The sequence below is a fragment of the Pedobacter jeongneungensis genome, from assembly GCF_039538295.1.
GTDB classification, from domain to species: domain Bacteria; phylum Bacteroidota; class Bacteroidia; order Sphingobacteriales; family Sphingobacteriaceae; genus Pedobacter; species Pedobacter jeongneungensis.
Map to the genome: position 1 here is coordinate 346028 of NZ_BAABBY010000003.1, position 57671 is coordinate 403698.

The 57671-nt window shown below is 39.5% G+C and carries 45 protein-coding genes (2 of these 45 running past the window's edge); 20 read left to right on the forward strand and 25 right to left on the reverse strand.

Annotated features, from left to right (window positions below; all coding sequences use genetic code 11):
- Positions 1-347 carry the 5' portion of a hypothetical protein gene (locus tag ABD769_RS07410; RefSeq protein WP_344850753.1) on the reverse strand. It extends 115 nt beyond the left edge of the window, so the window shows 347 of its 462 coding nt (coding positions 1-347); its start codon is at positions 345-347; its stop codon lies beyond the left edge, outside the window.
- On the reverse strand, positions 313-1107 hold the full coding sequence (locus ABD769_RS07415) for a hypothetical protein (protein ID WP_344850755.1): 795 nt from the start codon (positions 1105-1107) through the stop codon (positions 313-315). Before ABD769_RS07415 ends, ABD769_RS07410 begins: the two co-directional genes overlap by 35 nt.
- Before the next feature lie 307 nt (positions 1108-1414).
- On the opposite strand from ABD769_RS07415, the gene ABD769_RS07420 reads away from it, so the two are divergent.
- Positions 1415-3067, forward strand: a complete 1653-nt coding sequence (locus tag ABD769_RS07420) for a M28 family metallopeptidase (RefSeq protein WP_344850757.1) — start codon at positions 1415-1417, stop codon at positions 3065-3067.
- Positions 3068-3148: 81 nt separating this feature from the next.
- On the opposite strand, the gene ABD769_RS07425 is transcribed toward ABD769_RS07420, so the two are convergent.
- Both ABD769_RS07425 and ABD769_RS07430 read right to left on the reverse strand, forming a co-directional pair.
- Positions 3149-3751, reverse strand: coding sequence for an outer membrane beta-barrel protein (locus ABD769_RS07425; RefSeq protein WP_344850759.1), 603 nt, complete (start codon positions 3749-3751; stop codon positions 3149-3151).
- A 318-nt stretch (positions 3752-4069) separates the two neighbouring features.
- Positions 4070-4627, reverse strand: coding sequence for an NADPH-dependent FMN reductase (locus tag ABD769_RS07430; RefSeq protein ID WP_344850761.1), 558 nt, complete (start codon positions 4625-4627; stop codon positions 4070-4072).
- A 103-nt stretch (positions 4628-4730) separates the two neighbouring features.
- Between ABD769_RS07430 and ABD769_RS07435 the strand changes: the two genes are divergently transcribed.
- Positions 4731-5933 (forward strand): MFS transporter, encoded by a 1203-nt coding sequence (locus tag ABD769_RS07435; RefSeq protein ID WP_344850763.1) that lies wholly within the window; start codon positions 4731-4733, stop codon positions 5931-5933.
- Between the two features lie 204 nt (positions 5934-6137).
- Here ABD769_RS07435 and ABD769_RS07440 read toward each other — a convergent pair whose 3' ends face one another.
- The 8 genes from ABD769_RS07440 to pyrE form a co-directional block, all read right to left on the reverse strand.
- The gene (locus tag ABD769_RS07440; RefSeq protein WP_344850764.1) at positions 6138-6788 is read right to left on the reverse strand and encodes an outer membrane beta-barrel protein; all 651 of its coding nucleotides are present in this window, start codon (positions 6786-6788) and stop codon (positions 6138-6140) included.
- Positions 6789-6939: 151 nt separating this feature from the next.
- Entirely contained in the window at positions 6940-7437 is a 498-nt protein-coding gene (locus ABD769_RS07445) for a hypothetical protein (protein ID WP_344850766.1), read from the reverse strand.
- 11 nt (positions 7438-7448) lie between these two features.
- Positions 7449-8102: a hypothetical protein gene (locus ABD769_RS07450; protein ID WP_344850768.1), complete on the reverse strand. Its 654-nt coding sequence runs from the start codon at positions 8100-8102 to the stop codon at positions 7449-7451.
- Positions 8103-8231: 129 nt separating this feature from the next.
- On the reverse strand, positions 8232-10532 hold the full coding sequence (locus tag ABD769_RS07455; protein WP_344850770.1) for a M60 family metallopeptidase: 2301 nt from the start codon (positions 10530-10532) through the stop codon (positions 8232-8234).
- A 161-nt stretch (positions 10533-10693) separates the two neighbouring features.
- Positions 10694-13294 (reverse strand): ATP-dependent chaperone ClpB, encoded by a 2601-nt coding sequence (clpB, locus tag ABD769_RS07460; protein WP_344850772.1) that lies wholly within the window; start codon positions 13292-13294, stop codon positions 10694-10696.
- Positions 13295-13855: 561 nt separating this feature from the next.
- Positions 13856-16531: an alpha-L-rhamnosidase gene (locus tag ABD769_RS07465; protein WP_344850773.1), complete on the reverse strand. Its 2676-nt coding sequence runs from the start codon at positions 16529-16531 to the stop codon at positions 13856-13858.
- Positions 16532-16674: 143 nt separating this feature from the next.
- Positions 16675-17073 (reverse strand): SRPBCC family protein, encoded by a 399-nt coding sequence (locus ABD769_RS07470; protein WP_344850775.1) that lies wholly within the window; start codon positions 17071-17073, stop codon positions 16675-16677.
- Positions 17074-17110: 37 nt separating this feature from the next.
- The gene (pyrE, locus tag ABD769_RS07475) at positions 17111-17776 is read right to left on the reverse strand and encodes an orotate phosphoribosyltransferase (RefSeq protein WP_344850777.1); all 666 of its coding nucleotides are present in this window, start codon (positions 17774-17776) and stop codon (positions 17111-17113) included.
- A 291-nt stretch (positions 17777-18067) separates the two neighbouring features.
- On the opposite strand from pyrE, the gene ABD769_RS07480 reads away from it, so the two are divergent.
- Both ABD769_RS07480 and ABD769_RS07485 read left to right on the forward strand, forming a co-directional pair.
- A complete protein-coding gene (locus ABD769_RS07480; protein WP_344850779.1) occupies positions 18068-18244 on the forward strand; it encodes a hypothetical protein in 177 nt (58 codons plus the stop codon).
- Positions 18245-18392: 148 nt separating this feature from the next.
- Entirely contained in the window at positions 18393-19436 is a 1044-nt protein-coding gene (locus ABD769_RS07485) for an NAD(P)-dependent alcohol dehydrogenase (RefSeq protein ID WP_344850782.1), read from the forward strand.
- 173 nt (positions 19437-19609) lie between these two features.
- On the opposite strand, the gene ABD769_RS07490 is transcribed toward ABD769_RS07485, so the two are convergent.
- Positions 19610-20476, reverse strand: a complete 867-nt coding sequence (locus ABD769_RS07490; RefSeq protein ID WP_344850785.1) for a hypothetical protein — start codon at positions 20474-20476, stop codon at positions 19610-19612.
- Between the two features lie 379 nt (positions 20477-20855).
- Here ABD769_RS07490 and ABD769_RS07495 point away from each other — a divergent pair, with 379 nt between their 5' ends.
- Positions 20856-21467: an NUDIX hydrolase gene (locus ABD769_RS07495; RefSeq protein WP_344850787.1), complete on the forward strand. Its 612-nt coding sequence runs from the start codon at positions 20856-20858 to the stop codon at positions 21465-21467.
- Positions 21468-21567: 100 nt separating this feature from the next.
- Here the strand turns inward: ABD769_RS07495 and ABD769_RS07500 are convergent, their stop codons facing one another.
- The 5 genes from ABD769_RS07500 to ABD769_RS07520 all read right to left on the reverse strand — a co-directional run bounded on the left by ABD769_RS07500 (position 21568) and on the right by ABD769_RS07520 (position 25255).
- Positions 21568-22173: a hypothetical protein gene (locus ABD769_RS07500; protein ID WP_344850789.1), complete on the reverse strand. Its 606-nt coding sequence runs from the start codon at positions 22171-22173 to the stop codon at positions 21568-21570.
- The gene (locus ABD769_RS07505) at positions 22163-22666 is read right to left on the reverse strand and encodes an RNA polymerase sigma factor (RefSeq protein ID WP_344850790.1); all 504 of its coding nucleotides are present in this window, start codon (positions 22664-22666) and stop codon (positions 22163-22165) included. The genes ABD769_RS07500 and ABD769_RS07505 overlap by 11 nt, the downstream gene beginning before the upstream one ends.
- 342 nt (positions 22667-23008) lie before the next feature.
- Positions 23009-23470, reverse strand: coding sequence for a pantetheine-phosphate adenylyltransferase (gene coaD / locus ABD769_RS07510; RefSeq protein WP_344850791.1), 462 nt, complete (start codon positions 23468-23470; stop codon positions 23009-23011).
- Positions 23471-23912: 442 nt separating this feature from the next.
- Positions 23913-24458, reverse strand: a complete 546-nt coding sequence (gene rsmD / locus ABD769_RS07515; RefSeq protein WP_344850792.1) for a 16S rRNA (guanine(966)-N(2))-methyltransferase RsmD — start codon at positions 24456-24458, stop codon at positions 23913-23915.
- The gene (locus ABD769_RS07520; protein ID WP_344850793.1) at positions 24449-25255 is read right to left on the reverse strand and encodes a DUF3822 family protein; all 807 of its coding nucleotides are present in this window, start codon (positions 25253-25255) and stop codon (positions 24449-24451) included. Before ABD769_RS07520 ends, rsmD begins: the two co-directional genes overlap by 10 nt.
- Positions 25256-25627: 372 nt before the next feature.
- Here ABD769_RS07520 and ABD769_RS07525 point away from each other — a divergent pair, with 372 nt between their 5' ends.
- From ABD769_RS07525 to ABD769_RS07535, 3 genes are all read left to right on the forward strand, one after another.
- A complete protein-coding gene (locus tag ABD769_RS07525) occupies positions 25628-26767 on the forward strand; it encodes a putative sensor domain DACNV-containing protein (RefSeq protein WP_344850794.1) in 1140 nt (379 codons plus the stop codon).
- A gap of 619 nt (positions 26768-27386) precedes the next feature.
- Positions 27387-28820, forward strand: coding sequence for an ATP-dependent DNA helicase (locus tag ABD769_RS07530; RefSeq protein WP_344850795.1), 1434 nt, complete (start codon positions 27387-27389; stop codon positions 28818-28820).
- 26 nt (positions 28821-28846) lie between these two features.
- Complete coding sequence (locus ABD769_RS07535; protein WP_344850796.1) at positions 28847-29518, forward strand: MCP four helix bundle domain-containing protein; 672 nt, start codon at positions 28847-28849, stop codon at positions 29516-29518.
- Positions 29519-30194: 676 nt separating this feature from the next.
- Here the strand turns inward: ABD769_RS07535 and ABD769_RS07540 are convergent.
- On the reverse strand, positions 30195-31040 hold the full coding sequence (locus ABD769_RS07540; protein ID WP_344850797.1) for a CvfB family protein: 846 nt from the start codon (positions 31038-31040) through the stop codon (positions 30195-30197).
- Between the two features lie 586 nt (positions 31041-31626).
- Between ABD769_RS07540 and ABD769_RS07545 the strand changes: the two genes are divergently transcribed.
- The 3 genes from ABD769_RS07545 (at position 31627) to ABD769_RS07555 (ending at position 36116) form a co-directional block, all read left to right on the forward strand.
- A complete protein-coding gene (locus tag ABD769_RS07545; protein ID WP_344850798.1) occupies positions 31627-33363 on the forward strand; it encodes an ABC transporter ATP-binding protein in 1737 nt (578 codons plus the stop codon).
- Complete coding sequence (locus ABD769_RS07550) at positions 33347-35107, forward strand: ABC transporter ATP-binding protein (RefSeq protein ID WP_344850799.1); 1761 nt, start codon at positions 33347-33349, stop codon at positions 35105-35107. The genes ABD769_RS07545 and ABD769_RS07550 overlap by 17 nt, the downstream gene beginning before the upstream one ends.
- A gap of 118 nt (positions 35108-35225) precedes the next feature.
- Positions 35226-36116, forward strand: a complete 891-nt coding sequence (locus tag ABD769_RS07555; RefSeq protein ID WP_344850800.1) for an SMP-30/gluconolactonase/LRE family protein — start codon at positions 35226-35228, stop codon at positions 36114-36116.
- A gap of 298 nt (positions 36117-36414) precedes the next feature.
- Here the strand turns inward: ABD769_RS07555 and ABD769_RS07560 are convergent, their stop codons facing one another.
- Positions 36415-40497: a hybrid sensor histidine kinase/response regulator transcription factor gene (locus ABD769_RS07560; protein WP_344850801.1), complete on the reverse strand. Its 4083-nt coding sequence runs from the start codon at positions 40495-40497 to the stop codon at positions 36415-36417.
- Positions 40498-40959: 462 nt separating this feature from the next.
- On the opposite strand from ABD769_RS07560, the gene ABD769_RS07565 reads away from it, so the two are divergent.
- The 9 genes from ABD769_RS07565 to ABD769_RS07605 all read left to right on the forward strand — a co-directional run bounded on the left by ABD769_RS07565 (position 40960) and on the right by ABD769_RS07605 (position 54623).
- Complete coding sequence (locus tag ABD769_RS07565) at positions 40960-43959, forward strand: SusC/RagA family TonB-linked outer membrane protein (protein ID WP_344850802.1); 3000 nt, start codon at positions 40960-40962, stop codon at positions 43957-43959.
- A gap of 28 nt (positions 43960-43987) precedes the next feature.
- Positions 43988-45595 (forward strand): RagB/SusD family nutrient uptake outer membrane protein, encoded by a 1608-nt coding sequence (locus tag ABD769_RS07570; RefSeq protein WP_344850803.1) that lies wholly within the window; start codon positions 43988-43990, stop codon positions 45593-45595.
- A gap of 11 nt (positions 45596-45606) precedes the next feature.
- The gene (locus ABD769_RS07575) at positions 45607-46719 is read left to right on the forward strand and encodes a SusE domain-containing protein (protein ID WP_344850804.1); all 1113 of its coding nucleotides are present in this window, start codon (positions 45607-45609) and stop codon (positions 46717-46719) included.
- Positions 46720-46726: 7 nt separating this feature from the next.
- Positions 46727-47785 carry a glycoside hydrolase family 53 protein gene (locus ABD769_RS07580; protein ID WP_344850805.1) on the forward strand — a complete coding sequence of 353 codons (1059 nt, stop codon included), beginning with the start codon at positions 46727-46729 and terminating at the stop codon, positions 47783-47785.
- A 132-nt stretch (positions 47786-47917) separates the two neighbouring features.
- Positions 47918-50458, forward strand: a complete 2541-nt coding sequence (locus tag ABD769_RS07585) for a membrane or secreted protein (protein ID WP_344850806.1) — start codon at positions 47918-47920, stop codon at positions 50456-50458.
- A 20-nt stretch (positions 50459-50478) separates the two neighbouring features.
- Positions 50479-52902 carry a glycoside hydrolase family 2 TIM barrel-domain containing protein gene (locus ABD769_RS07590; protein WP_344850807.1) on the forward strand — a complete coding sequence of 808 codons (2424 nt, stop codon included), beginning with the start codon at positions 50479-50481 and terminating at the stop codon, positions 52900-52902.
- A 201-nt stretch (positions 52903-53103) separates the two neighbouring features.
- Positions 53104-53394: a hypothetical protein gene (locus tag ABD769_RS07595; RefSeq protein ID WP_344850808.1), complete on the forward strand. Its 291-nt coding sequence runs from the start codon at positions 53104-53106 to the stop codon at positions 53392-53394.
- 122 nt (positions 53395-53516) lie between these two features.
- Positions 53517-53705 carry a cold-shock protein gene (locus ABD769_RS07600; protein WP_025142821.1) on the forward strand — a complete coding sequence of 63 codons (189 nt, stop codon included), beginning with the start codon at positions 53517-53519 and terminating at the stop codon, positions 53703-53705.
- 384 nt (positions 53706-54089) lie between these two features.
- Positions 54090-54623, forward strand: coding sequence for a hypothetical protein (locus ABD769_RS07605; RefSeq protein ID WP_344850809.1), 534 nt, complete (start codon positions 54090-54092; stop codon positions 54621-54623).
- Between the two features lies 1 nt (position 54624).
- Here the strand turns inward: ABD769_RS07605 and ABD769_RS07610 are convergent, their stop codons facing one another.
- From ABD769_RS07610 to ABD769_RS07630, 5 genes are all read right to left on the reverse strand, one after another.
- A complete protein-coding gene (locus ABD769_RS07610; protein WP_344850810.1) occupies positions 54625-54966 on the reverse strand; it encodes a hypothetical protein in 342 nt (113 codons plus the stop codon).
- 215 nt (positions 54967-55181) lie between these two features.
- Positions 55182-56090 (reverse strand): bifunctional molybdenum cofactor biosynthesis protein MoaC/MoaB, encoded by a 909-nt coding sequence (moaCB, locus tag ABD769_RS07615; RefSeq protein WP_344850811.1) that lies wholly within the window; start codon positions 56088-56090, stop codon positions 55182-55184.
- 1 nt (position 56091) lies between these two features.
- Positions 56092-56535 carry a molybdenum cofactor biosynthesis protein MoaE gene (locus tag ABD769_RS07620; protein ID WP_344850812.1) on the reverse strand — a complete coding sequence of 148 codons (444 nt, stop codon included), beginning with the start codon at positions 56533-56535 and terminating at the stop codon, positions 56092-56094.
- A gap of 1 nt (position 56536) precedes the next feature.
- Positions 56537-57643, reverse strand: a complete 1107-nt coding sequence (locus ABD769_RS07625) for a ThiF family adenylyltransferase (protein ID WP_344850813.1) — start codon at positions 57641-57643, stop codon at positions 56537-56539.
- Between the two features lie 5 nt (positions 57644-57648).
- A protein-coding gene (locus tag ABD769_RS07630; RefSeq protein WP_344850814.1) for a MoaD/ThiS family protein crosses the window boundary here: on the reverse strand, positions 57649-57671 show its end. 211 nt of this gene lie beyond the right edge of the window; 23 of the gene's 234 nt are visible here — the last part of the coding sequence; the start codon falls outside the window, past its right edge; the stop codon is at positions 57649-57651.

Genomic DNA, 57671 nt, shown 5'->3' on the forward strand with positions numbered 1-57671 from the left:
CTATCTAAAGTCTTAATTTTATGATTTAAGAATGGTTCCTTTTTGAAGTATCCTTTATGCTTGCTAATGAAGATAAAGTCTCTTAGTTTTAGGCTGTCTATTTTTGATAGCTCAAAGTAAGAAGGTACGTGAGAATAAATTCTTTTTTCCTGTTGAGCATGACAACTTCTGCAGCCGATACTAAATTCTAGCTCACTTCCTTTTGCAGGGTATAAAGCACCGCAAGTATCGGCTAACATTTTAGCATGATTTTTAGTGGTTACTTCTTTATTTTCACCTGTACAGCCAATAATAAATAAGATAATTAAGAAACTACCTAAAATTAGCTTTGTTATATTTAAATCCATTGGTGGGGTTGTTTAAAAATTTCCGTAAATTTTCTGCTGTATTTAAAGTTGGGTTGGCATAAGCACCATCAGACATATCAACCAAACCTCTCATTAAGTATGCATTCATTATTGATAATTCACTCAATGAAATCATGTTATTGTTTATACCTGCAACTTCGGCCATTAGACTTTTTCTGCTTGAAGCTCCCTTAATATGTTCTAAACCTAAAGTATGAAAAAATTCGTGCATACTAATATTCGGATATTTACACCAGTCGTTGTAAACAACAGTAGCTGGCCCTCCTTGTCTTAATGTTAATCCGCTTGTAGTTAAATTATCAGTTTTGAAACCAATCCGATCTACCACTGCCAAAACAAAATCATTACCTGATAATTGGCTTAATCTGTTAATTTTTTTAAGTTTTACAATGTAATTAATCCTATACCGAACGTTATATGTTGCCATGGTGTTTATATTAAATTTGTTGGCCTTTGTATCATAATTCGATAAATATCTGTTATACTCCATCGTTTCTCCCCTAAGCTTATTGGTAATATTGTGCTGGGTATATGCCATTAAGCTATTTAGTTTAGGCGCCCCAGTTGAGGTTAACTCAAACACTTTTATGGTAATCGTTACATCGCCTGTTACCAAAAGCTCGGGCATTTTGCCGGGCATATGCGATTGCTGTATCCTTAATCCATTACAGGTAATGCCGCCAGAAAGTTTTCTGCCCTGGGCAAAAGAAACCTTCACTAATAATTGACCGAGCGTCACTTTGGCTAATTATTAATACTTCGGTGAGCTGTAAAAGATGTTTCAGTAGTCGGTAAAATCTGAACCAATAACCGGTTCAATAGGTGCAGGTCGTTTTTCATCCGTTTAAATTTTAAATAATCAAAAAATAATGTGGGATGAATACGTTTTAAGGGATAGTTTTGATAAAAACGTAAACTAATATACAAATAAATAAAATATATGTGCCTGATCACTTAGAACAATATTCAGTTACAGTTAATCTATTTAGCATTTTCTTCGTATTTTTCAGCAAATGCGATCAATAAATAAAACCAATTCCTTATAAATGAAAAAAATACTACTATTTTCAGGCTGTGCGCTCCTTTTCTTTGGCGCTTGTAAACAAAGTGTTCAAAGTAGCATTGATGGTGCCGATTCTTTAGCGATAAAAGCCATTAACGATTCCAGTTTAACTCAATACCTATCTGTAATTGCGGCCGATAGCTTGCAAGGAAGAAAACCCTTTACCAATGGCGAAACCAAAACAATCAATTATCTGAAAGTGCAGTTCGAAAAACTGGGTTTGGCCCCAGGTAATGGCAATAGTTTTTTTCAGGAAGTGCCTATGGTCGAGATTAAATCTATACCGGAAGATAAAATGGTATTTAAAGGGAAAACTGCTTCATTAACCTTAAATTATCTAACCGATTTTGTAGCAGGTACCAGAAGGGTTCAAAACGAAGTCAGCATTAGTAATTCGCAGCTAATTTTTGCCGGTTATGGTATTGTGGCTCCGGAATACGGCTGGAATGATTATGCCAATCTGGATGTAAAAGGAAAAACAGTAGTGGTACTGATCAATGATCCGGGTTTTGCCGATTCAACTTTGTTTAAGGGTAAAAACATGACTTATTATGGTCGGTGGACTTATAAGTTTGAAGAAGCTGCCCGGCAGGGTGCTACAGGGATTATTATTGTACACGATACTGAGCCTGCAGCTTACCCCTGGACGGTGGTGCGCAGCGGCTGGTCGAAATCGAAACTTACTTTGCAAAGTGAAGATAATGGCATGAACCGGGCTGTAGTAGAAGGCTGGATCACTTTAGATAAAGCGAAACAACTTTTTGCAATGGATGGTAAATCTTTCGATCAGCTGGCTTTAAGTGCACGTAAAAAAGGTTTTAAAGCAGTCGATTTGAATATGACCACATCGTTAAAGGTTAAAAATACCATCAAAAATTCAGTTACCTATAATGTGTTGGCTAAGATACCGGGCGACAAGCGTAAAGATGAAGCCATCATTTATTCAGCCCATTGGGATCATTTGGGTGTGGGAGAGAAGATAAAGGGCGATTCTATTTATAATGGCGCTGTTGATAATGCCACCGGAGTTGCTGCATTATTCGAAATAGCCTCTGCATTTAAGAAATTACCCAAAGCACCAGGCCGGACCATTCTATTTATTTCGTACACGGCAGAAGAACAGGGTTTGCTGGGATCGGAGTTTTATGCCAAACATCCTGCTGTTCCTTTAGCCAAAACTGTGGCCAATATTAATATGGATATGATGGGAATTGCCGGTAAAACGAAAGATATTGTGGTATATGGCTTTGGACAATCTGAGCTGGAAGATTATGCTGCCGAATCTGCTAAAAAGCAGGGGAGGGTAATTGTGCCTGATCCTGTGCCTTCATCAGGCCTGTATTATCGTTCTGATCATTTTAACCTGGCCAAGGTTGGTGTACCCTCTCTATTTACCGGCTCGGGTGTAGATAATATTAAAAATGGCAGGGAGTGGGGCTTAAAGCAGGTGGCCGATTTTACGAAGTTCCGCTACCATTCGCCACAGGATAATTTTGATGCCAAAACCTGGGATTTATCAGGAATTATCGAAGATGTGCGCATGCTTTTTGATTTGGGCTACCGCATCAGTAATGAAGATTCCTATCCGAAATGGAAAGAGGGATCTGAATTTAAAGCCATCAGAGAAAAGAAATAAAAGCAAAAAGCGCCCCGATTTATAACCGGGACGCTTCTTGAAAAAAGTCATTTATTAAACATTCCCCGAAAGGAGGTTTAATTAAAAGTAGAACTGAACACCTAATCTTGGTGCAAAAGTATCAGCGTTTAAGCCAAAGCTGTTTGATTTTACTTTAGCACCTGTTCCTTCAGCCTTAACGGTATAGTTATCATAGCTTAAACCTTTAACTGAAAGTTCGATACCGATTTTTTTAGTTGGGAAGAAAGCAAAACCCGGAGCAACTTCTACACCGATGTTAGTTGTAGTACCCACTTTAACTGCGTTATCGCCGTTGGCATCAGTTACTTTTAACTGACCGAAAGCCAAAGGCACAGATAATTGTCCGAAGAATTTAAACTGATCTGATAAACCAACATAGTAACGACCAAAAGGAGCAACTTTAAAAGCGCCGTTTTGTGTTCTTTCGCTTACTGTTTTATTGTATTCGTAACCAACACCGGTACCGATTGCAAAATTATTGCTGATAAAATAACCAACACTTGGTAATACGGTGAAGCTGAAATCTGCTTTTGGAGCGCCATCAACTTTTGTAGAGTTTACACCTACATTACCACCTAACATAAAATTTCCTTTTTCAGTTTGTGCTTTTGCACCATAAACTAAACCTGCTACTGCTACTAAAGATAATAATAGTTTTTTCATCTTTTTTATTATTTATTTGTTATTAAAATATAGTCAATTTTACTATTTTAATGTCTGACTATATTCGCCTAAAAGTCAACACTTGTGCCAAAAAACATTGCCTGCGTCATCAAAAAATCAGTTTTTGGCTAACTCCTTAGTCCACAAACTAATGTAAATTTAATGTTAAGTCAATATTATTTTGGTGTGACGAAAAATCAATCGATTGATTAATTTTTTAGGCATGACAAATTGACAATCTGACTTTTTTTGTATAAATGTCAGACTTTATGATAGCAGAAATGGCAGGTTTTTAGAGAAACCTTCTTGCTGTTATAATTAAACTTTACAAGCTGAAATCAGGTTTTCTACTTTCTTTTGAATGATGCCAATGGTTCTTTCGTCGGTTAAATTTCCATCCGCATCGAATTTATTTTGCGCCTGTGCAATCAATACTTCCGGCTGTAAAACAGGATTCATATTTAAGAAAGTAAAAACGGGTAAAAAAGCAGTTTGCATCCTAACTGTTCCCCACATGCCCTGCGTAGCACCCATTACGGCAACAGGTTTGTGCATCAAGGGCGAATCTTTACCGCGACTGGCCCAGTCGATGGCGTTTTTCAATCCTCCAGGAATAGAATAATTATATTCGGGTGAGGCGATAATAAAAGCATCGGCGGCAGCCAGTGCCTCCCTAAATTTGGTAACGCTTGCCGGGCGTTCTTCGGTTTCAGGCAAATCATGGTCTGCATTATAAACAGGAACGTCATCATAAGTTACAATTTCAAATTCGATTCCTTCAGGAATCAATCCGCCTGCTACTTTAAGCAACATTGCATTATAAGAGCCTTTACGCAAGCTTCCACATAAACCCACAATTTTTCTAATTTTTTCCATAGCTATAAAACCGCAACATTATCAAAATGTTTGGTTTTTGCAAGGACATCAGGTGTAGTTTAAAAATTTATTATCCTTATTTTTGGCTTATAAGCTATTCGTTATGACAGAAAATACATCTACCACCTCCATTATTGAAAAAACCGTTTTTCCGATACTTTTCGCCTTAAGTTTTTCGCATCTTTTAAACGATACCATACAATCCTTAATTCCAGCGATTTACCCGATTATTAAAACCAGTTATCATTTAAGTTTTTCGCAGATTGGTTTAATTACGCTTACTTTTCAGTTGGCGGCATCCTTGTTACAGCCATTTGTGGGTTTATATACGGATAAAAAACCTCAGCCATATTCGCTGGCAGTAGGGATGGGATTTACCCTGATCGGTTTGATTTCTCTCTCACAATCGGCCCATTTTTATACCATGCTGCTTTCTGTTGCTTTTATCGGTATCGGTTCTTCCATTTTTCATCCCGAAGCTTCGAGGATGGCACATGCTGCATCGGGCGGGAAGAGAGGACTGGCGCAGTCTGTATTTCAATTGGGCGGCAATGCCGGAAGTTCATTAGGACCGTTACTCGCCGCCTGGATCATTGTACCGTATGGACAGTTCAGCGTAATCTGGTTTTCGGTTATTGCGCTATTGGCCATTATGATTTTAACCTATGTGGGCAACTGGTACAAAGGTTTCATGCTTTCTAGAAGTAAAAAGATTAATATTCAAACAGTTGTAAACCAATTTTCGAGGGGCAAAGTGATCTTTTCTGTATGTATTTTATTGTTGTTAATTTTCTCCAAATATTTCTATATGGCGAGTTTAACCAATTATTTTACCTTTTACCTGATTGATAAGTTCCACGTTTCGGTGCAAACTTCGCAGATTTATTTATTTGTGTTTTTATTTTCGGTAGCTGCAGGTACTTTATTGGGTGGTCCTATCGGCGATAAAATCGGAAGGAAATATGTAATATGGGCATCGATATTGGGGACTGCGCCATTTGCATTATTGTTGCCGCACGCCAGCCTGTTCTGGATAGGCGTGCTTATCGTTCCCATCGGGATGATTCTGGCCTCGGCATTTTCGGCCATTCTGGTTTATGCACAGGAGCTGATTCCCGGAAAGGTAGGTTTGGTAGCCGGCTTGTTTTTTGGCTTTGCCTTTGGTATGGGCGGTATTGGTTCGGCTTTGTTAGGCAAGCTGGCCGATTCTACCAGTATTGAATATGTATTTAATATCTGTGCGTTTCTGCCGTTGATTGGTTTGTTGACAGGTTTTCTGCCTAATATTGAAACGAAGAAGAAGTAGAAATCAATATGAATGACAGGGGATTAGCTAATTAAACTGCCACGAAAAATCGTCATTCCAACTCAATTTGGGAATCTTAATGCAATACGCTTTAAGATTTCCGCCTGCGCGGGAATGACGAATCTTCTATAGAAATATATCAACGATAACCTGTCTAAGGAATCGCTATGATTTTATGGATAGCGTTTCGATAGCCTCATAGGTTTAAAAGTGGAAATTAAACCCTAAAAAAGGATTAAAGGTATTAAAGCCGAAATCAAATGCTTCTGCATCGTACCAGGTATTAGCTGGCGCATCACCTTTATAATCAATTTTATTGTATGAGAGCAGAGAAAAGCCAAGCTCTATACCAAGTTTTTTAGTTGGGAAAAATGCCAATCCTGGTCTGATTGATGCATTGTATTGGGTAAATTTAGTATTGGGTGTAGGATTATAGTTATAATTGCCAGTATAGGTTTCATCTGTTTTTAAAAATCCAATTGTTCCGCTAACCTGCCCAAAAGCTTTAAGTTTATCAACAATATCTACATAATACCTCACTACAGGACCAACTGAAAAACTTTTTTGTTTGCTTGTTCTTGTTGAGGTAATATTATAGTAAGAGTCGAAATTATTATTGATATTTTTACTATAATTGGCACCTGCTATTAATCCGATAGCTAAGTTTTTAGAAAAAAAGTGAGCATAACTAGGATTGATGCCGTACGAATTTCTTTTTTCGTAATTAGGCGATTCCATTTTTGACGAAGAAATACTAAAACTTCCTCCAATTAAATTGTCTCCTTTTTCAGTTTGGGCAGTGGCTCCCATAGCGATAGCGCATACCGCTATCAGCGTTAATAATTGTTTTTTCATTTTCATTTGTGTTTTTGTGTTTCCAATGATAAAATAAAAAAACGACATAAACTATGCGCTTAGTTTATTTTATCTTAATTATTTGATTGTCAGTGCGAAAAAAAATCCAGACTAAATATTAGCCTAGATTATGCGGTTTATTGGAGATAAACTATTGACGGTTCAGTTTTTCAATAAAGTAATAGGTATCCAGCGCATCTTCTGATTCCGGGTCATCGTTTTCGTTAATGATTGATTTTACTTTGCCATCACTTTTTTGAGAGCCGGTGTTATTGTATTCGAACCTGATGTTGCCAATCGACTTAATTTTTCCATCCTCCGATTTAAAAACGGAATTATAATATTCAATTCTAATATCACCAATGGCTTTAATCTTTCCATTTTCAGATGGGAATACACTGTTGTAATATTCTACCCTTGTATCGCCAATTGATTTTACTTTACCATCTTCTGATTTAAAAACCGAATTATAATATTCAATTTTAGTATCATCTATAGTTTTGATTTTTCCATCTTCAGAAGGGAATACGCTGCTGTAATATTCTATTCTGCCACGAAAGCGCTGAGCATTTACCTGGTTTGGTAAACTTAAAAGTAATATTAAGCTTATGCCGGTTAAGCTTAATATTTTGGCGAATATATTTTTCATTTTATGAGCTGTTAAAAGTGATAATTAAAAGTAAATGTTGGGGTAAAGTTTTGCAGGGCTAACCTCAGGTTATTGGTTTTGTCGTAATTGTAAAGCGATTCTGCTGCATAATAATTTTGATGGAAAAAAGATACCACCGGCAGTGAAAACTCTAAAGCCGAATGTTTGGATATGAAATAACTAAAGCCAGGACTTATACTTGCACCCCATCCCTTTATTTTGGCATCTGTTCGGATCAGGTAACCTTCTTCATCAATCCTGTTAAAAGTATTGATCTGCAGTAATAGGTTAGCCTGCATAAAAAACTTAAAGCGATCTTTAATATCCACATATTTACGCACGAAAGGGGAGATACCCAAACTAAATTCCTTTACCCCACGCTGTTCTTCGTAATATCCGTATTCGTTGTTCCATGCGATATAACTTTCGCCCCGGAGTTTTGAAAGATTTAAAGGAATTTCAAGGCCTATAGCAAAATTGTTGGCTAGAAAATAGCCTCCTCTTGGTGTTAAGGTAAACGTGTTTAAACTGGGTGAGGAATTGTTTTGTTTGGAAGTTCCAAAACTTACGCTTCCGCCTGCAAAGCCGGAGCCTTTTTCAGTTTGGGCATAGCTGCGCCAACTAACGGCGCATAGAAGCACCATAATGATTAATTTAGGTTTCATTTTATTTGTGTTTTTGTGTGTAATCAATAATAATCATTATTGAATTAAAAAACAAGAAAATGAACTAGCATGTTAGTTACGTAAAGAAAATCCCTTAGAAATTGATTCCGAAGGATTTAATATCAATAATTATTCTTTAGGAGGCAGGTAAGTAACAAGCTCCTGGGGAAGCCATGTTTTATACTTTTGTGCCGCTGTTTTTGCCTTTTCGCTTACCGGTATTTTCCATATTTCAAAAAACGATGATAAATTAGAATCAGTAGCTTTACAGATGGAAGTAAACCAGAGGTCTATCCGTTGTTCGTTGCTTAATGGCTTTTCATAATATTTTCTTGGATCCATTTCCCGGTAAATGCTGTTCGCTCTTATAATGGGCTCCCAACCGAAATTATCGATTATTTGAATGTACATGCTTAACGCAAGGAAGGGATCTTCTCCCCATTTTTTGAACGTAGGTTGGTTTTGAAGATAATTTTGAATTTTTTTCTTTACTTCCTCTTTGCTCTGGATTGCTTCATGGTTATAAAGACCTTTTTTCAGCACTTTATCATATACATACATGGTGTAAAGATTAGTAGTTACTTCACTAACCTCATTCATATCCAGATACCAAAATTGATGTCGATGACCCAGCTCATGAAAATGTCCCCAGCTTCCTTTTTCTTTCAGGATTTTTTCATTAAGCATCCATTCACAGCTTTGATCGTCGGGTGCCACAATTTTATCCCAAACTGTAAACATATAACCATAAGCAACTTGGTTATCAATAATTATCCTTTCGGGGTGTGTTCTGTTATGGTTAATAATAGCCAAATCAGCATCTGCATCCATCACCTGATCCCAAAATTTTAATAATGATTCTGGATTTTCCAGATCTTTAATGCGATACGTTGGTACGGTGAGTATAATCTTATCGGTAGCCAGCTCTGTCCATGGGGCAGGATTATTTTTTATGTTTGCCCACTCGGTCAGGTTATTTTTTTCTAACTTATAATAAGGGGCTTTTACCACACCATTGGCCACGATATTTATCGATTTAAGTGTAGAACTATCGGGAATTCTAATGTATAACAAACCTCCGTAAGGCGAAAAAACAGATGTGCTATCTTTATCCAGCTCAAAGGATTTTGTTAAATCAAAACCTGCCCTAACTAAATTATCCATCTGCTGTAAATCATCATTATGGATACCAATTTGTGCCTTTAAATGTTGATTCTTATACTTAGGATCGACTATAATATTCACTTTTTCACCTGCTGGTACATAAACTCCGGTACTGTGTAACCTAAAATAATCAGGGTAAGGATCAGCTAGTCCCTGCGAACCCACTTTAACAGCTATATCGATAAACTCGGTAGTACGTTTTGCAGTTTTTGGTACTTCGCCGGGAAATGATTTACTTTCGGGGTAAACAAAATCTGTTGACTTCCCTACATTGTGGGATTTATCGAAAAGATATTTTGAAAATTTATAGCCAGCTTTTTTTGCAGGTGTTGAAATATCGAGCGGTTTTTTTAAAGTGGGTATAGCAAGCGTATCGCCTATAGAAAGTATTGATTTTATTTTTTTTATGACCTTACTGGTATCTGCATTATTTAAAAAAGCGAGTTCGAGCGTAGGCTCTATTGCATATGCATACTCAGTTGGTGTGGTTGATTTTTGAAAAGGTTTTACCAGTTCCCTCATAATATTTTTCAACTGAAGATAAAAGGGCTCGCTTGTTAGTGCCAAACGATCATTGGTATTTTCTGGCAGCAATAAGGTATAGGCATTAAATATCCCGGCCTTGCATAAAACGGTATTTATTTTTACGAGATCGTTTAAATAGGATTTATTTGGATCTCTGTGTTTAAAAATGTAAGAATACGGAGAGCCGTAAACCAGATTACCCCCATTTGATACAAATTTTTCAATGGTCTGAAGTTCTGTTGTATCTGTTACATCGTTTGTTAAAAAGTAAATATCAGTATTGGATTGAAGTTTACTGGCTTCAGCGATATAAACTTTCGCTTTATTTGCTTTCAACAGACTTATCAAAGCAGCATCGGCAGTTTTGGTTACGGCTACTTTGAGTTTTTTAGGATGAGTGGTTGCATTTTCGAGTATATTTTTTAATAATTTCTGAACATTTTGATCGGTTAGTAATTTATGTTCAAAATATGCTGATGAGCCAATGGCAAAAACCTGTCCTTTACCTAAGTTACTGGCCATGATTATTGTAGCTGCAACTTCAACCTGAGGAGTAAGTCGGTGAGTAGCTATGACATCGGGCTCTTCATTGGTAGTATAAAATACCGAAACAAATGTGCCCGTATCGGGCATGGGTAAGGTATTTATGTCTTTTAAAAGGGCTGATTTTTGAAATTTTTGTGAGAAACTTTGGGTCGCAAGGCACACCAGAATAAAGAGCAGATAGGTTTTTAGATTCATTTTCAAGAGGTTGTGTTTACAATTTTAAGCATCTAAAATTGCTATCACAACAGGCTATATGTTAAAAAAAGCTAAAATGAGCCCACTCCCTCCTGATTTTTTTTGTAAAAAAAATCCCATCCCGGTATAATCGGGATGGGATTTAATTTAAGTGTTATGTATTAATCTGCTTTCTGGTTCAGGAACACAAAATTGTGGTCGAACATATCCAGTTTAATTTTGCTGTCTTTATCTATCTTACCCGCCAATATCTCTTTCGACAGCTCGTTTAAGATTCTTTTTTGAATTACTCTTTTTAGCGGTCGGGCACCAAATTGCGGATCGTAACCCAATTGTGCCAGCCAATCTAAAGCTTCGTCGCTGGCTTCCATTTCTATACCCATTTCGGCCAGGGTTTGCTGTACATGTTTAAACTGCAAACCAACAATGTTTCTGATTTCGCTGCGGTTTAACGGGGTAAACATAATCAGCTCATCAATCCTGTTTAAAAACTCCGGACGGATGGTTTGTTTCAACACCTCGAACAATTCGTTTTTGGTTTTGGCAATTACTTCATCGCGGTTTTCATCGCTTAAATTTTTGAAATTATCCTGAATCAAATGCGCTCCGATGTTTGATGTCATGATGATGATGGTGTTTTTAAAATTAACCGTCCTGCCTTTATTATCGGTTAAACGTCCATCATCCAGCACCTGCAACAGGATGTTAAATACATCAGGATGTGCTTTTTCAATCTCATCAAGCAATACCACAGAATATGGTTTGCGCCTAACCGCTTCCGTTAACTGTCCGCCTTCATCGTAACCCACATATCCCGGAGGCGCTCCAATTAAACGCGATACGGCGTGGCGTTCCTGGTATTCACTCATATCAATACGGGTTAAGGCATTTTCATCGTTGAACAGAAATTCTGCAAGAGCCTTTGCCAATTCGGTTTTACCCACCCCGGTTGTACCTAAAAAGATGAAAGAACCAATGGGTTTGCGTTTATCCTGCAAGCCTGCACGCGAGCGGCGGATGGCATCAGAAATGGCTTCAATTGCTTCATCCTGACCGGCTACGCGCTGGTGTAATTCTTCCTCTAAATGAAGCAGTTTTTCGCGCTCACTGGCAATCAGTTTGGTAACCGGAATACCTGTCCAACGGCCCACTACACCTGCAATATCATCGGCAGTAACTTCCTCTTTAAGCATGCGGCTGTCGGTCTGCTGACTTTCCAGATCGGCTTTAAGTTTCTCCACTTTATCCTGAGCCTCTTTAATTTTTCCGTAACGGATTTCGGCAACTTTGCCATAGTCTCCCGCACGTTCAGCCTGTTCGGCCTCTAATTTGTAATGCTCAATCTGCTCTAATTCGTTGTTTACTGCATCTACCAGGTCTTTTTCACCCTGCCACTTGGCTTTAAATTCGTCGCGCTCTGCCGATAGGTTGGCAATTTCTTCCGAAAGTTCCTGAACTTTTCTATCGTCTTTTTCGCGTTTAATGGCTTCGCGTTCAATTTCCAAACGCATAATCTCGCGGTCTAAAGCATCAACATGTTCTGGCACACTGTCCATTTCCATGCGCAATTTAGAAGCCGCCTCATCCATTAAATCGATGGCTTTATCTGGTAAAAAACGATCAGAAATATACCGCTGACTCATTTCTACAGCTGCAATAATGGCTTCGTCTTTAATCCTCACTTTATGGTGGGTTTCGTAACGCTCTTTTAATCCGCGGAGGATCGAAATCGCATCCTGGGTATCAGGTTCTTCAACCATCACCTTCTGGAAACGACGCTCCAAAGCTTTATCTTTTTCAAGGTATTTCTGGTATTCATCCAAAGTAGTTGCGCCTATGGCACGTAATTCTCCACGGGCAAGGGCAGGTTTTAAAATGTTTGCGGCATCCATTGCGCCTTCGCCACCACCGGCACCCACTAAAGTGTGGATCTCATCAATAAACAGGATAATATCCCCGTCACTTTGTGTAACCTCTTTAACTACGGCTTTTAAACGTTCTTCAAACTCGCCTTTGTATTTTGCACCTGCAATTAATGCACCCATATCAAGCGAATACACCACTTTACTTTTCAGGTTTTCGGGCACGTCGCCTTTAATAATCCTGAAAGCAATACCTTCTGCAATGGCGGTTTTACCCACACCAGGCTCACCGATTAAAATCGGGTTGTTTTTAGTTCTACGCGATAAAATCTGGATCACGCGACGAATTTCCTCATCACGGCCAATTACCGGATCCAGTTTTCCGCTCTCAGCATATTCGTTCAGGTTACGGGCATATTTGCTTAAAGCCTGGTAAGTTGCTTCGGCATTCTGATCGGTTACGCGGTTATCACCACGCAATTCTGTAATGGCTTTTTTAAGGTCTTTTTCGTTAACACCCTGCTCTTTTAGTAATTTGGCCGTGCTATCGTTAACGGCAAGGATACCCAATAACAAGTGTTCTACGGATACAAATTCATCTTTAAATTCTTTTAAAAATGTTTGCGCTTTCTGCAAAACGCTATTGGCATTTGATGACAGATAGACATTGCTTCCGCTCACTTTCGGGAATTTGGCAATCTCTGCATCTAAGTTTTGATTTAGTGTATTCAGGTTAACGTTCAGTTTCTTTAAAACATAAGAAACCACGTTTTCATCAACAGTAAGCAAACCTTTAAGCAGGTGTGCCGTTTCAATAGCCTGTTGCTGATTGCCTTGGGCTATTTCAGAAGCCTGTTGAACTGCTTCCTGGGCTTTTATCGTAAAATTGTTGAAGTTCATATCCGCTTTAAGACAAAACAAATGCCACTGTTATTTTGATTTTAGAATCGGAAATTTTGTCGGTAAGATTTTGTTTTTAATGACTAAATTACTGATTTATAATGTTTTGTGCTGAAAATTTGTCTTGTTGTAAGTGCTAAACATGCGAGGTTTGTATTGACAATTGGTAACTGTTAACTGATTTGGGCGTTACCCAATCCCGATGAAAAATCGGGAAAGGGTCGGGCTTTTCAGGGCTGCGCTTCGCTCCGGTACCAATGAAGGATCGGTACTGAACCCTTACAATCCCTAACGCGGTATTTATCGCGTTAGGCTAATCATAAAAAGTGTCGTCATCCCTACCGAAACGTAGTGGAGAGATCTATATCGATAGATTTTTTATTAAGGTTAAAGCGGGATTTTAGCTAACACTCGTTTCTAACGAGCGTTGAATAATTTATCGTTTCAAACGATAGAATCGTTTCGCTATTTATGCACTCGTTTGGAAACGAGCGCAAACATTTTCTATTTCAGACCTCGCCGGTTTCAAAAACCTGCGAGGTCTGGACAGTAGCATCTTAATTATTTCCCAACTTTTTGCTCAATTACATACTTACCTGCCGCTAAATCTATTTTGTTACTACTTGTAATTTTACCATTAACAGAAATACTTGCGCCGGAATTTACCGGTAAATTAATGCTAGCAGTAGAGTTGGCCGGAATGGTAATGTCATACCTGATCCCATTATTTGTTCTTTTCCACGCACTGCTAATTTTTCCGTAAGGGCCGATGTGGCTGGCTTCGAAATTATCCAGACCTTCCATGATATGTGGATCGAGAATGATATGTTTAAAGCCAGGCTGTTTTTCATCAGGTTTAATTCCTCCCGGCGATTTGTACAACCATGCCCCAATTTCGCCGAACATAATGTGGTTCATCGAGATGTCTGATTTCGCATCGATCGGCCAGTTTTCGTATAAAGTAGTGGCCCCGTTTTCCATCCACCAACCCCAGCTTGGGTATGTTTTTTGGGCAGCAACTTTATAGGCAACATCGCTGTAGCCATTTTCACTAAGTGCATTTAAAATGGCTTTGGTGCCCAGTAAACCAACATCTAAATGGAAACCATCAGCTTCTACACGCTTGGCCAGATTTTTGGCAACCAGGGCAACAGATTCTTCAGGAACAATTTTCCAGTAAAGCGGAACACTCATTTCGGTTTGGATGCCGGTGTTGTAAATCCCTTTTTCTTTGTTCAGGTACTTGGCATTAAAAGCATCTTTTATTTTCTTAGCGAGGGCTGTATATTTCAGGTAATCATCATTTTTACCTAAAATTTTGGCTGCTTTGGCTAAAATTACCACATCAGCATAATAATAACAGGTAGAAGTAAGCTCTACCGGAGATTTTGATTTCACCGGGATCCAATCGCCCAGGCCCCAGGTAGTTAAACCGGTAGGGTAGGTTTCGTCGATGTGGTTTACGTATTTCCTGATGTTTGGGTAACAATCTGCAAGTAATTTTTGATCACCATAAAACAGGTACACATTCCATGGAATAATGGCAATAGTGCTGGTCCAGTCTGGTCCGTTGCCCCATTCGTAGCCCCAGCCATCGGTTGGAATAATAGAAGGTAAAACGCCATTTGGCTGTTGTTCATCACGGTGATCGGCCAGCCATTTTTCGTAAATCGTAATACCATCAAAGCCATACAAACCTGTTTCTATGGCAATCTGTGCATCGCCTGTCCAGCCGTTTTTCTCCCTTTGCGGACAATCAGTCGGGTAGCCAAAAAGATTCGATAAGTATGAATTATTAGTGGCATAATAGATTTTATTGATAATCGGTTGTGACGATTTAACTTCGCCCACAACCGGCACATCGCTGTGCATAAAATAACCAACCAGATCTTCTTTTTGCAATTGGATAGGACCAGAGCTGGTTACTTCTACGTATTGAAAACCTTTATAATTAAAGTGAGGCATAAAACTTTGCTTACCTTTTCCATTCAAAATTAAAATATCAGTTTGAAAAGGATCAGTATTATCTGTTGGGCGGTAATGGGCATCAATGTTCGAGATATCTACATGTCCGTTAGGGTATAAACGTTCGCCGTGTTTCAGTTTTATAACTGTTCCGGCAGGGCCATTTACAGTAATTTTACTAACGCCTGAAATATTCTTGCCCAGATCAAACAGGTAAGTGGTATCATTAAATTTTCTGATGCTTTTACTGGCAATTTCTTCTACATCGCGGATCGGATGCAATGCCTGCGCCACAATATTTTTGGATGGTGCAGAGCGGAACATCACGTCTTTCCAGCCTTTATCATCAAAGTTAGGAGTATTCCAGTCTGTTTTTTCCAGTCGTGCGTCGTAGTGCTCAGCCGTGTAAATGCTGTTGAAAATAATAGGACTTAAAGCGGTTTTCCAGCCCTTGCCCGATTTAATGGTTTCGGTAGTACCATCTTCGTAAGTTAGGCGTACATCGAGACAAAAAGTTGGTCTGTTACGCCATGGCGCACGGTCGAAATACCATACAGCGGTTGATTGATGGTTGTACCATCCATTGCCCAATAACACGCCAATGGCATTTTTTCCTTGCTTAATGGCATCAGTTACGTCATAGGTAACATATAAAGTACGGCGATCGAAACGCGTGTACATCGGATCCATGCGGTGGTTACCGATTTTCTTTCCGTTGATCGAAAGTTCATACAATCCGGCAGCAGCAATGTAGGCCCTTGCCGATTTAATTTTTTTATTGGCGTTAAAGGTATTGCGGAAATAGGGGGCAGGTTTAAGTTTGGTGTTTTCTGTATCCGAAATCCATGAGCCCTGCCAGTTTTCCATTTTCATCATGCCTGTTTCAAAACTGGCGATGTTGGCTTTATTTGATTTTTTATTGTTTCCGTCGGCGATATCTACCCGCCAAAAGTATTTAGTAAAAGGTTTTAGTAATTGACCCGAATAAACAATCAGATTTTGATCTGATTTCACCCAGCCGGTGTTCCATAATTTTGCATTAGCTTTTATCAATGAGGCAGAATCGGTGTCAACCAGAATACGGTAAGTACTTTGTTTGGCGCCCTGGCTGGCATCATCCATTTGCCAGGTAAAACGTGGATTTGTGCTATCCAGGCCAATAGGATTAACTAAATATTCGGTTTTTAAAGCAGTAACCGATTGGGCAGATGATTTGGAAAGTGAAAAAAGGGCAAAAAGTAAAGTGGTAATTTGTAAAAATCTTTGGTTCATAGTTTAGGGCTTATCCAAAAACTAAGGTATTAAAATAATATGCTGATAGAAGAACCGCAATGGAATTTTTACGCACAAAAAAAGACGAGCTTTAACTCGTCTTTTTTTATCTGTGTTATCACTCAAATCGGTGAAATCATTTTTTATCCTAATATTTCTTTTAGCTTTTCTGTCTGATGATCGGCCAGTTTTTGCAAAGGACCCGATGCCAGCATCTTCATCATCATGTTCAGGTCTGCAGAAATAATGTGTTTTGCAGTAGTAGTTCCATTTCCGTTATCGGCAACCGTCCATTTTAATTCTACATCAAAAGGGGCTTTCTCACTCGGAATTGCTGTTATTTCCTGGTTTTCTACACGGTTAGAAATCTTGATGGCTAATTTTGCCATATTCTGGATGGTAAACCGTGCATCATCTTCAGTTGATTCCCAGTTGTAAATATTCTCAGGCATCAATTGCTGATGATTGTTCATATTGGATAGAAAAGTATAAACCTCAGCAACGGGTTTATTAACTTCTACTGTGCTTTCAATAACAGTCATTATATATTTTTATAGATTTTTGTTCTTACTTCAAAATTTATGACTCTGAACTCAAAACTTGTCCCTGTCCCCATTCTGATGGATTTAAACGCCATTTTCCTAATAATTCCATATCACTTTTAGCAATAATACTATGCTCGGCAGCATAATCGATTAAAGCAGCATAGTTTGATAAAGTAAGGAAACGGCATTTTGCAGCGGCAAAATTTTCATCCGCTTTTTCAAAACCATAGGTAAATATTGCAGCTAAACCGGCAACTGATAAACCTGCAGCCCTTAAAGCTTCAACAGCCTGTAAACTGCTCTTTCCGGTTGAGATTAAATCTTCGATAACAACCACACGCTGACCTTCTACTACTTCGCCTTCTATTAAACTTCCGGTGCCATGCTCTTTGGCTTTAGCCCTTACGTAGATAAAAGGTAAGCCTAGTTCCTGCGCTACCAATACGCCCTGCGGGATACCAGCGGTTGCAACACCTGCAATTACATCTACAGAACCAAATTCTTCCTGTATGGCCTGCGCCAGTTTCTGACGAATATAAGTTCTAACCTGAGGGTGGGAAAGGGTAATTCTGTTATCGCAATAAATTGGCGATTTCCAGCCAGATGCCCAGGTGAATGGATTGTTTGGCTGTAATTTAATTGCTTTTATCTGTAATAAAAATTCCGCTACCTTTAATTCAATATCACTTTTATTATACATGGCTCAAAATTACAGATTTATTTGTGTTTGTCATAACGTTTATTAATCCCCTTTGTTTTGCATTGGGGAAGAAAAATGTGGGAATCGGGATTTGATTTCGACATTCCAATACTACAAATATCGGAAATTTTGATGGATGCTAAAAGGTATTTCTTACCACTTCCTGTAAATCAGGGTGATAAAGAATCGTGGCATTTGAAAACAGGCTGTAAATATTTGGTGATTAGCTTCAAGCAGCGTTTGGCGTAACAATATTTAACGTTAACCGTCTTAATCAAAATCTAAAAAATTATGATTGTTTTAAAATCCGATTATTTTTCCTCTCACGAGCGCCTTACCCGTTTTATTAACGAAAACCACATTAAACGGGAAGATATTTTAGCCATTACGCAGGCTCCAAGCTTCTTTACCATCTTTTTTTATGCGGATGATGCCGTTGAAGAAGTTACCCACGGCTTATTGTCTTAACAGCGCATTAATCTACTGCTAACAGGTAAAATTTATATTGCGATGGCATTCATTGTTTGAATTTTGCAATGAATTATTTGAATTGCGTAATCGTTCGTAACAAAGCACGCTTTACATTTGTTACGGTAACTAATTAATTTAAATTTTTATGATAGCAACAAAAGGATATGCGGCACAAAATGCCGAAACGGATCTTGCACCCTGGAATTTTGAGCGCCGGGAAGTGGGACCTCATGATGTGCAGTTCGAAATACTTTTCTGTGGGGTTTGCCACTCAGATCTGCACCAGATTAAAAACGATTGGTTCCCTGGAATATTCCCGATGGTTCCGGGTCATGAGATTGTGGGCAGGGTAGTAAAAGTTGGCGACCATGTTAAGAAATTTAAGGTGGGCGATCTGGCCGGTACAGGTTGTATGGTAGATTCGTGCCAGGAGTGCGAAAACTGCAAACGCGATCTTGAACAATACTGTTTGGAAGGCAATACACAGACTTATAACGGTTTGGAAAGAGACGGTAAAACCCCTACTTATGGTGGTTATTCTGATACGATAGTGGTGCGGGAAGAATTTGTATTACACGTTTCTGATAAATTAAACCTTGCTGCCGTGGCGCCGCTTTTATGCGCTGGTATTACTACTTATTCGCCGTTAAGACACTGGAAAGTGGGAAAAGGTCATAAACTGGCTGTATTGGGTTTAGGTGGATTAGGCCACATGGCAGTGAAATTTGGTGTAGCTTTTGGCGCTGAAGTAACCGTATTAAGTACGTCGCCTAAAAAAGAAGAAGATGCCAAAAAACTGGGTGCGCACCATTTTGTGGTAACCACCGATCCGGAGCAGGTTAAAGCGGCCAGAGGTACATTCGATTTTATCTTAGATACGGTATCTGCAGAGCACGATTTTAACATGTACCTTTCTTTATTGAGAACAGATGGTACCCATATTTGCGTAGGTGTTCCGCCAAAACCGGCAGAAATTGCGGCTTTCAGTTTATTAGGTGGCAGAAAAAGCCTTGCCGGATCGGGTATTGGCGGTATTGCCGAAACTCAGGAGATGCTGGATTTCTGCGCGGAAAACAATATTGTTTCAGATATCGAAATGATTGATATGAAAGATATTCACACTGCTTACGACAGGATGCAAAAAGGCGATGTACGTTACAGGTTTGTAATTGATATGGCTACTTTGTAGTTCATGCATAACCAATAAAGTGATAGGGATTTGGGAACTGAAGGTTTCTAAATCCCTTTTTTTTAAGACGCATTAATTACGACAGGTTTTGATCAGTATTGGTTTATATTGATAACTGATGATTAATATTCATTTTTTAGCGTGTAAGAAATCTTAGTTCACCTTAGTTTTACTCAAAGCACCTGGCTTCTTTTTATAAATTCGGTTAAAGGGATGTGGTGTTCTGCTTCAACTCTGGCAACCTGTCTTTCGTTTTCAGTTAACTGGTTCTCTAACGTACCCAGCGAATCTTTGAGATAGGATATCGATAACATCCGTGAAATCCTGTTTCTGATTTTATCAGCAAGGAACAATTCTACCAGAACCAGGCTGATCAGAAAAAGGTAATGATTGAAAATAATGTTATTTGTATTCTTGGCGAATCCGGTGAGGCCTGCTATGCCAAAAAATAAATCGATAATTAAAGGAATGCCAATAATGGCAATCAGCGAAAAAGCACTTACTTTAAAACTAATGCTTTTTTCGGCGCTTTTGATCTGATCGCTAATGGCAGAAAACTTACTTTTAAAAGGAATTTCCCTGTTATTTTGTTCTTGCTCTAATTTTTGCAGGTCTTTCCCATGTTCAATATCGATTTTCCTCACCTGCTCTACAATATGAGATTCGGCATTGTTCAGTTTTTCTTGGTCTTCTACAATCGATTCCTGCTCGGCAATAATTTTATCCATTACCATCAGGTCTTCCGGTATGCCATGTCGCAATTTCTGTTCTGCCGCTACAATACGGTTATCCAGTTGTTTAAACTGCCTTTTAAGTTCAACAATTTCTTTGTTAAAATGCTCTTTTTTTGAGGTATAGGTGTTTTCGAGGCTGTTAAGTGCCGAAACATATTCGAAATCTGCCAGGAGCTGTTCGTTGCCGGCAAAACGTTGGTAAAGCCCATTTAATTTGATAAAAAGCTCGCTTGTTGATTTTTCCGGGTTAGAAAGATCATTTCGGTATGCTTCCAGATCTTTTTCTGATAATGAAGGTATGGGCATGGTAGATTAAAAAGCTAAAATTATGAAAAATATTTATCGTTGAAGGAATAATAAGCGTTGTTTTCCATTCAAATGTTCCATTATTAATATTAAACCATTTTTTTTTACAATCTAGTGTATCTGATTTTTGATAAATAATAATTTTTGCATAAAAACAATCCGTTATCATTCAGTAGTTTAAAGGTAGCGCTATTACATTGCTGAAATATTTTTGGATTTTTTTTATCAGTTAATATAAATTATTATATATTTGTACCAAGCAAGGGGTGAGAGCCTTGCATCAATCTTTGATTGAGAGCGTTAATTTAGATAAGGTTACAACATTAATTGTTGTAACCTTTTTTTATACCTGATAAAATAACCGGAATTTTTTAAGAATATGCCAAGAAATTATAGAATCTACATCAACGATAACACTTTGTTTATCTCCGATTTTTTGCCAGAACAAAAAGAAAAAATCCAGCAGCTTGAATTTCAGGATTTTGATCTGCAAACATTCTATAAAAAATTAAAAAACGGATCTAAAAAGAGCTACATTTTCTTAACCAAAAATCCAAAGGAAACTTTTAGGAAGCTAAAAAAAGATTGCACCATTATTAAAGCAGCAGGTGGCCTGGTAGAAAGTGCAAATGGCAATTACCTCTTTATTTTCAGGAATAAAAAATGGGATTTACCAAAAGGTAAGCTGGAAGATGGGGAGAAAATGAAAGAAACTGCCGTTCGTGAGGTAGAGGAGGAATGTGGGATCAGGGTTTTTAAACGCGAAGAGAAACTTTGTAAAACGTACCATGTGTACCCGATGGGCAATAAAATGGTGATCAAGAAAACCAACTGGTATAAGATGAAGGTTAAAGGCGAACCGAAACTGATACCTCAAAAAGAAGAAGGTATTGATGAAGCGGTTTGGCTGGATAAAAACCACCTTTCACCGGTTGTTAAAAATACATTTCCATCAATTATGGATGTGCTGAGGACTGGCGGGATATTGTAGATTCCTATATTGCGATCGTTACGCTGTTCCGAATCTTCGGGATCAGCACCTTTCCTGCTAGATAGGGCCAGAAATAAATTCAGGGCGACGACTAGCATTCCTACTCATAATCCAGTTCATCAACCACTTTTTTAACCTGTTTAAGGTACTTTCCGTAATAAAACCAGGCCCATAGTTCGGTAATGGCTCCTATAATTAAAATGGTAACAAAACAGTTAATCAGGATATATACAGTTGATAATTTCCTGATGAGCCTGGTAAACATGGATGCCTGCTCAATAAATAAATAAGCAAAAAGAAAACCAACCGCAATAAAAGCCACAATGTAGGTTAAAGCTTTATACAACTCTACGTTCAGTTTCATTTCGTAATAAAACCAGAGGATATTTTTTCGGCTATCCATACTCATATCGTAAGAATTTTTATAGAAGATATAAAACTTAAAAAAATAGTAAGCCGTAAATCCACAGGTGATGGCATAAGTCATGAGGTATGCCTGGTTTAAGGCAGTTGAAAACCTGGCTATATAAGGAACGAAAGCCATAAATACCAGGAAGAAAAGCTGATAAAAAAACTCGTGTTTCATTTTTGCCCTGATTTTATCGATAGGGGTATGGGCCTGTTTTATTTTAAGCATATCGGTAGAAATGTTACTTCCCTCAGGGTTTTCAGCATTCCATTCGTTTTTTAAATCGTCAAAATTCATAACCGTTTTTCTTTATAATGAATTGTAATTTTTCTTTTGTTCTGTTGAGTTTAACGCGGGCATTTACTTCGCTGATTCCCATGTTTTCGGCAATTTCGCGGTGCGACTGGTTTTCGAGAAAGAGGAATATCAATGCTTTCTCTACCACATTTAATTCCTGAACGGCAGCGTATAAATAAGCCAGTTTTTCTTCCTTTACTTCGCTCTCATTTACATCAATAATGTCGATGTTTTCATCCAGTGGTGTTTTATCTACTTTTCTGCTGTCTTTTTTGAAATAGATCAGCGCTGTATTTAAGCACACGCGGTACATCCATGTGGTAAATTTGCTGTTCCCTTTAAAAGTGGGGTAGGCTTTCCATAACTGCAGCACAATTTCCTGAAACAGATCACGCTGTTCTTCCGCACCGTTCATATACATTTTTGTGATCTTATGTATAATCGCCCTGTGCTGGTTGATCAATGTGAGAAATATGTTTTCTGTTTCTTTCATTTTAGGTATAACCCATTGGTAACAGATTTTTTAAAACGTTACAGGTTAGTAAAAATAATATTTAACCACATATAAAAAGGATGGACACAGATAGGGGAAAGAAAAACATCGTCATATCGATCCGATAACTATCAACTGGAACGCGACCTGTACCGATTTTACATCGGTAGCGGAATGGAGATCCTTCGACTACGCTCAGGATGACAATTTAATAAAACGACTGTCATTTCGACTGAAGCAAAGCGAAACGGAGAAATCTGTTTTGATAGATCTTTCAACTACGTTGCTCCCGATAGCTATCGGGACCGCTCGGGATGACGGTAAGTGGACATTAAAAGAAAACTATAAAAAACCAAGTGCTTCTTTGGGTACAAACGGACTTACATCGCCGTGGTTTCTTAAAATATCACGAACGATGGTTGAGCTGATGGCCGAATATTCGGGTTTGCTTAAAAGTAAAATTGTTTCTACTTCAGGCATCATCGTTTGGTTGATTTGTGCGATGGCCCTTTCGTATTCAAAATCGGCTGCTGAGCGGATGCCACGTACCATATATTTAGCATCAATTTTACGGCAAAAATCTACTGTTAAACCTTCGTAGGTTTGAATTTCGATGTTCTGATAACCTTTAAAAACGGTTTGCAGGATCTGAAGACGCTGCTCTGCACTCAAAAAGTTCTGTTTAGAACTGTTTAGTCCGATACCGACTACAATTTTATCAAAAAGCGGTGTGGCACGTTGCAGAATGTTTACATGGGCAATGGTGATCGGATCAAATGAGCCTGGAAATAGCGCTATCTTCATGTTTCAAATATAGCTGTTTGTGATGAAAGGAGGAATACTTTAGCGCAAGGCGTTTGGCGGTTAGCGAAAACTGCTCAGAAAGATTGCTTCACGCCCGCGCACATCATCCTGTTCTTCGGTTTGCAATGGCGAATTGGGGGAGAGGAGATAGCGTTTGGCGATAAGCGTGGATTAATTTAATGAGCAATAAATCAATTACAAATAACCAATATTAAATTACCAAGAGCGACTGTTTTTGGAGTTGATTACAAATCAGCTAGTTTGTTATACTGAAAATAATGAAGATCTTTTAGAATGAAAATGTATGGAATAGATTTCTCCATTCCACTGCACTCCAGTCGAAATGACGACTGGATTAGGAAGATGTGATGTAAGAGACTGCAGTTATCCAGCTTATACGGTTAAACGATTAACCCCCTGAGCGTAGCCGAAGGGTAAACAGTTAACCTATCGAACTAAACTCGAAAAAACTAAAAGAAGAATTACCATATTTCCTTGTTTCGGTGTACCCTGGCTGGCTATTTAGTTTCATATTACTCTGGTGCTCTACAATCAATAAACCATCGGGTTTAAGTAATTGCTGCTCTTTAACCATCACCGGAATTTGAGGGATATTGGGCATATTGTATGGCGGATCAGCAAAAATCAGGTCGTAGCTGCCAGTCATTTGCTTTAATAATTTAAAAACATCGCCTTTGCGCACGTCAACCTGATTAAACTGGTGTTGTTTAGCGGTATTTTTTACCCAGTTTACGCAGCCATAATCCATATCAACTGCTAAAATGCTTTCTGCACCGCGTGAAGCAAATTCGAAAGTAAGGTTTCCGGTACCGCAAAATAAATCGAGTACGGTACAGGTTTCGAAATCATATTTGTTGTTAAGGATGTTAAAGAGTGCCTCTTTCGCCATATCCGTAGTAGGGCGCACCGGTAAATTTGCTGGGGGCTGCAAACGGATGCCCTTTAATTTTCCACCAATTATTCGCATAAATCTAAAGCAAGCAGTCCGCTGAAATAGTGTTTAGGCATATCGGCCAATAATTCACTATGCTGTTTTCCGGCAGGGAAGAAAAAATAAAGTTGATTGAAATATTTTAACAAACAATTGTAATGTTCGTCATCTTCGTTAATAATACCCTGGATATAAACCGGAATGGAATCATTTAAGCCCAGTTGTTCTATCATCAGCAACAGGAAGTAATTAAATTCTTCGGCAGTTTCTGATTCGTAGTGATTTTGAAAAACCACTTTTTTATCCTTGGTGTATAGTACGTTAAACGATATTGCCGTAAAATCGATCAGTAAAGCTTCGTCAGCTAAATGACTGAACAAAGCAACCAGGGGTTCTGATTGTGGAAACAGGTCTGTTTTTTCAGGTAAATGTGTTTTTACCTCATCATTTAAACAAAAAACGGTATTAAAACCAAGCGCTTTATTGTGTTTAGTGTAAACTTTAGCCTCCGAACCTAGATATTGTGCATAAACCGCTAAATTTTCATCATCAAACCACTCATCAGGAATAAAAATGAAATTTGATGTATGTATAGCCGCCTTTATGGTTGCGTAATTTAAAGAAAGGTAGTTGTCTGTTTCAAAAGCAGATTTTAAGTCCTTTTGTACATCTTCACAACCCTGTTTATCAAAAATAATATTAATCTCTTCAGTATCCTTGCTTACCACGGCATAAGAAAAGCTGTCGTTCGTTATTTTTAACAATAAATGGCAGTTTGCAGATGCATCTGTGTTAAAATTTGGATCAACCAATAAGAGACTATTGTTACTCATTGAAACAAAAATAGAGTTTTTTAATAATTAATGGCAAAACGACGGTAATTTTTTGGTTTTACTATCTATTTTTGCCACGGAGACACCGATTGACACGGAATAATTTTGTTCATCACGCCAATGACTAATAAACCAATAAAGCCATATATTTTATCAGCTGAAGAATGAATTTTCGGTCAAAGACACACAATTAACTTTGTGCTCTTTACGCCTTTGTGGTTAATATTCTTCTTTGTGTGCTTTGCGGTTAAAAAACATCGAAAATATCTGTGTTTATCTGTGGAAATCTGTGGTTAAAATGTCTGTGTTTTTTTACCAAAATCAAACCTTTCGTCTGTTCAAAAATCAAAATATTCGGCTTAAATTCGGAACATGAGTTACAAGCCTACTTATAAAGCTGCAAACACGATTTCGGCTACCATTGAGCAACATTTTGTTAAACTGCACAAAAATGCAATTGCACAGGGTGAGATAGATTTGGCTACTCAACCAGACAGGCAAATCATTGAAGCGATTATTGATGTTGCGTTCTGGAGCAGCCTGCGTAAAGAGGAAGGACATTCGCCCAGAATTTCAATCGCGTTTTTACCTCCTGCGCAAACTTCTAAACCTTTGGTTTTTGCAAAAAGACTGCCGCTAAATGCTAATACTTTAACTAAAATAGCCCCTGGAATTGAACGTTCTGGTATTCACCTTGGTGTTTGGGAAGAAGATGGCGAGCTTTACATCTGGGGTACAACCCTTAACATTCCTAATTTTTGCTTTGTGGTGGATGTTTCTGAGCCGGGGTTAATTGTGATTAAACACCGCCGGATTTATGGTATAGGCAAGTTTACCAATGTTGCGGTGCTAAAAGGGGAGCAAATCCGTATTGTTGATGACCGGAGTTGTACAAATAAAGATTGTCCGCCGATTTTGCAGGCCCTGCTGGATTTGACGGTATTGGCCAGCTGGAACGATCCGATTAATATCCTGATCCAGTTTTCAGTTTCCATGCGTGCACATGGCCGGGGCGGGGCATTGTTAATTGTACCAAAAGGCGATACAAAATGGGAAGATTCTATTATTCATCCGATACAATATTTAGTTGAGCCTCCATTTTGTGGCTTATCCAATCTGGCTAAACAGAGCGGTAACCAAAGTGAAATTTTCTCGCAGGGGGCTGTACGTCGCGAGGTAGAGCACCTGGCGGGTTTAACCGCGGTTGATGGTGCAACAATTATCAATGAAGAATTTGATCTGATTGCATTTGGCGCTAAAATTGGCCGGGCCAAAGGCAAACCTACGGTAGAACAGATTGCCTTTTCTGAGCCGATTGTTGGCGGGGAAGATAAGATTTTATACCCTGGGCAGCTTGGCGGAACAAGGCACTTCTCTGTTGCACAGTTTGTGAATGATCAGCCACAGTCGGTTGGTTTGGTTGCTTCTCAGGATGGGCATTTTACCATTTTCAGTTATAGCAAAAAGCAAAATATGGTAATGGCACACCGTATTGAAACACTACTTTTGTAATAGGCAAGGAGCAGAGCGCATAGGGCTGAGCGATTATAAAGATTTGAAAAGATGCTGTACTGCCAGTCGGTTGCTGTAGTCCGTTTTTTCGCTAAATTTCCGATGAAGAATCGGGGATACCGCTCCAATACGGTTTATTTAACTCAGTCTGGTGCTCAAAACTTAGGTTTATTTCACGCATGCTAAAACAGTTACCCTATTAACCAATTTATATAATTAACCCGGTTTCAGTTTGCAGTTGACAGTTACCAACGTATCAATTTGTATATTTCTGAGTATTGAGAAATTAAGAGAATTAAGAATTATGTTTAACGCTACATTGTTTTATTGTTATTTGGAAAGCGTATATCTTTGCGCCTTTAATTGTAACCCATAGCTGTCGGATTGTAATATTGGGTTCTGTAATTTATAGGTTAGGGATCCTTCGCTGCGCTCAGGATGACAGTAGAACTAATGAACCAATATCTCTCCAATACAGTTAACCGATTAACCAATTTATACAATTAACCCACTTTCAGTTTACAGTTGACAATTTGCAGTTACCAATTAACTAATGACCAATGAACAAATGACGCTCCAATACAGTTAACCGATTAACCATTTTATACAATTAACCTTAATGATCCAGGATAAAAGCCAGCTTATCGCCTCTGCATACGAACATACACCAACCAAAGAGCAATTGCTTTTTTGCGAGCGCATGTCGGTATTTTTGCAACAGGAAGATGAATACCGCTGTTTCGTGCTGAAAGGTTATGCCGGTACTGGTAAAACCACTTCTGTAGCGGCTTTGGTTAAGGTTCTGGTTAAATTTAACCTGCGTAGCGAGTTGCTTGCTCCAACGGGAAGGGCGGCTAAAGTAATGAGCCAGTATTCTTACCGGAAGGCCTTAACCATACATAAACGGATTTACCGTAAACGTTCTGCAGCATCGCCCGAAATGCAGTTCCAACTCGCTCCAAACCTGTCTGAAAATACGCTTTTTATTATTGATGAGGCATCAATGATTGCCGATGAATTTAATGAAACCGGTTCGTCGATATTGAGGGATCTGCTCGAATTTGTGTATAATACGAAAAACTGTTTCCTGCTTTTTGTAGGCGATACGGCGCAATTACCGCCAGTGGGCAGTTTGGACAGTCCCGCTTTGAACGAACAATACCTGAAAGATAAATTTGCCTTAACGGTTTCGTCGGTCGAATTGAAAGAAGTAGTGCGGCAGGGAAAGAAATCCGGTATTCTGGCCAATGCAACCATGCTAAGAAACCAGATTGCCAAAAATCCTGAAAATCCCCTGCCTAAATTTCTGACTAAAAACTACACTGATATTTACAACATGCCGGGCGCCCGTTTGGTAGAAGGACTGGAATATGCATACCGGAAATTTGGCATGGAAAATACCCTGGTGGTGTGCCGTTCCAATAAATCGGCCAATGTGTATAACCAGCAAATCAGGGCGAGGTTGCTTTACCGCGAAGAGGAATTAACAGGCGGCGATCAGATTATGGTGGTGCGGAACAATTATTTCTGGTTGCCTGATAATGAGGATACCGCTTTTATTGCCAATGGCGATATGGCGAAAGTGATCCGCGTGAGGGGAGAAGAAGAGCGTTATGGTTTCCGCTTTGCGGATGCGACTCTGGAGTTTATGGATTTCCCGGCGGCAGGACAAATCAGCTGTAAGGTTATGCTGGATACGCTGAATTTAGAAAGCGCCAATTTGCCTTATGAACAGAATAAGAAGCTTTTTGACGGGCTGAACGAGGATTATGAACATATTGCCAATAAACGTCAGCGGATGCTGGCCATTAAAGCCGATCCTTTTTATAATGCACTTCAGATTAAGTTTGCCTATGCAGTTACCTGCCATAAAGCACAGGGTGGGCAATGGGATGCGGTTTTTGCCGATCAGGGTTACCTAACGGAAGATATGATCGATCTTGATTTCCTCCGCTGGTTATATACTGCGGTAACCCGTGCGAAAAAAGAGCTATATTTAGTCAATTTTGCGCCACAGCTTTTTGCGAAGACAGCACAAGAGGATTATTTTTAATAGCTATCGTCCAAACAAATTGTACTATGAAATTTGCTTTTAGTCTCAAAAACAAGCTTAAAATTGCTTTCTTGCTTTTCTGTATCATGTGCTGCACGCTACTGATCCGCTTTCTGGAAGATAAAAGTGTAGAAAAAATTAATGATTCGTTTATTTCGATGTATAACGACAGGCTTGTACCGGCAACGGATTTATATTTCATTGCTGAAAATTTATACCATAAAAATGCGATCCTGCAGGAAGTGTTGTTCGGAAACGATGTTTTGCAGGGTTCAGCGGCGCTTGTGAAAGTGAATAAACACAACCGTAAAATAGATTCAGTAATCAATAAATACGAACTTACTTTATTGGTAAAACAGGAGCAAACTTTTTTGAACGATCTAAAAAAAGCATTGATTGTTCAGCGGGGGCTGGAGGCTAAAATATTAAATATGGCCGGTGCCGAAGGCAGGATTATTTATGAGTCGATAGGGAAAAACGCTGCTGATCAGACATTGGCCAAGCTTTCTGCTTTAATTAAAATACAATCAAAGGTGGGTAATGACCTGATTAAAGGTTCGCAGATTTTTGTTTCGGGAACCAAAGTGTACTCTACCTTGCAGGTAATTCTGGCCATTGTGATCGGAATTATGATTGTGGCGATTATTTCAGCTTCGAATGCGGTGAAGATACAGAGTGATAAGTTTAATTTGAATTAGATTTTTACCACAAAGGCACGAAGAAAGGTTCTCAATAATTTATCAGCCACTGAGGCACTGAAAACACGGAGATCCTTTCGCTACGCTCAGGATGATAAATCGATTAAAAGAACTGAACTGAGAATCGATCTTTGTAAACCAATTTATCGGGTTATTACTGAATACTCATAATTAGGCGCTGCGTATTGCAGGAAGGTTTCATGACCCTCATGATTTGGCGCTGCATAATGCAGGGAGGTTTCATGACCCTCATGATTAGGCACTGCATATTGCAGGAAGGTTTCATTGTTTTTTGCCGTGGAGATACAGAAATTACAGAAAATTATTCCGTGTTAATCTGAATTTTTGTGGCTAAAAGCGAGTTTCGTCATCTCGACCGTAATGTAGAGATCTATCTTGACAGATTTAGCTTCGCTGAGCACCTGCGTGGTTTGTGTGTTTTTTGCCACGGATGCACAAAAAAATTAATTTGTTAGCCACGGATGCACGGATTTACACGGATGAATTAATTTCTCTGTGTTTTTCTGTGCATCTGTGGCTAAACCGGTTTCGTACTCCCGGCCGAAACGTAGTGGAGCGGAGAGATCTATCCCGAGGCAGATTTAGCTTCGCTGAGCACTTCGTGGTTCTCCGTTCCGTTTCACTCCAGTCGAAATGACGGGAACTTTAGGAGATATTACTCAGCATCTTCATCTGTAACCAACCTGATCGAATCATCAGAAAGTACAATCAAACGTTCTTTATACAGTGATCCGATTGTTTTCTTAAAGGCACTTTTACTGATCTGGAAACGGTGGTAAATATCTTCTGGAGAACTTTTATCGCCCAGTTCGATTACACCACCACTCTTTTTAAGTTCCTTCAATACCATCTCTTTCGAATCGAGGATATGACCGTAACCACTTGGCTGCAGGGTTAAATCAATTTTGCCTTCTACACGGATTTTCTTGATCCAGCCCTTACGCATTTCGCCGGGTTGAACATTATCGAAAACCTCATTATTATAAAGCAAACCAATGTAAGTATTGTTGATAATGGCATTGTAGCCCAGGTCTGTTTCTTCTGTGATCAGCAAGCTTACTTCATCGCCTTCCTCAAAATCAAAGCCCTCTTCCTCTACAAAATCGTATAATTTAGAAGAAGCCAGTAAGCGGTCGCTATTTTCATCCAAATAAAGGTACACTACATATTTATAGCCTTTTTGCATTGGCCTTTTCTGTTCGCGGGCAGGTACGTAAACGTCTTTATCGATACCAAGATCCATAAAAACACCATCATCGCCATCAGAAACCACTTTTAAGAAAGCAAAATCGCCCACTTCTGCGTAAGCCTTTTGGGTAGTTCCGGTTAAGCGGCCATCTTTCTGTATATAAACAAAAACGCTGATGTTATCGCCAATTTCGGCACCTTTTGGTACGTATTGGTAAGGGAGGATTACCAGTTTATCGCCATCGGTTAAGTTTAATCCGGCTTCTGTTTTGCTTAAAATCCTTAACTCGTTGTATTTTCCTATTTCAATCATTTTATTGGGGTTTAACCATTTTCTTCAATGGCTTTTCGTTTGCAAAGGTAGTAATGTTTATTGGTTCGTTGGTTATTGGTTCATTGGTCATTGGTTTATTGGTCATTAGTCATTGGTTCATTAGTTTATTGATCATTAGTCATTGGTTCATTGGTTAGGCATGTTGCAGAAAATTTCTGTGTACATCTGTGCATCTGTGGCTCTTTCAACAAGCTCGGGATGACAGGTGTAATAGGAGCATTGTAAAGCAAATAAATAAAATCTGTGTTTATCTGTGTGCATCTGTGGTTAAACCTTTCAGGATTACGGTGCATGAAAAAAAATCTATACTTTCGCGGCTTATCTAAAAATATCTTATATGGTTTTGAAGGAGAGTAAATAATTGAATGATAAAATGAGAGAATGATTGAATGATAAAATGAGAGAATGAGTGAATGACAGAATGATAAAATGAGTGAATGATTTTAATTAAATCCTCAAACATTCACTTACTCAAAATTCAATCATTCTCTGATTAATTATTTTCTCATTTAATCATTTCTTTGGGCTAAATTTGGAACCTACAATTTAAGGTATCTTCATTGATATGAAAAAAACCAAAGAAGCCAAAAAGCCAGGTATTTTCAGTTTACTTGGAAATTACAGGGGCTTAATTTTTCTGCTCATCCTGTTCGCATTGCTCAGTAACGGCATCAATCTGCTCTTACCAAAAATTATTGCAAGCGGTATCGATTCTTACACGAACAAAACCTTCGATTTAAAACACATCATGTTCCAGTTTTCGCTGGCCATTGTACTGGTTTTCATCTTTACCTATTTACAAAGTATTGTGCAAACCTATGCTTCAGAGCGTGTAGCAAAAGATTTAAGGACCAAACTTTCTGATCAGGTTTCGCGGCAAAGTCACGCCTATATTATTAAGGCCAATCCCTCTAAACTGCTAACCAACCTCACTGCAGATGCCGATTCGATCAAAATGTTTGTTTCGCAGGCCATTGTTTCCATTGCTTCATCTATCTTTTTAATTGTGGGTGCCAGTATCCTGCTGCTGATGATTAACTGGAAACTGGCGCTATGCGTAATTGCGATTGTACCCATTATAGGGGGGGCGTTTTTTTATGTGCTGAGCAAGGTAAGGGTGCTTTTTAAAAAGAGCAGGGAAGTAATCGACTGGTTAAACAAGGTAATCAGCGAAAGCATTATGGGTTCAGCATTAATCCGCGTAATCAATTCGCAGATGCTGGAGTACAATAAATTTTTAGATGCCAATGCCAAAGCAAGGGATCTGGGGATATCTATCCTCCGGATGTTTGCGGCGCTGATTCCGGTGATTGTTTTCACCTCCAACTTAGCAGGATTATGTATTCTGGTACTGGGCGGTCACTTCGTGATTACCAATTCGATGAGCCTGGGAGAATTTACCGCTTTTAGCAGTTACCTTACACTCATTATCTTCCCGATTTTAGTGATCGGCTTTATGAGCAATGTAATTGCACAGGCTACGGCTTCTTACCAAAGGATTGAAAGCGTTTTGAATGCCCCACAAATTAATCATCCGGGGACATTAACCACAACATTAAAAGGAGAGGTAGAAGCGAAAGGCATTACTTTAAATTTCGGGCAAAAACCCGTTTTAAAATCGGTTTCTTTTACTGCAAAAGCAGGGTCTAAAACGGCTATTATCGGGCCAACTGCTGCGGGAAAAACACAGTTGCTTTATATTTTAACAGGTTTAACCGACGCTGATGCGGGATCGGTATTGTATGACGGGCAGGAGATTAAACAATACAAACAGGAAGATTTCCACCAGCAGGTAGGTTTTGTTTTTCAGGATAGCATTATGTTTAACATGAGCATCAGGGAGAATATTGCTTTTAGCGATACCGTTACTGACGAATCGTTGGCCAAAGCCATTGCCACTGCAGAACTGAAAGATTTTGTTGATGCGCTGCCTGATCAATTAAATACCATCGTGTCTGAACGTGGAAACAGCCTTTCAGGTGGACAAAAACAGCGGATCATGCTGGCCAGAGCCCTGGCTGTAAATCCGAAGATCCTGTTACTCGATGATTTTACTGCCCGTGTAGATACCAATACCGAGAAGAGGATTCTGGAGAATATTCAGCAGCATTACCCGGGCTTAACTTTACTTTCTATTACTCAAAAAATAGCTTCTGTTGAACATTATGATAAAGTAATCTTGCTGATGCAGGGCGAAATTATTGCAGAAGGAACCCATCAGGAACTGTTAAAAAGCAGTCCTGAATATGTTCAGATTTACAATTCACAACAGAGCACCAGTAATTATGAACTACAATCTTAACCAGCTTAGCACAAAGCAGGAAAAGCAGTCGACTTATAAGGCGCTGAAAAGCCTGCTAAAACTGATCTCGGCCGAACGCAGAAACCTTTGGCTGGCACTAATTGCCATTCTGGTTAATTCAGGCTTATTGCTTTTAGGGCCATTATTGGTGGGGCACACGGTTGATACCTACATCCGCACCAGGCAGTTCCATGGGGTACTTGTTTTTGGGGGGATTTTACTGGTAATGTACATGATTGCCATGGTTACCGGTTATACCCAAACCAGGCTGATGGGGGGCGTAGGCCAGCGGATGCTTTATACCTTGCGCAACGCCATATTTAATAAATTACAGGAATTGCCGGTTTCATTTTTTAACCAGAATAAGGCAGGTGATCTGATATCGAGGGTAAATAACGATACAGACAAACTGAACCAGTTTTTCTCGCAGTCTTTAATGCAGTTTATTGGCAGCATTGTCACCATGATCGGGGCGGGTATTTTCCTGCTTTCCATTAATCTCGAGTTGGGTGCGGCTACACTTTCTCCTGCGGTGGTGATTGTGCTTTTTACCGTAGCTTTATCGCCCTGGGTAAAAGGAAAAAATGCTAAAAACTTAAAAAGCGTGGGTGGCATGAGTGCCGAAATTCAGGAAAGCCTGAATAATTTTAAAGTGATTATTGCCTTTAACCGCAGGGATTATTTCAGAAAACGTTTTGATGAGGCCAATGTTCAGAATTATAAAACTGCAATTGGTGCAGGTTTGGCCAATAATATTTTTGTACCGGTTTATGGTTTGCTATCCAGTGTAGCACAGCTAATCACGCTGTTATTTGGTATTTACTTAATTTCAACAGGCCATTTTACCTTGGGTTTACTGGTGAGTTATATTTCTTACACCACGAATTTTTATAACCCGTTAAGGCAGCTGGCGGCACTGTGGACGAGTTTTCAGGTGGCAATGGCGAGTTGGGACAGGATATCGCAGATTTTAAATTTAGAAAGCAATTTAAAACAATTGGAGGTGAACGAAACGGTTACTTCTGATGCCTTGCTGGAATTTAAAAACGTTCACTTTTCTTATGATGACAGTAAAGAAATCCTGCATAACATCAATTTAAGGTTCGAAAAAGGCAAAACTTATGCATTAATCGGTCCAACCGGTGGCGGAAAAACCACAACAGCTTCATTAATCTCGCGTTTGTACGATGCTACTAAAGGAACTGTTTTATTAAATGGTAAAGATATCCGGTCATTTTCTGCAGAAGAAAGAACGCAAAAGATTGGCTTTATTTTGCAGGAACCATTTTTATTTACTGGGTCGGTAAAAGAAAATATCCTTTATGGCAATAGTCAATATAAAGATGTTAGCGATGCCGAACTGGAAAAAATCATCGAGGAAGCCAACCTGAACGCGCTTCTGGCCATTTTTGATGAAGGATTGAATACACAAATTACTTCGGGCTCCGATAGCATCAGTTTAGGTCAAAAGCAATTGATTGCGTTTATGCGTGCGGTTTTACGGAATCCTGAGCTGTTGATATTGGATGAAGCTACAGCCAATATCGATACCATTACCGAGCAGCTTTTGGGAAGTATTTTGAATAAACTGTCGAAAGAAACTACGCTGGTAATTATTGCCCACCGTTTAAATACCATCGAAAACGCCGACGAAATTTATTTTGTAAATGAAGGCGAAGTGCAAAAAGCAGGTACGCTGAATGATGCATTAAATATGTTACTTAAAGGGAAACGGGTAAGTTAATATATTAGTCGAGATTTGGAATCTCAACTTAATGAGTTTTGGATTCACTAAAAGGATTAAAAATCCTTAGTCCGACAGACGGGATTACAAATCCCGACTAACATTAATAAAAACACAAATGAAAAAATATTTCTTTTCTCTGGCATTTTCTGCCTTATGTCTGGTTTCTTTTGCGCAGGGTACAGCCTCAAACCTTTTTGTTCAGGATAGTTTAAAGTTGATTTCTTCACAGTTTAAGTTTACTGAAGGTGCATCGGTTGATCAACTGGGGAATGTGTTTTTTACCGACCAGCCGAACGATAAAATCTGGAAATATAGTGTTGATGGCAAACTGAGCCTGTATATGGATAAATCGGGCAGGGCAAACGGTACCTACTTTGATAAAAAAGGCAATCTGATTGTTTGTGCCGATGAAAATAACCAGATCTGGTCTATCGATAAAAACAAAAAGATCAAAATCCTTTTTACAGATTATGAAGGTAAAAAGGTAAACGGGCCGAACGATATCTGGTTAGATGCAAAAGGAGGAATCTATTTTACCGATCCATATTATCAGCGTGATTACTGGACCAGGAAATCGCCGGAAATACCCGGACAAAAAGTTTATTATCTTCCGAAAGGTAAAAAAGAAGCCATTGTTGTGGCCGATGATGTGGTTAAACCAAATGGTATAGTGGGTACACCTGATGGTAAATTCCTGTACATTGCCGATATGGGCGCCAACAAAACCTACCGTTATGCCATTGGTGCAGATGCCAGATTATCAGACAGGCAACTTATCCTTAACCAGCACTCTGATGGAATGACTTTAGATAGCAACGGGAATATTTACGTAACCGGAAAAGGAGTAAATATCTACAAACCAAATGGCGAAAAAATAGGCCATATTGATGTGCCCGAAGAGTGGTGTGGTAACATTTGTTTCGGTGGAAGGGATAGAAATATGCTTTTTATCACGGCATCAAAATCGCTTTACGTTATTCCGGTAAATGCTAAAGGAGTAGAGTAACGGATAGTTTTAGCGGTTTAAATGCATTTAAAGCCAGAAAACCGAGGATGAACCAGTGCAAATTTTTTTTCTGTTCAGTTTATTCAACCTCTAAAAATATTAAACGCATTATTTAGTTTTGGGTTCCTACTTATAGGGATAGACGACTATGAAAAAGCCCTCTCAGGATTGAAGGGCTTTTTTACTTTTATTTAATCCTAAAAATAAGGTTTGAGATCCTGTAAAGTTTCTTTTAAGTGTACTGGACAGACAGTCGATTTCGACTACGCTCAGCTTGACAAATTTCTAATAACCTATCTTAAGATTTTAAATTCTGCATGTAACCTGTAGGCGTTACTCCAAATTCTTTCTTAAAAGCCTTTGTAAAATACGATTGTGTCTGGATACCAATCCGGTACATTACTTCCGTCATCAGCACATCCTCGGTTTTCATGATCTCTATGGCCTTCCTGAGCCGTGCCGATCTGACGAATTCTCCAATAGATTGTCCTGTAATCGATTTTATTTTCTGATAAAGCTTGGTTCTGCTCATACCGATTTCTTTACATAAATAGTCGATATCCAGTTCAGGGTTAACCATTTCGGCATCAATGATAGAAAGCAGTTTAGTTAAAAATGCCTTGTCTTTTTCCGAATGGGCAAGTGCTTTGGGTTCGGTATCCTTATTTTTCAGGTAATGTTCCTTCAATTTTTGCCTTTGCTCAAAAATATTTTTGATGGTAAGCAGCAACAGGTTAATGTTGATGGGTTTGGTGAAATAAAGATCAGCACCCGATTCGGCACCTTCAATTTCAGCTTCCACACTGTTTTTAGCGGTAAGCATTAAAAATGGAATATGGCTTGTTTCAATATCTTCCTTAATGCGCTGGCAAAATTCGGTTCCGTTCATGCCAGGCATCATCACATCGCTGATAATGAGATCAGGCAGATCTTTTCGGGCCTGTTCAAGTCCTGAATGGCCATCCGAAGCTTCAGAAATAGAATAAAAGGGGCTTAAAGTATCTTTTAAAAATGCCCTCAGCTCTTCATTGTCATCTACTAAAAGAATATGCGTTGTGGTATCCGCAGGTGTTTGTTCGGTTGCTGGTTGAGGCATTTCAGTTTCTGAGCGATAGCTGATGCTTTCTAAACGGGTGCCTCCGGGTTCGCTGTTTTGACTGAACTGTTCGCTTAGCGTATAATCTGCTTTGCTGCCCGGGATACCGATAATAATTTCGGTTCCTTCATTCCGCTGGCTCGATACCTGAATCAATCCTTTATGCAACAATGTTAAACTTTTTACGAAAGCAAGGCCTACGCCTGATCCCAAATGCGTTTCGGTGATCCGGTAATACCGTTCAAATAAATGCTGGATGGAATCTTTCGAAATCCCGATACCACTATCAATCACGCGGAAATAGATGTAGGAACTGGCTTCATAATCACTTTTAACCACCAATTGGTTTTCGAAAGCAGGTTTATAATGGCTTAGATCGGTAAATACCTGAAGTTTAAGCGTTCCGCCTGCTTTAGTGTATTTAATAGAATTATTAATCAGGTTAAGGATAATTTTTTCAATCACCTGTCTGTCGAACCAAACATCATCGGGTAGGTGCTCTTTTTCTACGGTAAAACGGATTTCCTTTTCAGTTGCCATTTCCGAAAACTCTTCAGCCACTTCATCAATAAAAAGATTCAGGTTACCGTTTACTACATTGAGTTTTAAAGCACCCGAAGCCGTTTTCCTGAAATCCATCAGTTCGTTAATGAGCCTCAATAAGCGGTTGGCGTTGCGGTGAATGGTATTGTAATAACTCTGGAAACTTTCTTGCATGTCTTCTTTCAGCAGGCGCTCAATCGGCCCTAAAATTAATGAAAGCGGTGTACGGAACTCATGAGAAATATTGGTGAAAAACTGAAGCTGTGTCTGGTGGATTTCTTCTCTTTTTTCTTCCTCTATTTTTCTGATTTCCAGCCTGCGTTTAAAACTGAGTGCTAAATAGGTTAAGTATAGCGCAGTGGCTATAACGATGAGCCTGAACCACCAGGTTGCCCAGAAAGGAGGAGAGATGATAATTTTTACAGCTGTGCCTGTCGTGTTCCAAACGTTGTCATTGTTTGATGCCCTGACCCTAAACGTGTAGGTGCCGGGATCGAGATTAGTGTAAGAGGCCTGCTTGGCATGGCCGGCAAAAATCCAGTCTTTATCTTCACCTTCTAACCTATACGCATAGTTGTTATTTTCGTTGGCTACATAATTTAAACTGGCAAAACGGAACGATATCGAAGCCTGGTCATAATCCAGCTTAATTTCTTTGGTATAACTGATATCATTTTCTAATACAGATCCTTCTGCGTTGGGAAGTATTTTCTGGTTAAAGATCTGAAACTCCGTTAAATGGACGGGAGGGATAAATTTATTGGTATGGATATCATCCGGAAAAAAGGAATTGAAACCGTTTATTCCTCCAAAAAACATCTCTCCGTTCCTTGTTTTTAAGTAAGCATTGGTTTCAAATTCAAGTCCCTGCAAACCATCGCCGGTGTTGTATTTTTTAAAGGTTTGGTACTGAGGGTTAAATCTGGTGAGGCCATGGGCAGTAGAAATCCAGAAATTGCCTTTTTTATCCTCCGTAATTCCCTTTATAAATTCGGTTGATAAGCCCGCTTTAGTAGTATAAAGCTCAAATTTATTTTTTGTACGGTTAAAACGATAGAGACCAGCCTGCCCGATCCATAAATTACCTTTGTTGTCGGTAAAAATTACCCTTAAATCGGGCCTTTTCCCATCGCCCATAAAATAATGGGTAAATACCTGGCTATTGAGGTTATAACAGTTTAAACCGCCGTCATCGGTACCAATCCAAAGGTTTTTGTATTGATCTTCATTGATGGCAACTATGTTGTTTCCAATCAGTTTACTGCCATTTTTCCCACTGGTAACGCGTTTAAACTGTTTAGTCTGCGTATCGAAAAGGTTTAAGCCACCATAATATGTACCTACCCAGGTATTTCCGTTGCTGTCTTCGAAGGATTTTTGGACGTAATCTGAAGAAATCGATGTAGGGCTGGCGTTGTGGTTAAAACGGGTAAAGGAACCATCGCTGTGCATCACGTTCAATCCGCCAGCCCACGTGCCGACCAACAACATGCCGTTTTTTATTTCAGTGATATCCAGAATGGCATCTGCACCGATACTATTGGGGTTAAAGGGATTATAGCGGTGGTGGGTAAAGGTTTTACTTGTTTTGTTGTAGATGTCGAGTCCGCCGCCATCGGTTCCGATGTAAATGTTACCGGCTTTATCCTCATGAAAAGCCCGCACATCATTATAACTCAAACTGTTTTTATTGGATTCCTGGCGCACGAGTTTAAATTTTTCTGCCTGTGGACTGTATAAGTTTACCCCGCCGCGGTGCGTGCCGATCCATAAATTTTCCTGCTGATCGACAAAAAGTGCTGAAACAGTGCGTTGCGATAAACTAAGGACGTTTCCCGGTTCGTTCTGGTAATGCGTAAATGTTTTAGTTTTGAGATTAAAAAGATTCAGGCCTCCGTTAATGCCTCCAATCCATAGTTTTTTTTGCTTATCGAAAACAATAGCCCTTACGAGGTTACTGCCTATACTATTGCTGTTTTTTTCCTGATGTTGATAGGTTTTAATGATATTCTTGCTGGGATCGTAATGGATTAAACCGTTTTCTTCCGTTCCAAACCAAAAGGAACCATCCGGATCTTTTTTAATAACCCTGAAAGATTCATTTTCCAATGTTTTTATGGCTGTTGCGCTACCCGATTTAAGGTTTAAAACATGAATGCCGGCATCGGTAGCCATCCAGGTATTTCCTGCAGCATCGCAGTACAGATCGTTAATGTAATCTCTCCGGCTGTTTTTTAGTTGGTCAGACTGATATGGATATCGTTTAAAGGTATTCGTGGTTTTGTCAAGCAGGTTAAGTCCGCCGCCGTATGTGCCAATCCATATTCCATCTTTCGTTTCTTTAACCGAAGTAATGATATTATTGGTCTGGTTTTGTTTGTCTGTAGATTTGTAAACTGTAAAATTATTTTTCTCGGCATTAAACCTGTTCAACCCGTCTGATGTACCAATCCACAAGATGTGGTGCTGATCTTCGAAAATACACCTGATGAAATTATCGCTGATGCTATTTTCGTTTTTGCTATGTTTGAAAACGGTGATTTGATTGCCGTCATACTTGTTCAGTCCATCGCGTGTACCAAACCAGATAAAGCCCCGGTGATCCTGAAAAATGCATTCGATGGTGCTGTTCGATAACCCGTCTTCTACGCTTACGTGTTTAAACTTTAAACCTTGCGCGCTAATATTCCCGGTTGAAAAAATTAGAAGGAGCAGGAGAATGGTTCTCGTTAACGCGTTCATTTGATTGTTTGGTGAGATAGTTCTGAGGCAATAAAGATAATTGATTTTTGTGAACCTTTTTTATGGGGTGAGGGTTAACGAATATCGTCTTTACTTAAATTCAGTTTCGAAAAATATATAATCGCAATGATCTATTTCAATAAATCGTCATTTCGACCGCAGTGGAGAACTGTTTTTTTGATTTTTCTGCCACTTGGGATTGACGGCGTGCATGGTTAAAATCCGGGCTTTATTAAAGTTGGTTAGCAAAATGCATAAAATGTTCTAAAAAAAAGATATTTCCAAACGGTTGGACTGTTAAGGAATGACGCAAAGCGTTTAGAACGATTGCATTAAAATAAGGCTTAATACGCTATTAAAACCAATAATATGTCGATTAGCACAAAAGAAATGAACAATAGCACAAAGCGGATAAAGCCATAAAGCCTTCATTTGTATCGTTAATTCTAACCATAATATTCTATGCACATTTTTACATCTTTCATCAGAAGTAACAAGCGGATGTTAATGCTTTTACTACTGATTTTTACCCATGGATATCTCTTTGCACAGCAGGCTACCATTACCGGAGTTGTTAAATCAGCGCCTGATAATTTAGGTTTGCCAGGTGTAAGCGTTCGCTTAAAGGGAACAGCGATTGCCACCTCGACCGATGCAAATGGAAATTTTAGCATCAAAATACCAGCAAAGGCCGGTATTCTCGAATTTACTTCAGTCGGCTATAAAGTTCAGGAAGTTTCGGTTGCTAAAACCACTACCTTAAACATCACCTTAGTAGAAGATGCATCTACTTTAAATGATGTAGTTGTTGTAGGCTATGGAACTACCCGAAAACAAGATCTTACCGGGTCTGTAGCTGTTGTTGGTGTAAAAGATTTTCAAAAAGGAAGCATCAGTACGCCGGAGCAAATGTTATCAGGCAAGGTGTCGGGGGTGTCGATTACTTCGAACAGCGGTCAGCCGGGAAGTGGTAGCACCATCCGGATCCGTGGCGGTTCATCGTTAAATGCCAGTAACGATCCATTAATAGTGATTGATGGGGTACCTTTAGAAAGCGGCGGTGTTTCGGGCGCATCAAATCCTTTAAGTTTCATCAATCCCAATGATGTTGAAACTTTTACAGTTTTAAAAGATGCATCAGCAGCAGCCATTTATGGCGCAAGGGCATCAAATGGGGTAATTATCATCACCACCAAAAAAGGATTGGGCGATGCCTTAAAAGTTACTTTTAATTCGGTAAACGCTGTTTCTACCTTAACCAAGCAATTAGATGTGTTAAGTGCTGACGAGATCCGCACAATTGTAAACGCTAAAGGTACTTCGGCTCAAAAAGCACAGTTGGGTACTTTTAATACCAACTGGCAGGATTTGATTTATCAGGATGGTTTTTCTACCGATAACAACATCAGCATTAGTGGCGGAATCAAAAAATTGCCTTACCGCTTATCCATCGGATACCAAAATCAAACGGGGGTTTTAAGAACCGACCAATTGCAGAAAACTTCAGCAGCAATTGTTTTTAACCCGAGATTTTTTGATAATCACCTGAAACTGGATATTAACCTTAAAGGTAGCATGCAGAAAACGCGATTTGCAAATACGGCCGCTATTGGTGGCGCGGTAAGTTTCGATCCAACGCAAGCTACCTATACCAACCGATCAGACTATAATGGTTATTGGGAATGGCTGGATTCTACTACACCAACAGGATTGGTTAATCTGGTTGGCCGTAATCCGGTTGGATTGTTAGAACAACGTGAAGATCGTGCTAAACCAATCCGCAGCATCGGTAATGTTCAGCTCGATTATAGTTTTCACTTTTTGCCAGAATTGCACGCTAATTTAAACGCCGCCTATGATGTAGCTTCAGGAAAAGGTACTGTTTTTGTCGACCCGAACGCAGCTGAAGCATTTGTTGGTAATTTAAATGGCCTTGGTAATGGTGTAAATAATCAATACAAACAGAACAGGAGAAATACCGTTCTCGATTTTTACCTCAACTATGTTAAAGAATTTAAATCGATCAAAAGCAGGGTAGATGCAACAGCGGGTTATTCTTATAATGATTATTTAACCACCCAGTATTTTTATGCAAATTTTGACGCCAGTGGAAATCAGACCAATGCTACGCCGGCTTTTGCTTTTAACAAACCACAAAACCGTTTAATCTCCTATTTTGGGCGCTTAAACTATAATTATGACGACCGGTTTCTGTTGACAGGAACAATCCGCAGAGATGGTTCATCTCGTTTCGGGCCTGCCTATAAATATGGGGTGTTCCCATCGGCCGCTTTAGCATGGACGATTAAAAATGAATCTTTCTTAAAGGATAACAAAATCGTTTCTGCATTGAAATTACGTTTGGGTTATGGCATTACAGGGCAACAGGATGGAATTCCTAACTATGGATATATGTCTACTTATGGCCTGAGTTCGTTAAATGCGTCTTATCAGTTCGGAAATATCTTTTACCAGATGTACCGTCCAAGTGCGTACATTTCTAATTTGAAATGGGAAGAAACGGCCACAGCCAATATTGGTTTAGATTTTGGACTCTTAGATAACCGCATTACGGGTACACTGGAAGTTTACCGTAAGAAAACCAGCGATTTATTGAATTTAATTCCTCAGCCTGCCGGAACAAATTTTGCCGCAACCGCAGTGGTAAACGTTGGTGATATGGAAAACAAAGGGGTAGAGTTAACCCTGAACTTTAACCCGGTAAAAGAGAAAGATTTCAACTGGGATTTTAGTTTTAACGCTACCTATAATAAAAATACCATTACCAATTTAACGGTTGTGCCAAACGATCCAAATTATGCAGGTTTCCCCAGCGGAACCATTGCAGGCGGTGTTGGCGGTCAAAATGCGTTTATTAATGCAGTTGGCGGACCTAAAAATACTTTCAATCTGTTCGAACAGACCTACGACCAGAATGGAAACCCTATTGAGGGGGTTTATGTAGATCAGAACGGGGATGGCGTAATTAATCAAAACGATTTCAAAAAAGGAAAACAGGCAGATCCTAAAGTGTTTTTAGGTTTTAGCAACAATTTAAGCTACAAAAAATGGAATTTGTCTTTCACGCTCAGGGCTAACTTAGGTAATTACCTGTACAATAATAACTATAGCCAAAGCGGTAATTTAAATCAGATTTTAGGTACGGCCGTAATTTTAAATGCCTCGCCAAATTACCTTACTACCAATTTTAAAACACAGCAGTTACTGAGCGATTACTATGTTCAGAATGCATCATTCCTGAGAATGGATAATGTTAACCTGGGCTATTCCTTTGGTCAGATCTTAAAAACCAAAGCAAACCTTGGCTTAACTGCCAGCGTACAGAATGTGTTTGTAATTACAAAATATAAAGGTTTGGATCCGGAAGTTGCCTCTGGAGTGGATAACAATATCTATCCCCGACCCCGTATTTTCTCTTTAGGCTTAAATGTTAATTTTTAAGATGATGAACTGCTTTAACAAAAAATATATGAAACCACGTGTTTTACAATTATTTATTCTGATTTGCACTGCGGTAATTTTTACCACATCATGCAACAAACTGGATTTAGTGCCCACCAATGATCTCACAGCTGATAAGGTTTATACCTCTGCAGCAGGTTACAAACAATCGTTGGCCAAGGTGTATGGTGCCTTTGCACTTACCGGAAATGCTTCTGTTGGTCAGCCGGATATACCGGTAGAAATTATCAAAGATGAAGGTAATTCCGATTTTCTGCGTTTATACTGGAATTTACAGGAACTCACTACTGATGAGGCCGTTTGGTCGTGGCAAAACGATGCAGGTATCCAGGGCCTGCACGAAATGACCTGGTCGTCTATCAATTCGATCATCAATGGCTTATATTACCGTTCATTTTTTCAAATTACCCTTTGCAACGATTTTATCAATCAATCTTCTGATGATAATTTAAGCAAAAGAGGAATTGTTGGAGCTGATGCCGATCAGGTGCGCAGGTTTAGGGCAGAGGCGCGTTTTATCAGGGCTTATCAATATGCGGTATTGATGGATCTTTATGGAAATCCGCCATTGGTTACCGAAACCACTGAGGTAGGAGGTAAGGATTTACCCAAACAGATTACCCGTAAAGATTTATTCGCTTATGTAGAATCAGAGCTTAAAACCATCGAAAATGATTTAGCTGCACCAAAAGCCGGTGAATATGGCCGTGCAGACAGGGCCGCATCATGGGCTTTATTATCAAGGATATATTTAAATGCAGAAGTATATACCGGTACAGCCCGATATACAGATGCCATTACCTATTGCAATAAAATTACCGCTGCGGGTTATACGCTTCATGGCAACTACCGTGAGCTGACCATCGCCGATAACCACTTGAATACCGACGAGAACATTTTTACCATTAATTATGATGGCACCAGTACCCAAAATTTTGGGGGTACCACTTACCTGATGCATGGTCCGGCACACGTGCCGGCAGAAGTTTCAGGATCGAACGGCGATTGGGGCGGATTAAGGATTACCCAACAGTTTGTTAATCTTTTTGCCGATAAAACCGGCGCAACAGATACAAGGGCACAGTTTTACATGTCCGGACAAAACATGGAGGTGAACGATTTGTACACCTCAAATGATGGTTACTCGAGCACTAAATTCCGTAACAAAACCCGCTCTGGTGGTCCGGCCCCACATCAGGATGTAGCCAAAGACTTTTCGGATATCGATTTTCCGCTTTTCCGTTTAGGTGAAATCTATTTAACTTATACCGAAGCTGTTTTACGCGGTGGCTCAGGCGGTAGTTTAACACAGGCATTAACGTACATTAACCAGTTGCGTACCCGTGCGTATAATGGCAGTACAGCCGGGAACATTACTTCGAGTGCTTTAACCACCGATTTTATTTTAGATGAACGTGGTCGTGAACTTTGGTACGAAGCCACCCGAAGGACAGATTTAATCCGTTTCGGAAAGTTTACCACAGCAGCCTATTTATGGGCCTGGAAAGGTGGCGTTAAAGCTGGTGTGGCTGTAAACAGCAAATATAATCTCTATCCGTTGCCGCCAACCGATCTTTCGGCTAATCCAAATCTTCGTCAGAATACAGGTTATTAATCTAAATTATCATGAAAAAATCCATTCAGCTTATCTATACTTTGCTTTTAATCAGCCTGTTTTTGGGTTGCAAAAAAGATGATAGTACAAATATCGTTACCCCACCAGGTGCGGGTAGCCTTGCTTTTAAAAGTTCGGCCGCCAGTGTGGTATTAACCTCAGCGAATGATGCTGCTAACGCTGCGACATTTAGTTTTAAAGCCGCAAACTTTGGTGCCAGTGTTATTCCAACCTATTCACTGGAATTTGATGTGCCTGCAGATACTGTAGGTGCAAATGCCTGGGCAAACGCTGTTATCGTTAAACTTGCTGCAGGTACTTTTGAAAAAACTTATTCAGGTGCTGATTTTAATTCGCTTCTGGCCAATCAGCTGTTATTGCCAACAGGTGTGGTAAGTACCGTAGCGGTGAGATTGAAAGCAGAAGTAACCCAAAATACCGGAACGGCCTCAACCATTAAACCGATTTATTCGAGTTTAACCATGACGGTTAATCCGTATAAAGCCACCATAGAATATCCTGCTTTGATGGTAAAAGGTGGTAACTCCTGGAAAACACCAACCGCAAGGACTAATGGTTTTGTACTAACCTCTGCTAAATTCAATTCAAAATACGAAGGTTATCTCAATCTGCCAAATGCAGATGGTTATGGTGGCGATGCTTTTCAATTGGTATCTACAAAAGATGCCAGCAAGGTTTACGGTTGGGGAGGTACTTCAACTACGATGAGCTTAACGGGAGGTAATTTGTACCTTACACCAGCTCCGGCTTATATGAAAGTAAATGCCGATGTAGATGCATTAACGATCACCTATACACCTGTTAAATTCTTTATCTCTGGCGATGATAATGCCTGGAGTACTTCATCAACACCATTGATTTACAATGCAACAACAGGCAAGTGGGTTGCTGCGAACGTTTCATTAACGGCAGGCAAAACTTTTGTATTTACCTGTAATGGTGGTTACGATATCAGCTACAAAGTAGATGCCAACGGTGCCTTAGTTTATGCTGGTGCACCAACCTGGGGTGGTATCAATATCCCGGTTACCAAAACAGGCGTTTTCACCGTTACTTTAGATTTAAGTGCTGGTGACGGAAATTATACGTATTCAATTAAATAGGCGAGAGATGTTAAAAAATATAAGCATAAACAGCATGAAATGGCTGGGATTTACTTTATTACTGGTAATGATAAGTACCGGATGTAAAAAATCAGTTAAGGGAGAAACACAGATTTATCCGGAGCCAGATCCGGTTGGAACTTATGCCTTAGGTGCCGATGTGAGCTGGCTGACCGAAATGGAAGCCGCGGGCAAGAAGTTTTACAATGCTGCAGGAGAACAACAGGATTTGCTTAAAATTTTAAAAGATAAGGGCATTAATACCATTCGCCTCAGGGTTTGGGTAAATCCGGCTGCCGGTTATTGCAATACTGCTGATGTTTTGGCGAAGGCAAAAAGAGCAAAAGCCATGAATATGCGTTTGCTGATTGATTTTCATTACAGCGATTCGTGGGCAGATCCCGGACAACAGAATAAACCTGCTGCATGGGCAACACAGGATTTTGCAACCTTGAAAACTTCCGTTTATAACCATACCGTTGAGGTGCTAACAGTGCTGAAAAACAATAAAATTGTGCCAGAATGGGTGCAGGTAGGTAACGAAACCAATAATGGCATGTTGTGGAACGATGGAAAAGCCTCCGTTAACATGAAAAATTTTGCAGATTTGGTACTTTCGGGATATAATGGTGTAAAAGCAGTAAATCCAACTTCAAAAGTGGTGGTGCATATTTCTAACGGCTACGATAACAGTTTGTTTAGGTGGATATTTGATGGATTAAAAAATAATGGCGCTAAATGGGATGTCATCGGCATGTCGATGTACCCAGCGGCTACAGACTGGTCGGCAAAAAATACCCAGTGTTTAGCCAATATGACGGATATGGTTTCGCGTTACGGATCGGAAGTGATGATTTGCGAACTGGGAATGCCGGTTTCGGAAGCAGTAGCCTGCAAAGCTTTTATTAAAGATTTAATCGCGAAGAATAAATCGTTGCCCAATAACAAAGGCTTAGGGGTTTTTTATTGGGAGCCGCAATCTTACAATAGCTGGAGTGGTTATAAATTGGGCGCCTTCGATGATTCGGGTAAGCCAACAGTTGCAATGGATGCATTTCTGCCTTAACTTGGCAGCTGGTCCGGATTTGTAATCCGGGCCTGGCGGGAAGCGGATTTTAAATCCGCAATTAGAGCGTCGGGATTGCAAATCCCGACCAACAGGATTTTAAATCCGCAGTTAATAAACAATTTTTTATTTATGATTTTACTCAAAAAACTGTTCCCTCTTTTTGCTTTTGCCCTTGTGGTGATGGTTTCGCATGCCCAAAATAAACAGGGTGTTTATGTAGATGTATCGGGCGTAATCCGCTGGGAGAAAGACCATAAGGAAGCTGCTTTTTTCGGTACCAACTATACCGCACCTTTTGCCTATGGCAATCGGGCCATTTTAAGAATGGGCGTAACTGCCCAACAAGCCATAAAAGACGATGTGTATCATTTTTCCCGTTTGGGTTTAAATGCTTTCCGTGTACATGTTTGGGATCAGGAAATAGCAGATGCCGAAGGCAACCTCATCAATAACGAACATTTGCGCCTTTTCGATTTTCTGCTTGCAGAACTTAAAAAACGTAAAATCAAAACTTTGGTTACGCCAATTGCCTTTTGGGGAAACGGTTATCCTGAGAAAGATGAAAATACAGGTAGTTTTGCCAATAAATATGGTAAAGATAAATCGGTAGTAAGCGAAGAAGCCTTTAAAGCACAGGAAAATTACCTGAAACAGTTTTTCAAACACAAAAATCCTTATACAGGTTTAACTTACCAGGAGGACGCCGATATTTTAGCTACAGAGATCAATAACGAACCTCACCATAGCGGACCAAAGGAAAGGGCGACGGAATACGTTAACCGCATGACAGCCGCTATAAAAAGTACCGGCTGGACTAAACCCATTTTCTATAACATTAGCGAATCGCCCTGGTATGCCGATGCGATTGTAAAAGCAAATGTTCAGGGACATACTTTTCAATGGTACCCAACAGGATTAGTTGCCGGACATACCTTGCAGGGCAATTACCTCCCGAATGTGGCGAAATATAAAATACCTTTTGATACCATTCCGGCGTTTAAAAACCGTGCTAAAGCAGTGTACGAATTCGATGCGGGCGATGTAATGGCACCGGTTATGTACCCTGCTATGGCCAGGAGTTTCAGGGCTGCAGGTTTTCAATGGGCAACCCAGTTCGCCTACGATCCGATGGCAACTGCTTATGCCAATACAGAATATCAAACTCATTATTTAAACCTCGCTTATACGCCATCAAAAGCAATCAGCATGTTAATTGCTTCAAAGGTTTTTCATCAACTTGGTCGTTTAGATACTTTAAACAATGGCAATACTTTTGGTCCCTTTAAAATCGATTACAAAAATTCGCTGAGCGAAATGAATACTGCCGAAGAATTTTATTACACAAATTCCACCTCATCCAAAATTGTAAATGCAACAAAACTAAAACATATTGCAGGGATAGGAAACTCTAAAATTATTCACTATGAAGGCAGGGGGGCATACTTTATCGATCAGGTGGCTGCGGGCGTATGGCGTTTGGAAATAATGCCGGATGCCATCCAGATCAGGGATCCTTTTGAAAAAGCATCGCCCCAAAAAGAGGTAACCAGAATTGTATGGAATACTTTGCCAATGAATATTAACCTGCCGGATTTAGGTTCCAGTTTTACTGTTAAGGGCCTAAATCAGGGCAATACGCTGAATTTGGTAGCTGTTAAAAATGAGTTTAACGTTTCACCCGGCGCCTATTTATTGGTAAAGAAAAACCTGAAAACCAACCTGAATGCTCAAAGTATTTACCAAAATATCATTTTAGGCGAATTTGTTGCACCAAAAGCTTCAGCAGGAGATGTTTTTGTAAAGCATCAGGCGCTAAAAACGGTTTCAGAAGACATTGCTTTTCAAATCATCGCAGAAATTACAGGTTTAGGCCTAAAAGATTCTGCCTTTGTTCAGTTAAATGCTGCCAACCGCTGGAAAAATATTCCATTGCAAAAAGCTCAGGAATACCAATACACTGCAACAGTGCCTGCTGAAATGGTAAAAAATGGCCTGTTGAAATATCAGATCATCGTTCATAAAGCAAATGGCGATTACATCACTTTCCCGGTAAATGTAAAAGGAAATCCAAATGCCTGGGATAAGCTTGAAACGGAAAGTTACCAGACCTATGTGGCTGCTAAAGACGCCATTGTAGAAATTTTCAATGCAGCTTTAGATGGAAAAAACAGCAATATTTATAATCCCGATTGGGGAAATAGTAAAGTAGAATACATTTCGGAAGAAAATCCATCCGTTTTAAATATGAAACTATCTATCAATATACCTAAAAGTATCCAACTGATGGGTTTTCAAAGTTTTTTTGCTGATAAAATGGCTGGAAGAGTTTCGGAATTGAATAATTTGAAAAAAATGGTCATCAAAATAAAGGCAAATACCGAAAACACTAAAGTTAAAGTGGGCTTAATTGATACTGATGCACATTTATTCTCTACTGAAATCCTTGCGGGAAAAGATTTTCAACTGATTGAAATTCCATTAAATCAGCTTAAAAATGATGCACAGTTATTGCTCCCTCGTCCTTATCCTGGCTTTTTGCCACTTTATTATCAATCACCAGACAAAGCTGCATTCGACTTAAAAAATGCCGAAAAGTTCGAAATTACTTTTGGCTATGGGGCTGGCACTAAACCGATCAATATTGCTATCGAATCTATTTATTTAAAATAACCATCAATTACATGTTCCGATTGAAGAAACTATTTTTTGCCATTTTTATACTTAGTCTTGCTTATTTAAATGTCGCTGCACAAAGGACTGAAATCTTACTCGATGAAGGCTGGAAATTCTCAAAAGGAAATTTTCCAAATGCTGCTGAAGCCGGTTTTAATGATACCCGCTGGGAAACGGTTACCGTTCCACACGATTGGGCCATCAGCGGACCTTTCGATAAGGAAATAGACAAGCAGGTAACCGCCATCACCCAAAACAACGAAACCAGGGCCAGTGAAAAAACAGGCAGAACAGGTGCCTTACCCTATATAGGCGAAGGTTGGTACAGGAAAAAACTCAATCTTCCAACGCTAAAGCCAAATCAGAAAGTTTTGCTACAAATTGATGGCGCCATGAGCGAGCCCCGTGTTTACCTCAACGGAAAACAGGTTGGGCAGTGGAATTATGGCTACAATTACTTTTATATTGATATCACCAATGATTTAAAAGTGAATGATAATTTATTGGCCATTCACCTTAAAAATATGCCAAAATCATCGCGCTGGTACCCGGGTGCAGGTTTGTACCGTAACGTACATTTGATTATTAAAGAAGAAAAAAGTATCGATCAATGGGGGATTACCGTTACCACACCAATCGTAAAAAAAGAATTTGCCAAAGTAAACATCAAGACCAAATTAACAGGGAGTGGTATTCGATTGGTAACGCAAATTTTAGATAGTTTAGGTAAACAGGTGGCTATTGATACAGCAAAAGGCATTTTTGGCAATGAGGCTGATCAGAATTTAGCAATCAGCAATCCGGTTCTTTGGAGCCCCGAGCGCCCATATCTGTACACAGCAGTATCAAGTTTGTATGAAGGAAACACTTTAAAAGATGTAGTAAAAACAAGATTAGGGATTAGAACGATTAGTTTCAGCGCAGGCATTGGCTTTAGCCTGAACGGTAAGGTACGAAAGTTTAAGGGCGTTTGTTTACACCACGATCTTGGTCCGCTTGGGACGGCCATTAATACCGCAGCTTTAAAAAGGCAGCTCACTATTTTAAAAGAAATGGGTTGCGATGCCATCCGTAGTTCGCACAATATGCCGTCGCCTGAGCAACTGGAGCTATGCGACGAAATGGGTTTTATGTTCCTCGCCGAGAGTTTTGATGAATGGGCAAAAGCTAAAGTAGAAAACGGTTACCACCTATACTTCAATACCGATGCCGAAAAAGATATTGTTAACCTGGTGCAGGCCAATAAAAACCACCCGTGTATTGTGATGTGGAGTTCAGGAAACGAAGTGCCAGATCAGTTCGGGGCCGAAGGAGTTAAAAGGGCAAAATGGTTGCAGGAAATTTTCCACCGGGAAGACCCTACACGTCCGGTTACCGTAGGCATGGACCAGGTGAAGGCGACGATGCAATCGGGTTTTGGCGCATTGATGGATATTCCGGGCTTAAATTACAGGGTACACCTTTACGAAGAAGCCAATAAGGTTTTCCCGCAGGGGTTTATCCTTGGTTCAGAAACGGCTTCAACCGTAAGCTCAAGGGGGATTTATAAATTTCCGGTGGTAAAAGGCTTTGATAAACAATATCCTGATTTTCAGTCCTCTTCGTATGATCTGGAATATTGTAGCTGGTCTAATGTACCTGACGATGATTTTGTAATGCAGGATGATAAACCATGGGTAATCGGGGAGTTTGTCTGGACCGGTTTTGATTACCTGGGCGAACCTACTCCGTATGATACCAGCTGGCCATCAAGAAGTTCCTATTTCGGGATTTCTGATCTTGCAGGTTTACCCAAAGACCGTTATTACCTGTACAGAAGTCGCTGGAATAAAACAAAACCTACTTTACATCTATTACCGCACTGGAACTGGGAGGGAAGAGAAGGTGAAACAACACCAGTTTTTGTGTACACCAGTTACGATAGTGCCGAGCTTTTTTTAAACGGGAAAAGTTTGGGGGTGCGGAAAAAAGATAAATCATCTCCGCAAAACCGCTACAGATTGATGTGGATGGATGTTAAATACGAACCAGGAATATTAAAAGTGGTAGCGCTTGACGGCAACGGAAAGCCTGTAGCAGAAGAAAAGATTACTACAGCCGGAAAGCCATACAAAATTGTATTAACGCCTGATCGAAAAGAAATTACCGCTGACGGAAAGGATTTGTCTTTTGTAACAGTATCGGTGGTTGATAAAAATGGAGTTCCTTGTCCTACAGCCACCAATGCCTTAAATTTTGAGGTAAATGGCGCAGGAACATTTAAAGCAGTTTGTAATGGTGATGCCACTTCAATAGAATCTTTTGTAAAACCAAGCATGAAATTATTCAGCGGAAAACTGGTTGTGGTGGTACAGTCTGATAAAAAAGGTGGTACAATAGCGTTGAAGGTTAAAGGTAAAGGATTAGAAAATGGAAATATAGAAGTTGTTTCGGCTAAATAACCAGGAGTTAATAGGTGGCGTTATTTCCAACTAAATTGGCAATGTTAATGCTTCAACGCGTTTAGAAATAGTAAAGCATAATAATCAATTCCACCGTCCATCTTACATTTTCCATTAAATAATGTATAGGAACTGTTACATTTTAATCTTATCAGGAATAATTTTTTAAATTAGCATATATTCAAAAAACCTGATAAGCTTATGGAAAATCTAAAAGAAGAAACCAAAATCAAAGCTTTCCTCACCAGGATAAAAGCAGAGTGGCCGGGCGTGGTAGAGCGCTTTGAGTTTAAAACAGGCAGTGTAATTTACGTTCATTTAAAGGAAGGAATATCGAGTATGGATTTTCTGGGTAAACTTTCCCGCCAGGTAGAACGTTTTGTAGATTTTAGCATGCCCATTATCCTTTATCACATCGAAAGTGATGGCATGAACTTAAGGTCGCATCCCATCAACTGGTATTCTCCAGTTACGCAGAGAAACTCGATTTAGTGTATTCAGATTTTGCTGTTTTAAATCTTTTTTCGCCGTAAACTCAATTTTGTTTGCCAGTAATTTTGGTTTTTGCGTTTTAATCCTATTTTTGAGTTTTAATTTAAAAAACATCCAGTATAATGAAAAACGGAACAGTAAAATTTTTTAACTCAGAAAAAGGCTTTGGCTTCATTAAAGAAGAAAGTGGATCTGAGATTTTTGTGCATGCATCAGGCCTGATTGATGAAATCAGAGAGAATGATACAGTTGAATACGAAGTTCAAGAAGGCAAAAAAGGCCTTAATGCAGTGAAAGTAAGAGTTGTTTAATTCTTCCCCAAAAAGATTTTGAGCAGGATTTAGTCCTGCTTTTTTTTTGCCCGGAGTTTAGTAAGCCGATTTTAAATCCAGTGGTTTAATTACTGAACAAAAAGACTGAAAAAATTTCTTTCTCATTTCTAGCCGATTACCGTTTTTAACTATTTTAACTGCATTCTGCATAGTTATTTTGTGGATTGGATTTTTATTTTTGTTATTGTCGATCTATTCGGCCGGAACCAAACAAATTAAAGATTTTTGCAACTTTCTATTTTTTCAATTCAGGAACCTGTTATTAGTAACAAACCTCTTGATCGGGGCACTTTTATGGCCGCGGCCCAGTTTGTAACTGCGCTAAATTTTGAAGCTGAATTTGAGCTTTTAAGCCTATCGGCCATGAGCACACAAGTGGGAGCAGTAAAAAAGGGCGGACTTATATTTGTACGTAACGGTAAGTTGAAAATGCACCCCGAAATTTATGATCATTTATCGTTGATATCAATTTCTTCTATTTGTGCAGGAAGCATTTACCTGCATGGCCTTGATAAAATTGCTGCAGAAATTGTAAACCTTCCTTACAGCGACGGACTTTTAAATCTTGAAGGTGCGGAAGAAGATTACATGGCCTTTAAACGGTTGTGCAGCCCGGTTTCGAGGTTTTTTTTAATACAGGCCAAAAAAGTACAGTGGTCAGCCATTCTATCCACCTTCAGGTTCCTGATGATGGAGGGCATCTGGGAGGTAGTAAGTTATGTTGCAGAGGCCATTAGCCAGGCTGATGCGGATGTACTATCTTGTATGCAACTTTTAGAAAAGATGCAGAAGGAAAAATGGTATCCTGAATTTTGCAGCTCCCTTAAAACATTTCACGCTTCACGATACCCTTTAAGTAAGGTTAAACTTGAATCTGAATTACCCGAAATGGCCTGAATTATTTCAGGTAATTATCTATTAATGCACTAATCTCATCACCAGGGGCTCTGTTACCCATATTGTTGAGTTTTTGTTGCGACGAATTGTGTTTTTCGATGTATGTAGCCTCTGTTTTATTAAATTTAAGATAACCCTGCTCAAAATAACGTTCTTCAATTTCGGTAGAAGAATCTAACGATCTGAACCATAATTTGATTAATGAACCTGTAAGCTTATCGTAATAAAGCCAGTGGTAGGTTGCTTCTGCATCTGCATTGTCGGGCAAATCAAGGCGTTGGATTTCTAGAATAGCGGTATCTGAATTTTGGAAAAAGTATAAAATCTTGTATTTAGACGACATGCCGCAAAAATAGGACTTAATTTTTTATCGCAAAAGAGTTTTTTGCTGTTTGGTATAATATTATTGACATTTGTATTGGTGAGGATCTGCGATCCTGCCGTTGATACCCGGATCTGTAATCCGGTTTAATTATAAAGGCCCACTAGCTGAAAGATTCTTCACTAGCGATGAATATTGGTATAGGTTGCGTTCAGAATGACAGATCAGTAGGGGATTTAATGTTTCTCTCCTTTTACTACCTTAAACAAATGCAAAACCTGTGGGAATAGTGCATCCATGCTTTCTTCTGCACCACTTTTTGAGCCCGGGAAGGTAAGCGCAAGCGTTTCACCAATAAAACCGGCTACGCCACGCGAAAGCATGGCATAAGGCATACGCTCCTGCCCGTAACGTCTGGCGGTTTCCATAATGCCCTCAATATTTCTGTCGATTAATGGTGCAATGGCCTCAGGAGTTACATCACGTGGCGAAAGGCCTGTACCTCCGGTAAAGATGACCAATTTAAATCCCGCTTTATTTAATTCGATAGCCTTATTTCTAATCGTTTCCATCTCATCCGGAACAATTTCATATTTCGCGGTATTAATTCCCCACTGTTCCAAACGCGCAATAATGGCCTTGCCGGAAGCATCCTGTGCTTTATTCTCGAAAACAGAATCAGAACAAACCACAACAGCAGTTTTAATTTCAGGGAATTTAGCATTTTTAAGATCCGACTTTCCGCCTGACTTTTTGAGTAACCTGATGTTTTCGATTTCTACACCCTTATCAATCGGTTTCAACATATCATACATTGTTAGCGCAGTAACCGAGGCGCCGTGCATGGCTTCAACTTCTACACCGGTTTTGTAAATGGTATGTACTTCAACGGTAATAATGATGGTTAAACCCACAATTTCGTAGGTAATGGCGGTGTATTCTATCGGGAGCGGGTGGCAATCGGGAATTACATCACTGGTTTTTTTTACGCCAAATAATCCCGCGGCACGTGCAAATTCGAACACATCACCTTTGGGTATTTTACGTTGCTCAATGGCGTCGATGGTTTCCTGCTTTGATACTTTTACGGTAGCGGTAGCAATAGCGATCCTTAAAGAGTTGGATTTTCTGGTGATGTTTACCATGTTATGTATTTTCTTTCCAATGATGTGTTTCGTCTTCGAATATTTCTTTGCCCCAGATCGGTAATTCGGCTTTTAAACGATCTACTACTTCGCTGCAGGCTTCTATTGCAGGTTTGCGGTGCGCGGAGGACGTAAAAACAAAGAGGCAGATTTCGCCTGTTTTAACCGTGCCCAAACTGTGGTAAATGTGCATGCAGTTGAGCGGGTATTTTTCGAAGATGTCTTCCCTGATCTGGTGCATTTTTTCGAGCGCGAGCTCATTATAGGCTGTGTATTCTATCGCAGCAACAAATTTACCGTCGATTTCATCTTTTCTCACCTGGCCCATAAAAATGCTATGTCCGCCGATTGCCGTTTTGCTGCTGTGCTTCGCAATGCTGTCGGCTATAAAAGCAGGCGTTATCGGACCGTTAACAAATATATTTTTTATCTTTTTTTCGCTCATGTTACGATCTTAAAAAATGATCTCTCCATTTTACAATCCCGCCTTTTAAACTATAGATTTTTTTGGCATCGCCATATTTTTCTTGTAATGCCTCAGCTGCGGCAACACTTCTGATTCCATGCTGGCAGATTAAAACCACATGTTTTTGATAAAATTCTTTATTTAAAAATGCGCCAAACTCCGACATCGGTACCTGCGTATAAATCTTCTTATCCAATACCGGAACTTCATGCTTTTCGCGAACGTCTATTAAAATAGCAGATTCCGACTGTTGCAGCCTTACCAGTTCGCTGGCGTCAATTTCTATGTAGCCCTGTGGTCCTTCGCTCGTATCCTGATAATCCATATTTAAAAATTCATCAACAGTTTTGGGCAGTGTATAACCGCTTCCGTGACTGATGCTAATGGTATATTGTTCTTGTGTAAGTAAGTTGTAATTTAATATTTTATTGGTGAGCGGCTGCCCGATTTTAGCAATCAATTTTATAGTTTCTGCTGCTGCCATGGTGCCTATTATTCCGGGCAATACGCCTATAATGCCATTTTCGGCACAGTTTGGAATTTCGCCTTTATCGGGTGGAACAGGGAATAGATCACGGTAATTGGTACTGGGCGTTAAATGATCGGGTGTGTTAAATATGGCCAGCTGACCTTCGAAACCCGAAACTGCAGCAAATATAAGCGGTTTGTTAAGCAGGGCACAGGCATCATTAATCAGGTATCTTGATTCAAAATTATCTGTACCATCCAATATATAATCATACCTGGATACAATATCGAGGATATTGTTTTTTTGTAGGCGGATGGGGTGCCGGATGATTCCGATCTGGGTATTCATTTCCTGTAATCGTTTTGCTGCTACCTCTACTTTCAGCTTACCGATATCTGCCGTGGTAAACAGAATCTGCCTGTGCAGGTTGGATAGCGAAATGGTATCATCATCAACAATCCCGATGTGGCCAATACCGGCAGCAGCGAGGTACTGTAGTGCGGGGCAACCCAGGCCACCAGCGCCAATTACCAGCACTTTAGCTTTTACAAGCTGTTGTTGTGCTTCCTCCCCAAATCCTTTCAGGATGATCTGTCTGTTATATCGCTCTGCACTCATATTATTTAACCGCCGGAAAACGGAGGCA

Bases quoted from the DNA above. Each gene is read 5' to 3' on its own strand.
- ABD769_RS07610 (WP_344850810.1), bottom strand. From the start codon at position 54,966: ATGTCGTCTAAATACAAGATTTTATACTTTTTCCAAAATTCAGATACC.
- clpB (WP_344850772.1), bottom strand. From the start codon at position 13,294: ATGAACTTCAACAATTTTACGATAAAAGCCCAGGAAGCAGTTCAACAG.
- ABD769_RS07600 (WP_025142821.1), top strand. From the start codon at position 53,517: ATGAAAAACGGAACAGTAAAATTTTTTAACTCAGAAAAAGGCTTTGGC.
- ABD769_RS07450 (WP_344850768.1), bottom strand. From the start codon at position 8,102: ATGAAACCTAAATTAATCATTATGGTGCTTCTATGCGCCGTTAGTTGG.
- ABD769_RS07545 (WP_344850798.1), top strand. From the start codon at position 31,627: ATGAAAAAAACCAAAGAAGCCAAAAAGCCAGGTATTTTCAGTTTACTT.
- pyrE (WP_344850777.1), bottom strand. From the start codon at position 17,776: ATGTATAATAAAAGTGATATTGAATTAAAGGTAGCGGAATTTTTATTA.
- ABD769_RS07550 (WP_344850799.1), top strand. From the start codon at position 33,347: ATGAACTACAATCTTAACCAGCTTAGCACAAAGCAGGAAAAGCAGTCG.
- ABD769_RS07565 (WP_344850802.1), top strand. From the start codon at position 40,960: ATGCACATTTTTACATCTTTCATCAGAAGTAACAAGCGGATGTTAATG.
- ABD769_RS07470 (WP_344850775.1), bottom strand. From the start codon at position 17,073: ATGACTGTTATTGAAAGCACAGTAGAAGTTAATAAACCCGTTGCTGAG.
- ABD769_RS07435 (WP_344850763.1), top strand. From the start codon at position 4,731: ATGACAGAAAATACATCTACCACCTCCATTATTGAAAAAACCGTTTTT.
- ABD769_RS07555 (WP_344850800.1), top strand. From the start codon at position 35,226: ATGAAAAAATATTTCTTTTCTCTGGCATTTTCTGCCTTATGTCTGGTT.
- ABD769_RS07620 (WP_344850812.1), bottom strand. From the start codon at position 56,535: ATGAGCGAAAAAAAGATAAAAAATATATTTGTTAACGGTCCGATAACG.
- ABD769_RS07455 (WP_344850770.1), bottom strand. From the start codon at position 10,532: ATGAATCTAAAAACCTATCTGCTCTTTATTCTGGTGTGCCTTGCGACC.
- ABD769_RS07465 (WP_344850773.1), bottom strand. From the start codon at position 16,531: ATGAACCAAAGATTTTTACAAATTACCACTTTACTTTTTGCCCTTTTT.
- ABD769_RS07540 (WP_344850797.1), bottom strand. From the start codon at position 31,040: ATGATTGAAATAGGAAAATACAACGAGTTAAGGATTTTAAGCAAAACA.
- ABD769_RS07520 (WP_344850793.1), bottom strand. From the start codon at position 25,255: ATGAGTAACAATAGTCTCTTATTGGTTGATCCAAATTTTAACACAGAT.
- ABD769_RS07420 (WP_344850757.1), top strand. From the start codon at position 1,415: ATGAAAAAAATACTACTATTTTCAGGCTGTGCGCTCCTTTTCTTTGGC.
- ABD769_RS07580 (WP_344850805.1), top strand. From the start codon at position 46,727: ATGTTAAAAAATATAAGCATAAACAGCATGAAATGGCTGGGATTTACT.
- ABD769_RS07480 (WP_344850779.1), top strand. From the start codon at position 18,068: ATGATTGTTTTAAAATCCGATTATTTTTCCTCTCACGAGCGCCTTACC.
- ABD769_RS07485 (WP_344850782.1), top strand. From the start codon at position 18,393: ATGATAGCAACAAAAGGATATGCGGCACAAAATGCCGAAACGGATCTT.
- ABD769_RS07625 (WP_344850813.1), bottom strand. From the start codon at position 57,643: ATGAGTGCAGAGCGATATAACAGACAGATCATCCTGAAAGGATTTGGG.
- ABD769_RS07440 (WP_344850764.1), bottom strand. From the start codon at position 6,788: ATGAAAAAACAATTATTAACGCTGATAGCGGTATGCGCTATCGCTATG.
- ABD769_RS07585 (WP_344850806.1), top strand. From the start codon at position 47,918: ATGATTTTACTCAAAAAACTGTTCCCTCTTTTTGCTTTTGCCCTTGTG.
- coaD (WP_344850791.1), bottom strand. From the start codon at position 23,470: ATGAAGATAGCGCTATTTCCAGGCTCATTTGATCCGATCACCATTGCC.
- ABD769_RS07595 (WP_344850808.1), top strand. From the start codon at position 53,104: ATGGAAAATCTAAAAGAAGAAACCAAAATCAAAGCTTTCCTCACCAGG.
- ABD769_RS07570 (WP_344850803.1), top strand. From the start codon at position 43,988: ATGAAACCACGTGTTTTACAATTATTTATTCTGATTTGCACTGCGGTA.
- ABD769_RS07490 (WP_344850785.1), bottom strand. From the start codon at position 20,476: ATGCCCATACCTTCATTATCAGAAAAAGATCTGGAAGCATACCGAAAT.
- ABD769_RS07425 (WP_344850759.1), bottom strand. From the start codon at position 3,751: ATGAAAAAACTATTATTATCTTTAGTAGCAGTAGCAGGTTTAGTTTAT.
- ABD769_RS07505 (WP_344850790.1), bottom strand. From the start codon at position 22,666: ATGAAAGAAACAGAAAACATATTTCTCACATTGATCAACCAGCACAGG.
- ABD769_RS07605 (WP_344850809.1), top strand. From the start codon at position 54,090: ATGAGCACACAAGTGGGAGCAGTAAAAAAGGGCGGACTTATATTTGTA.
- ABD769_RS07445 (WP_344850766.1), bottom strand. From the start codon at position 7,437: ATGAAAAATATATTCGCCAAAATATTAAGCTTAACCGGCATAAGCTTA.
- ABD769_RS07525 (WP_344850794.1), top strand. From the start codon at position 25,628: ATGAGTTACAAGCCTACTTATAAAGCTGCAAACACGATTTCGGCTACC.
- ABD769_RS07575 (WP_344850804.1), top strand. From the start codon at position 45,607: ATGAAAAAATCCATTCAGCTTATCTATACTTTGCTTTTAATCAGCCTG.
- rsmD (WP_344850792.1), bottom strand. From the start codon at position 24,458: ATGCGAATAATTGGTGGAAAATTAAAGGGCATCCGTTTGCAGCCCCCA.
- ABD769_RS07495 (WP_344850787.1), top strand. From the start codon at position 20,856: ATGCCAAGAAATTATAGAATCTACATCAACGATAACACTTTGTTTATC.
- ABD769_RS07530 (WP_344850795.1), top strand. From the start codon at position 27,387: ATGATCCAGGATAAAAGCCAGCTTATCGCCTCTGCATACGAACATACA.
- moaCB (WP_344850811.1), bottom strand. From the start codon at position 56,090: ATGGTAAACATCACCAGAAAATCCAACTCTTTAAGGATCGCTATTGCT.
- ABD769_RS07500 (WP_344850789.1), bottom strand. From the start codon at position 22,173: ATGAATTTTGACGATTTAAAAAACGAATGGAATGCTGAAAACCCTGAG.
- ABD769_RS07560 (WP_344850801.1), bottom strand. From the start codon at position 40,497: ATGAACGCGTTAACGAGAACCATTCTCCTGCTCCTTCTAATTTTTTCA.
- ABD769_RS07535 (WP_344850796.1), top strand. From the start codon at position 28,847: ATGAAATTTGCTTTTAGTCTCAAAAACAAGCTTAAAATTGCTTTCTTG.
- ABD769_RS07430 (WP_344850761.1), bottom strand. From the start codon at position 4,627: ATGGAAAAAATTAGAAAAATTGTGGGTTTATGTGGAAGCTTGCGTAAA.